Origin of the sequence: Algoriphagus locisalis (genome assembly GCF_900116615.1) — a bacterium.
In the GTDB taxonomy this organism is placed as follows: Bacteria; Bacteroidota; Bacteroidia; order Cytophagales; family Cyclobacteriaceae; genus Algoriphagus; species Algoriphagus locisalis.
This window is the reverse complement of the sequence record NZ_FPBF01000001.1, coordinates 230686-288356: the sequence shown is the minus strand read 5'-3', so window position 1 is coordinate 288356 and position 57671 is coordinate 230686. Positions and strand designations below refer to the sequence as shown.

Sequence of the window (57671 nt, the reverse complement as noted above, 5' to 3'; positions counted from 1 at the left end):
TTACTGGCAGAAAAGCGTATATACATAAAAGATAATATGATTATCCCCAATGATACCAGTGACCTAATTTTCTTTGCTTATCAGGCTGGAAGACCCCTGCCCGATAGCAGGCGGGGATGCCGGGTGACTCCCGCAGGAGCGGGACAGGCTGAAGTACCAGCAATGCTAGTGTTTACCATAATTTAAGTCGGTTTTTACCTTTTACTGGTGCAATTGCAGATATACATAAAAGATAAAAGCAAAATTGAAATGAGATTTTTTTCATTCGATCCTTAGGGTGCGGGATTTCGTTTCCATTCCGTACAAAAAGATATGGTTGAAAGGTGTTTTTTGATCTAAATTATTAATTACAAAGATTAAAAAAGACAATACAATAACCAGATAGTTCTATTATGTGGATAAGTTTCCGGCTATAAAACCAAAAAATACCCTGTATAGGGTATTTTTTTCCAAGATGCGCTACATACCTTTATGTCAGGGTGATTAAGAAACTTTTCAAGCACTACTTTTTCAGAGACAATATTAAAGGGATTTTTTTACATTATTTTTTAATCCCTTTTTGCTTTTAATTGAGACGTGAGATACAAGACTTAAGACGTTAGATTCAAGATATTAGATTTTAGAGGCAAGAGTTTAGAATCAAGAGTCAAGAAAACTGTATTCGGGATTATAAATCCAGAATAGCACTAATATTAGAGTCAAGAGAAGGAAATTCGGGATTGCAAATCCCCAATAGCACTAAAATCCCGAACAGCACTAATTAATTACCGTTCGTGAGACACGAACGGTGGCGGTAATCAAGAAACGGAAATTCGGGATTACAAATCCCGAACAGCACCAAAATTCCAGACGTTAGACGCAAGACGTTAGATTCAAGATATTAGATCCAAGATTCAAGAGGTAAGATGGTGCGAGTCCGCCCCGATTAACCCATTCTGGCTGAGCGATGGGGCAGACTTGCTACTTTGTACTTTGTACTTGATACTTGATACTTGATACTTTTTACTCGATGGCTAATAATACCTTACCTCGCAATCAGGATTTGAGCTCTTGAAGTTATCTACGGCCCTGCTGCTGAGCCTGGTGTTGAAGCAGGATAGCTTTTTGAGGTTTGGAAGACCTTCGATGGGTCTGAGATTACGCAGATTGGTACTGGCTACATCCAGCTCTGTCAGATTGATCATTCCTTCCAATCCTTTTAATGTTTTCAGGTTGGTTCCGGAAATATTCAGGATCTGTAGCTTGAAAAGGGATGCTAAGGGATCCAGGTCTTCTATACCCGAATTGCTAATATCCAGTTCCTTTAAGTTGGACAGGCTTCTCAGCGGAGAGAAATCCACTACAGGCACCTGAGAGATCTTCAATTTCTCCAGAAGCTTCAGCTCGCCAATAGGTGCGATATTCCGCAAGGGTGCATCAAAAATCACCAAGGAGCGTAAGTTAACAAATGCGGTAAGTGCCTGCATTTCGCTTGCAGAAATTCGCTCAAAGGTAAGGGAAGATTTTCCTGTTAAGCTATGAAGCTGCTCAGTGCTAGGTTCTTCAGGAATGGAAAACTGTTTTCTGAACACTTCCTTCCAGGATTGGTCAAGCTCATTCCACCAGGTATTCAACTCCTCAGTTCTGTAGATGATAGTCAACCCTGACTTTTGAATGAGAATTTCGGGAACTTCCTCAGGGAAAATCTCAGATGAATTGACGTTTAAATAAGTCAAATTAGGCAGAGATACCACGTCCATGATGGAAGTGATGGGACTGCCGTCAAGATCTAGTCTAACCAATTCCTCATTAGACTTTAAAGGAGAGATATCTTTGACTTGGGTGTTTCTTCCTATGATTTCATTCAGCGTTTTTACCTCACTGAGAGAAATCACCTCTGTGACTGGATTGTCTGAGAAGTCAACTTTGGTGAGTTTGGCAAATCTAGTAATGGGGTTAAGGGTCTCTATGCCTGCCCCACTCAAATCCAATTCCTCCAATCCTATGGTACTGGTGAGAATTTCCACACTTGGACTATCTGAAGTGATGCTTGGGTTAGCCTTTTTCATACTAGCTTTCCAGGCATCAGACAATCCGCTCCACCAGCTTTCCAGGTCTTTTACATGGTGGATTAGTAATACCTTGGGATTATTACGGATAAAATTATCTGCTGCAATCACAGTAAGCTTGGTATCATCCGCCAAAACTTTGTTCAGTTCAGATTTGCCATTCAAAGCGGAGATATCCGAGGCCTCCGTACCCGTGAGATCCACTACTTCGAGGTTTTTCAGCCCTACCAAAGGGGTGAGGTCCTGAATATTGGTATTTGACAAATTCAAATTCTTCAATGACTCCAATTCTGATAGCTGACTGAAATTGATCAGGTAATTACCACTTAGATCAAGGTTTTCCAATACAGTAAGCTCTTTGATATTATCGGCATTATTGAATCCACTCTTGGAGATGTAGAGACTTTTCAAGCTATCAAACTCATTTAATACAGCAAAACTCATGATTGGAGTCTCTTCTACCCGCAGGGATCGAATCGCTTTAAGGTTTACCAGTTCGCTGATATCGGTGATCTGGGTTTTGGAAATATCCAGGTGCTTCAAGCGATCAGAATACTTGATAAATTGGATATCGGATGTAGGGGTATTGGATACATCGAGGTATTCCAGGAAGGTCACATTGGAAATGGGGCCAAGCTCGGTGATTTGCGTATTGCTGAGGTTTACGTACTTCAGGCTACGCATGGCTTCCATAGGAGTAAGATCCAGCAAAGAGTCAGTTCCGGAGATATCCAGAGAATCCACTTCCACGAATCTGTAGAGCATGTCCACATTGATAGAGTCGTATTGACTTAAAGAGAAGCGATTTCTGAAGTAAGACTGCCAATGAGGATCCAACACTGACCACCATTCGGCAAGCTCTTCATCTCTACTGACTTTGGTGGTGTAAACAGAGGCGATCTTCAGCTCCTGTGATTTACTATCGAGATTTACCTCTACAAAGCGGGGCTTGGTATTGGTAACCTTCTCGTTATTGAGTCCAGTGGCGGTGAGTGTTCTGTCTAGAGAGGCGGTAAAATACACATCTCCATTTTCTTTTTGATGGGGTTTTACCTCCCTGATTTTAAACTTGAAGTTGACATCCTTGTAGAAAAATTCGATGTCTTTGAGGTAGGAAGTTACATTCTTGTTGGTCACTACTTTTCTGTCCAGAAGCAAGTCATCTTCCACCTGCACTTCTCCGTCGCGGAAAATCTTCAGGTAGCTTTCACGGATGACCACATCCTTATCTCTTGGCTGCGTTTCGGCTGACCCTATGGTATTGAGGAGATACTCCAAAAACCGAATCTGATCTTCTACTTTGGAAGAATAATCATCTATTTCATCCTTTGTATATCCTTTGATAGTCTGAGCGATTCCTGAGAAACTTACGCAGAAAAGGAATAAACTTAGATATATATACTTAGTTCTGATCATAAATGTATTTCTGTATAGACTCCTTGTCACCAGGGTTAAGTTTGACAAGGTTTGAAATCAGCCAGCCTGTATTAAATCCAGGTCGGTTGAATTGATTTACTTCAAAATACCAGCCTTCAATTTGGAAGAAGTGAAATTTAACGTCAGTTACGGTTTGGTAACGGATGTTATTCTGTTTCATTTCATACAAAAATAAGGTCAGGTAATCAGGTTTAAAACTACTTTCAGTGTAAGCTTCGGGGGAATCTGAGTCCTGAAAGGCCCTACGAAGATTCATAAATCCCAGTTCATGACTAAGTGGGTGCAAGAAATCTTTTCCATCTCCTACTGGCTTATTGAAGATGTTTTTGAATGGGGGAAATGATACCTCATCTATGACCCATTCGTACCCCAACCCTTCCGGCTGAAGTTTTAATATCAGGGTGGCAACTTCTCTTTTGCCTTTGTAAATAAATTCAGCCTGAACCTCAGCAAGCCAGCCTTCCCGGTGGAAGTTGATGTACTGAGGGTAAGATGGTGAAAGTACGGAGTTGGTAAATTCTGTTTTTAGTTCATTACTGACTGAGGAGGTTTGATTGTCAAAAAGTACCTGGAGAAACCCTTTTCTCAGTGCGGGACTGTGGTAAGCTGTATCTCCCGGGTAATAGCGCACATTGCCATCAGTTGGAGACTCTTCGGCATTAAATCTTCTGAAGAATTGGTTTAGTTGTTTGGTAGAGGCAGCAAATTTGCCATCATCTTTAATTGTCCCGGGGGAGCCTATGCCCTGCCCCGAGACAATCGAGATGCTTGCGATAAAAATCGCAAAGATAAAGGATACTATTCTCATGCGGAGGTTTCAGTCACTCTCACGTCACCTAGCATGACGTCCCAGAATTCGATAGTTCTACCGGCAATTTGGGTTTGCTTTTTCTCAACGTAGATTGTGATATCTTTCTTAGTAGTGTCTTTGTAGTTCATGCCTGTTTCAATAGAGGTTCCTTCGAAACGTTGGAAAACAGTGACAACACCCACATATCTGCCATCAGGCTGTCTTTCCAGATCAGAGATGTACTGGATATCGTACCAGGTGATGTTTACTCTATCGTAGTTCAAAGCCATCAAGCGCTCGAAATAACGTCTTACTTTGTAGTAAGCGATTTCGTTGGTATTGATGCTGGAAACGCCCATTTCAGCTCCCGGAGAGAATAATTCTTCGGCACGGTCCATCACTCGATTGGCTTCGGAGAACTGCGTCTCTTTGCTACCGATGATGCTGATGTACTTACTCAAATCTTTCACTTTCTCCAAGGCAAGGGAGTCAATTGCTTGTTTTCTAGCAGGGCTAATTGTTTCAGACTGAGCTAGCGCACTTACTGAAGAAGCAAGGAATAAGCCCAGGAAAAGGATCATTATATTTTTCATTGTAAAATTGTTTTCAGGTGGGCGATTATTTTCTTCTAAGCTCCAATTCAGAGACCTTACCATTAGCATCCATGCGGATATCGCTGATGTAGTTTAAGTTCTTTTTGGTGTCTTTCAGGTAGTCCAAATACTTTTTAATGGTAGTAGGCTCATCATAATCCTTAATTCCATTCTCTTCGTGAATCACGATCAACACTGGAGTTTCCTGATTAGAGAACATACCCAGCGTCTCTTGGATAGTTTGGTTTGCCATAGATGCATTACCTGCTGCAGCTACACTATTGAAATAATTTTCCAGCTTTTCAGCTGCGACTTCCTCTGCTGAGGCTACTGGAGCCGGAGGAGGTGCTGGCTGTTCCACTTGCTCCACAGGAGCTGGAGGTGCTGGTTGCTGGGCAGCTTTCTTTTTACTCTTACAAGCACCCATTGCTAGCATAGCAACCAAGGCAATCATAAGTGAACGATTAACCGAAATAGAGAACAAATTTTGTTTCATTTTGGGGATTTGATTAAGTTGATGAGGATTTTTTTAAATTTTAAACAGGGACTACCCCTACTTTTTAATTTGGGTACAAAGTAAATAAAAACAGATGATTAAGTCGCAAATGCTATTCCAAATCAAAAATGCTTTTTGTTAATAATTTCAATTCTCGTCTGAGCGGTTGATGTGTCTGGAGAGCGGTTTCACCTGAGTCTTTCATTTCATTCAAACGGTATCCTTACAATATCAATAAGTGATCCAAGGATTTTCAAAAAATGATCTTACCCCGAAAATTGTCCAAATCAAGGCCAAAACAGCTCAAAAATACCCAATATTGGGTATTTTTTATTTGAGTAATACCCCTCAAATTTGACACAGCGTTAAGTTTTAATTAGGCAGAGGCCAAACAAAAAGACCCAGGGTATCTCTGGGTCTTTTTATTTATGGGAGCGGTTGGGGTTAGCAGTTGGCTGTTGGAGGTTAGAAGTTGGAAGTTGGCGGTTTTTGGTTCTTGATTCTTGGCTCTGAGTTCTTGATTCTTGATTCTTCTATCTCGGCTGGCGGTTGGTGGTTCTTAGCTCTGGGTTCTACCCCCGACCCCTAAAGGGGAGGATGAGCGCGGTGGTAGGAATTTGTTGACATTTGTCTCTTGGTTCTAGTCTCTTGGATCTTGATTCTTGAATCTTGACTCTTGACTCTTGGGTCTTGACTCTTGGGCCTTAGTTGTCAGTTTGGATAGTCGCGTACCTTTTAAGGAGGTAGGATTTCAGGAAGATATAAACCAAGCCAGTGACTACAAGAATTGCAGCTCCTAGATAGGGACCCGGGGTGGTTTTGGGGTAAATAAAAAATCCAAAGTTAATCCCAAGCTGAAGAATTGCATAGATCAAGGAAATGTTGACATGGGGTATTTTTCCCTGGTTTGCGAGTATCTGATACAGGTGCGTGCGGTGCGGTTCAGAGATTTTTTCTCCTTTACGGATTCTATCAAAAATGGTAATTGCCGAATCCAATCCATATACCAACAGGAATAAGATGACCGTCCAAGACCCAGAGGCAAGATACCATTGCATCAGAAAATAAATCATTAGGTAGGCCAGGGATATGCTGCCAATATCTCCTGCGAACATGAGTGCTTTTTTGCGCAAATTGAATATCAAAAACACACAGATTGCCAGGATTTCGTATCGGATTAAATACTCATCAAAAACTTCAGTGTAGGTATCCACCGCCAGTATGCTTCCCAGGAACACCAACCCGTATAAGCCAGTGATGCCATTGATGCCATCCATGAAGTTAATCCCATTGATCACTGCCAATGCTATAAAATACAGTACAGGAAGAGCCAGCCAGTGGATTTGAGAAAAGACATCCAAGTCATGGAAGGCCATGGTAAGCGCAAAAAACTGAACCGCAAAGCGGATTTTACTGGATATGGTATAGATATCATCCAGCAAACTAATCGCAGCCACCCAGACAATACCGATAATCATCCAGGTATGCTGGAAATCGAATGCCATCCACCAAAAGAGTACAGCCAAAGGAAACAATATACCGCCACCTCTTACTGTGGTATGAATATGGGAACTGCGGTGATTGGGTTGATCTACGATATTGAACTTGAGCGCTAGCCTGTGGTAAATCAGAGCGAGCAGCAAAAGGGCAAGGAAAATTATGATTTGAGATAAAATCATCTATACTACAAAAGAATTTAAAATTAGTTTTAAATAATTAATATTCTGTATATCCGCTTTTCTGCCAGTAAGGAGGTCAAAGCAATATTGGATATTTTAAACGTAAGAATTGTGTCCACTTCGGTCATCGGACATCAGTCTTCTGGGCAGTTAAGCCGAGGAGTATTGGTTAATGGCATCATTCCGTACACCCATGATTAAAATTTAGGACTTTAAATAACTAAAAGTCTCTCGTTTTAAAATTTCAAAAGCAGTGCATTGATTGAACAGAAGGCATTTTTTAAAATCAAGAGTTTATCTATTTAGTATTGTAATGATAAAGCCAATGCCAAAAATAAAGGCAAAAGATGATCTCCAATTTGAATGAGTAACAAAGAGTCAACTAAACTACTACGAACCCAAAGTACATAGCCGTGTGGAGAGCAACTAGCAGTTCCAAGAGTTAAAGATCCATAACCTAAAGACCAAAAGTGGTGCCCCCAATTCATTTTCTTCCATTCTGGTAATTCCTGTTGAACCTTAATGAACTCCTTTCTTTCAGTCTTTTCACAAGAGTACTCAGTCTTGGCGAAAGATTATACTCCAGATGCGTATCGTTCTTTGACATAACACCTTTCCACATTTTACAGTCAAATACGTCAAATATTTGGATTAAAAGCTTCCGAAATCGGGATTTAACATCTCATTTGAGAACTTATTATCCACCCTTTGTGCACCAAACTATATGGAGAGTTAGTCAATAAACCATGTGTGAATTGCTTCTTAGCTTCCACATAACTCAAAAGTAAACGTTTTCAGACGCTAAAGCTAAATGCACGAAAGTCCATAGTTTAAACTACTTCTGAGCCCCATTAATTAGATAAGCTTAATGATGCTCACCCTTGAAGAAAGATAAATCACTTGTTCAATTTAAATGTTTTTGTAGGATTCTTAAAAAAACAAGTGAAGGCTATTGAAAAGGCTGTCTCAACACGCTGGACAGCCTCTGTTTTCTTTAGGCGAGAACCTAGGTCAATTTTATTCAGACAAATCTCAGGTTCTTTAATTGACATCTATGACATCTGCTATAAATTCTCCAAAAAGCTAATAAATTCGGCCGCTCTCTCATCCATTTGCCCATTTGATTTCACAGCTATATCCGGGCTAAACTGATCGTCAAATCCCTGACAGTTAATTAGTGTATAGCCTTTAGAAGTCCCAATACCTGATTTTGATTGCCGATAGAATCCATTGTGTTTGGTATTTCTAGCCCAAATAGAAATCTCCTTATGATTATATGACAGCACACCAAAGGGATTGGACTGAAGCATATATTCCAAGCCGTGATTTATATCGACATTTGTTTGCCAGTTCTTGTTATACTTGAAGATTATGTAGCCTTGATGAGGCTTTCCATCCATGAGAGCCTCTGCTCGACTCGCTATCACTTCCACTTCCAAAACCATTGGCAGGTTCTCCGGTAAGGCTTTATCCAATTTAAACTCCTGGCTATAATATGAATCTTGATTATTAAATCGATACTCGGAATTAAACATTACGCCATTCACTCTATCCGTTACTTTTATCAAATATTCGACTCCTTGTATTTTAATACGATCCCCAGCCTGAAGAGATCTTACTGTATTTGGAATAGGGCTAAGACCAAGCTTTTCCCAATTGATCACATTACGCAACATATCCGGTATCACTTCTCCATTGGTCTGGTAGCTCCTACTCATTAAAAAACGATCACCTTTTTTCGGGATGGTATGTATGTAATGAGAGGTGTCTTGGTTTGCCTGCCCTATAGTATCATGATTATATCTATTATGGTAATTTTGAAGAAAGGTATTAGGTGGAAGCATAAAAGTCATTCCCTCACAATAAATAATATTGGAGCTATTTCCCATTCCCTGAAACATATTCTCAATCTGATTAAAGCTACCCTCCAGCAGTTTTGCAGAATTTTGAGTGAAAACAATTTCTTTCCTATAGTACGTGGGCGGGTCAACTTGTTCTAGATCGCAATCCTCCATAACGAGTTTAAGTCCTCCTCCATGGTTTGCTTTTAATTCTTGCCAGATTACGCCTTTGAAATTTACTTTCTTTTGTATTACCAGTAAGTCATCATCCTGACTGCCTGAATATAATAGACCAAACTCCATGTCTGTATCTGAATTTACCAATGCGATTGATCCAGATTGATTTTTAGATGGAGAGTTTTTAAAAATACCACGATAATAGGGCTGTACTTCACTGGTAGTAACTGCAGACTTCAAATCAACATTTACAATTCCTATTCTTGAATTCCAAGCCCCTAGATCAAACACATATCTATCCTGTTTTTTATCTTCTCTACTATTCCATTGATCATAATTATCTATTCCAAAAACCAATTGAGATTGACCTTCTGACACAATGAATAGGTCTTTTTTCAACTTCTGAGCTTTATACTCTCTAATTCTATATTTTTTACCGTTTTGAAGCCTGATAATAGATGTATCTGAGTTTTGGGTAAACTCAATTGCTTTTTCCCAATCGTACTCAAAGTCCTCTAGAGTAATAAACTTATCCGAGCTTTTTACCATGTTTTCGATCACTGAGGAACTCAAGAAAAACTCTTCTCCAGTGACATGTTGTTTTAAAATTTTTTCACCTTGTCCATTGGAGTCGTTCATCGGTTCAAACTCAAGATCAAATGAAAGATTTGTGATTTTGATGCGATATTTCATACCTAAAAATTTTATAAAAATTAAATCTAATACTCCTAATTTACAGCTCTTTATGCGATTTATCTGTTTTTATACCCTTGAAATTCTGAGTAACCCCCCCAAAAAAACTACGCATTATTAAAAATTAATGCGGTATTGATCCACTGCCAAATATGGAAGCTACTTTCTTTGTTTCCTTTGAAATACAAATTGAGTTCTTTTTTTACTTCATTCATATCGAACCAAGGAAGTGAATGTATTGACAAGGCTTCGTCACAAACCCATTCTTTTAATTCATCTCCGAGCCATTCCCGTTGAGGAGTCTGTAGCGGGCGCTTAGGAGCCAATCGGATTTCGCCAGTAAGAAAATCTTTCGCAATCTCCCTGAAAAGCCATTTTTGTTTACCTCCCTGCATTTTCATTTCCCTTGGCAGCGCAAACACATTTTCCACCAATCTATAATCCAAAAAAGGTTCTCGTAATTCTGTACTTGATTGCATAGAAACTCGATCAGAAAATCTCAATGCCCTTTGGAGTTTCGTTTGGAATAAATCTCTGTATTGCAGATTCAGTAAATTTTCATCAAAAGGAGCAGTTACAACTCCTGATTTTACTTCATTCCTAAAATCCTTTGTTAAGACATTTGGTCTAAAAGGTGAAGATTTTACTCCTTGTAATTCTAAGTTGGAGTTATTAAAATAATAATCATAGCCAGCCCATGATTCATCTGCACCTTGTCCATCAAGCAATACCTTAAACCCTTTTTCAGCTGCAACTTTAAACAACTTAGAATAAGCAATAGTAGGCAGACCTCCATAAGGTTCCATCTGTTGTAAGGCTATATCTTTAGCCAAAGAAGGCACTTCTTTTGGAGAAAGCAGAACTGGATTCAACTTGAAATTTGAGCCTTTGAGTAGAGACTGTACATAGTCTAGCTCATCGTATCTATCGTCGCCTGTATAAAAGGTGAAAGCCTCTATTTTAGAATTTTCTCCAAACTGGCTATTAATTAAGGAGAAAAGCATACTAGAATCCAAGCCACCACTCAAGTTAAATCCAACTGGGACATCTGCTCTAAAACGCAATTTAGTAGCATCCAACAAGAGAGATTTTAAGTATTCCTTAGGATTCATAAGTGCATTTTCCTGCTTCGTTTTAATGGCATTTTCAAAGTCATACCACTTTTTCAGCGTAATTTCTCCGTTGCAATAATTAAGCGTATAACCAGGCTCAAGTAATTCTATTCCTTCCCAGAAAGTCTCTTTTCCTACAGCATATTTTCCAGAGATAAAATAAGATGACCAAACTTTCAAATTAGGATTTTTTGGAATACCAATTTTAAAGAGAGGTGGAATCTCTGAACAGAAGTATAGCTTATCATTCTTTAATGCATAATAAAGCGGCTTTACGCCAAACCTATCTCTTGCCAAAAAGAGTTCTTTTTCTTTCCTGTCCCAAATGGCAAAAGCAAACATGCCGTTTAGTTTGTCAAGCATACCACATCCCCATTTCTGATAGGCACGTAATAATACTTCTGTATCTGAGTTGGTCCGGAAATCACTATTCCCCAGTTCATCCCTGAGCTCAAGGTAATTGTAAATTTCACCGTTAAAAACGAGTGTGTATCGTTGGCCCAGAGAAGAGAAAGGCTGATTAGCAGCATCAGATAAATCAATGATGCTCAATCTATTATGTCCTAATACACACTCGTTTTCATCTGTCCATATACCTGTATTATCAGGTCCCCTGTGCAACATCATATCGCACACTTGTTTTATCTCCAATTCTATACTTCCCTTACCTACTGATCCAGCTATTCCACACATGCTTTGCTACTCACTTTTATGTTTTCTAGAAAAATCTTTGCTAACTCAGATTAACTAAGTTTGAATTCATTCTTGACAAAAATCAGATTCCCTGTGCCAGATGAACTTTGAACAAGTTTCGAGAGAAGCGAATAGTCCTTGGATATCATGAGTTTATAAACATCACTAGACAAGTCCTCTTCTACTGATTTTTCCGTCTCTACCATAACCAGTTTAGGTCGGAACAATTCCCAATCATTAGAACTCAATACTTCAAGATCCAACCCTTCTACATCCACATCCAAAAAATCTACTCCATCCAATAAGTTGTTTTCTTGAACTATGGACTTCATCGTCACAAGTGGTACTTCTATTTCATTTTGAATAAATTTTACCAGATCATTTTTCTCCAAAAAACTATAATCAAATGTATTCATAGAGCTCATCTTGTAAGGCAACATGTAATACTTCAGAATTCCTGGCTCTGAAGAAATCCCTTTATTAATGAATTTGTCCAATGGTCTTTGCGCTTTAAAGAGCGTTTCCAGTTCTGGATTAGGGTCAACGACCACCCCAGACCAACCTCTCAAATAGAAAAAATAAGTATTGGAGAATGTAACTGGCTCGAAGCACCCTATATCCAAATATTTCCCTTTGGCAGTATTCAAAAGCTTACGTAACTGAATATCCTCGCCTGCCTTAGAAAAAGAAACCCTATATCTCGCGTGGATGATTCTTCTCAACTTGTCTTTTATCATTTTATATTCATTTTAAAAATCACCTATATTTTCTACCCACTTTTCAGCTCTTTCCCAATCATCTAAGGTATCTATATTGACATAATAATTAGGATCATTTACCAAATAGCTTAAACTTTTCCCATATAATGATCCTGAACGAAGTATTGAGGATTTTGTCAAATACAAACTTCCATCTCTAAAGTAAGCTACAGGAAGTTCTTGCCTTCTGGTGATGAGTTCAATATCTCCAGTCGCTATTTGCAGAAATCCATTTTCGTTAGGCAAAAAAGTCCAGTGGGGATTCAAGTGATCTGGAACTTCCAAGACCGATACTAAAGAATCAGCATCTAACTCAATAAATTTTGAGATGGCACGGTCAATAAACCCGGAAGGACGAAACGGAGAAGTCGGCTGTAGCAAACATACAGCATCAAACTCATCTCCTTGCTCGGCATAATAGGCTAATGCATGATTGATCACTGGTAAGGTGGGAGTCTTATCTCCTGCCAGGTCATCAGGTCTTAAAAATGGGAGATCTATACCAAGCCTTTTCCCTTCTGCTGCAATGCCAACATCATCAGTACTCAGGGCTACTTTGCTCAGCAATCGCGATTCCAAAGCTGCTTCAGCTGTATAAGAAAGTAAGGATTTTCCGCCCAAGATTTTAATATTCTTCCCCGGAACGCCTTTTGAACCTCCCCTAGCTGGAATCAATCCTAATATCCTCATAAAAACCCCTTTAATATTTTCTTTGATAATACTTTTATTATCTCTGTATTTTCCATTAAATTAATTTCGGTCAATCTAAAATCAGTGTAAAAATTAGATTTCTCATCCGCAGACAAATAGTCAAATAGCTTCATATAGTCAAAACAATATGTTGAAATATTACTAATTTCAAGCTGAGTTAACACTCTCTCAATTTCTCCATGTCCATTTATTGAGCTCTGTCTTTTATTCTTGTGATTTAACACTTTTTCAGTAAGCTCTAATCCTAAAAAAGGAAAATAATTTAAAAATACTTGTTTGCGATTTTTTACATTATCCTCATATTTAATCAAAAACATATTATCCCCTAACAATGCTTTATTTAGGAGATACATATTTACAGATTGTCTCCATCGGAAAGACCAGTTAATAGAATCGTCCACTACTTTTTCAAGCTTATTTCTCCAGGCCAATCCTGCATATTTCATACTTAAATATGACTCTATTGGGTTCCTAACTACATAGGTATATTTCCTAATGTATTTTATGGGTAACCTTTGCTCAATAGTAAAAAAATAATACTCAAGTCCTGGACTCTTAAGGTAGATCGTTTGCTTATATTTAGATTTAGCTGCTAATAAAAAACAAATTGATAAGTCATACCAATTTTTAATTTCGAACTCCTGGGAAGCAGTGATGACTTCATCAACACTTAGTCCCCATTTACTTGCAGTAGTATTAAGCAATAACCTTTGAATAATTTCTACTAAATCAACTCCAGTTAGATCAAAATCCACACTGGTCAATTTAGGCAAATAGTTAATTATTGAATTATCTGTAGGAATAACCCAAACATCATCGCTTTGTGATGTCAACTGACCTACTAGAGTAGTTCCAGACCTCGGCATGCCACCGACAAATATAAAATCTAGTTTTTTAATTTTCTCCATTCTAGTTATTCGTTTCTCTGATTTTACCCAGTCATTCCAGCTGCCATATTCCACTATTTATCTAGCGAAAGACTGACAAACTGAAAATAAAAATTATCACCATACTATTATTTCCCCCATAATAAATGCACTATTCAATATTAATGAAATATAAACCACTAATTAATATATATCTTGTAAAATTTATGACCAAAATTATAATTCAATAGATTCAAGAAATTATGACAACATTATTAATATCTCTATACCTACTCGGTTATCCTTGTTAGAAATCAAGTCAAGTAAACAATTTAAAATGTAATCGTTTTGTGGAAGACCAAAGGAATTTCAGATAGAAGCTGTGCTATTTTCTCACCGGCATCACCATTTCCGTAGATAGTAGAAATCTTTGGTTTAGGGGAATTTTCAATTTCTTTTAAAGAATTTAGAATCTCTATTCTGGAATACCCTACATCTTTGACGTTATTACCTCTTTCCCGACTATTTTGTCTGGAACCAATATTAACAACAGGAACTCCCATAAAGGCACATTCTCTTATCCCCACAGAACTATTTCCTATCAGTCCTTTACTGGAATACAGGAGTTTCAAAAAATCCTGTGGCTCCATGTTTTTGAAAAAATGAAAATTATCAAGTTGATGGGTTTCCCTGAAGGACCTTATACCGGTACTTGTACCATCGGCTCCTGCATCAACATTTGGCCAAAACCAAAAAACAGGCTGATTTATTTCATGCATTGCATGAAGTGTTTCTTCAATATGAAATCTAGAATCTCCTACTTCAGTAGTGACCGGATGTTGCATTACTACCCAATACCCTTGGGACAAATCTGGTCTTCCTCCCACTCCACCATATTTTTTTATTGGGTCAAAATCAAGGACTGGAGTTTGCTGGATTTCATAAGCCAAATCAATACTTGGGCAGCCTGTATTAAAAACAAATTCAGGATTTTCGCCAAGCTTAATCACTCGCTGATGCGCATCCTTTGAAGCTACGAAATGATAATCTGCAAGTTTGGTAATTGCATGCCTTACCTTTTCATCAATATTGCCTGTGACCTCGCCACCTTGGATATGTGCCAAAGGAATATTCATATAGCTAGCTGAAATAGCCGTTGCCATAGTTTCGAACCTATCCGCCACGGTGACTACAATATCCGGATTAAGGTTATTAAATACGGTTGATAATTCAAGAATACCGATTCCCGTTGTTTTGGCTGCTGCAGTTAGGTTCTCTCCTTCCAGTACATTAAATACTTTGGCAGTGATAGTAAACCCATCCTTTTCTATGTTGTTGACCGCATTGCCATATCGATCCAGCAAAGCCGAGGCTGCCACTACGAGTTGTAGTTCTAGTTCAGGGTGGTTATTTATTGCAGTAAGTGCTGTCTTTATCCTAGAATAGGATGGTCGAGCAGTAATTACTACGCATATCTTTCTTTTCATTATTCAGTATATAAGTCTTCTTCAGTGAGAAAACTCCATTTATCAATATTACACTTAAGCTTTTTACCCAATACAGCATGATAAGCTGCGGCAGTAATTCCTTTGTCTCCGGGTTTTTTAGATTCCAAATCATCTGCAGTGAGCACATGGTCTTTTTGAAGATCCTTATTCACTGCTAGAGATTTACCGAACATTACCTTAAGCTCAGAATACTTTTGGTTCTCTGATTTTATCACAGGATTAGCTCTAGCTATTTCTATTTGCCGAATGCCTTCACATAAATACTTTGCTTGATCAATTGAGATACTTGCAACAGAGTCCGGGCCAAATTGACGCTTATCAAAAACCACGTGAAATTCGAATAAATCTGCGCCTAGTGTAGCTGCTGCCAAGCAGGCAAATATATCTCCACTATGATCTGAGAATCCCACTGGCAAAGCATATCGTTCCTTTAACTGCCTGATAACGTTTAGTCCCCAATGTTCTGGACTTGTAGGATAAGCGGTTGTGCATTGGAGCACGCTCAATTGATTACCAAAGGGAGTCAAAAAACCAATAGTTTTGTCCAATTCTTCAAAAGAACTCATCCCAGAGCTTAGAATAATAGGCTTTCCAGTCTTAGCAATTTTCTCTAACATCAAAAAATTACCTACTTCACCAGATCCAATTTTATAACATTGAACCTGTAAGTCTTCCAGCAAATTTACAGCTGCATTGCTGAATGGTGATGAAATAAACTGCAGGCCTTTTTCATCACAGTGATATTTTAGTCCTTTCCACTGGTCCGAAGTAAATTCCATGCGTTCCCAGTAGGCATATCGGGAATCATCTTGTTTGGAAAACTTGACGCGAAAGGGTTCAAACTTTGAAGATTCTGCTGCTGCAATGTGTGTTTGAAACTTTACTGCATCTACTCCTGTGTCAGCCAATGCATCAATATAGGCATGTGCATTTCCAAGGCTACCATCATGAGCCTGGCCAATTTCTGCTATAATCATCTATCGAATTAGTATAAATACTCCTGCTTCATCAAATACATTACCGGTTCTAGTACGGTATTTAACTTTATAAACGTAGTTGCCATTTGGCGCAGGTTTTCCATTAAAAGTACCATCCCAACCTAAATCCTCCAAAGATTCTGCATGATAGATAAGTTCGCCCCAGGTACTAAACACATAAAACTCTATACTGGCAAGTCCTCTGTGCATGGGTTTGTAATATTGGTTCTTTATGCCATCAGGAGTAAATGCATTTGGCATTAGTAATAAATATTCATCTGTCACGTCCACTACTACGGAGTAAACGCTTTGGCAGCCAATCGTATCAGTGGTTGTTAAAGTAATAGTATAACTGCCTTTATTTTGAAATATGTGGTTTGGGTTTTGGGCTGTACTCGTGGTACCATCACCAAAATCCCAGTTCCACAGGAGTACATCACCGGTGGAAAAGTCTTCAAATTCCACAATTTCTAGTAACTGTATATCTTGATTGCTTACAATCAGACCACCACCCAGATCAGCATGATACTCAAAGTTCGATTGTAATAATTCACTAGCAATCCTAACTAATATCCTTTGTGGAGCAGTCCAGCAATTATATCCCTTAAAGGAAGCACTCACTTCATAATTTCCTGATTCATTGACCGCATTTATCTCATTACCTACCAATGCATTGCCTAGAGGACTGAAAATACTGTATTCGTAAATGGATGGGTTATATCCTTCTATGTAATTGGTCAGATCTACAGTATTTTGAGGATCGCAAACAATGGAGGGGTTCGATACTCGAAGATTTGGGAAAGAATTGACATATACCTGAACCTGCTTAGGTGTAACTCCGCAAATCTCAGGTCCTTCTACCATTGCATAATAGATATAAGGGTCGGGGCTTTCAGGAAGTCCTACAACTGTCAACTCACCATCAGATTCAATTTGATAAGTAATTCCATTCACCTGACCTGGAAGTATTGGAGAAGTCATAGCTTCATCATAAAACCAAGTATATGCCGGTGAGCTGATGTTACTTGGAACCTCCGGCTGTAACACGGCATCCTGACCAGCACAAATTACCTGATCCTCCAAAGTAATTACTGTAGGCACTTCTTCTAGATCCAATGGTTCGGATAAAGAAATCTCACAACCCGAAGCATCAGTCACGATGAATGCATATTCACCTTTCTTAATATCAAGGACTTGTACTTCACCATTTGAATCAGCAGTATAAATTCCCTGGCTAGTGTTATCCATAAATACTTCTACAGAATATCCTGCTATTCCACCTTGTATTCCTAAGGTAATTGCACCATTTGCAAGATCACAAGATGGATTATCGACGGCTAGAATTTCAATTTCTAAAGGACTATCTGGCCCATTTATTTCAATACTGGAAAGAGTTACTTCACAAGTTTCAGGAGTAGTGATTGTAACGGTATGAATACCTTTAGGAACATTTTCAAACAATCCATTGTCTTGAGAGATCTGACCGTCCAAGACAAAAATATAGTTACCTGACCCGCCAACTGCTGAAACATTGATACTTCCACCTTCCTCAAAACAAACTTCATCTGTTTTAGTATAAGTAGCTGTTGGAGTAGAATAAACCATAGCTGTCCCACTTCCTACAAAACCAGGGCAGACTTCAGGTCCTTGAGCCAGCACAAAATATTCATATTGGTTGGCAGATGCAGATAAACCATTGATAGTCAATACACCTGTAGTAGGATTAATATCGTAAGTCACTCCATTCCCATCAGGAATTGAATTAGAGTTTATTTTTTGAGTTGTATTGGCATCAAAATACCATTCAAAAACTACATCTGAAGCAGCTGGGTCAATAGTAGGAGTTAGTATAACTTCCTGTCCTTCGCAAACTATTTGGTTATCGACCAGAATTTGAGAGGGTCCATCAACTAATTCAAGAGTGGGGCTAGTTATTTCACATCCCTGAGCATCTAGTATAATAAGAGAATATGACCCGGATGCCAACCCATCTAAAGTCAGAGAAGAATCAGAAAGTTCCAAAGATTGAATGACTGCCCCATTCTCTAAAACAGATACTGTATAAGGAAGCCAGCCTCCAGTGATTGTAGCATTAATCTTCCCGTTAAGGGCACCGCAACCTGGATTAATTCCCACCAGAGGAGAAATCACCAATGGCTCTTCAGGACCTTCAATGGTGAAGGTCAAAGACTGAGGACAACTTGCAGGAGTTAATACTTGAAGGTTATATTCTCCTGCGGAAAAGCTCATTAATTCAAGATCAGCTTGGGTGACAGGAGTTCCAGAATCAATACTATAGGTATATGAATCATTTGTTCCAGATATAAAAGCTAGTTTTCCGTCATTTCCTCCAAAGCAAGAAACTAAACTTGTTTCAAGCTCAACAGTAGGAATGTCAAAAACTTCAACTTCAACTTCTATTTCCTGTCCAGTACATTCCACATAAAAATAGAAGGAATGAAGGCCTGCCGGTAAACCTTCTATTTGTAGTTTTGGGTTTAACCAATCAGAATCATCAATGGTGTAAATGATATTAGGATCACTTGGATCAGCGCCATTACTTATCAAGTCATTTTGTCCAGCATTTTTATACCAGAAAACTTCTGTAAATGCTGCAGGTGGCAGACTCGGATCTGGTGCCAAATGAATTGGTCTGATTTCAACTTCCTCTTCCAGACAAACATCTATAGGAGGAACCAAATCATATACTGGGTCAGAAAGCTCCCCAACTACAAATTCGAAAGATTCTAAACATCCTTTCTCATCGGTAACTAGCAAGAAATAGGTATCAGGTAATAAGTCTACAGCTCCTGTAGTACTTCCAGGAATCACAGTACCATCAATTGTTCCTTTTCGCCATTCTACAGTATAATCTCCCCAACCACCAGTAATTTGAAGGTCTTTAATCACTCCATTTGCTAAATCGCAGGAAGCCCTTTCTATGGACTGGTTGGCCAGGCTTATAGGCTCTGCGGGCTCAAGAACCTCCACGTCCTGTAAAGTTGTGATACAACCAAGTGCACTTCTGATACTTAGTTCGTATGATCCGGCAGGTAGATTTTCAAATAAACCTCCATTTTTTGAAAAATCTATCGTGATTCCATTATCTCCTTCGATGCTAAACTCGAAATCATTAAAATTATTTCCTGGAATTTGTGCCTGAATAGAACCTAAGCTTTCTCCATAACAGGTCTCTGTCAGGATTGGCTCATTCATTTCTGGGCCTGGTGTCACTTTAATTTCTGTAGGAATATAGCCTTGATCACAAATTTTATCACCTGTGACCAAAAGGTAAAAAATGTAAGGATCCTCACTTGCAGGGAGACCCGTAACAAATAATTCCTTTTGGGGACTTACATAATATTCTATGTTTCCTTCAATCAATGAATTCGGGATTAACGTATACCCCCCCATTCCATCATCTTTATACCAGTTAAAGGTTGGTAATCCCGTGGAGGAGTCAAGAATATCGATTGAAGCAGAGGCCTCTTGTCCCTCACAGACCTCAGAACCAATTGTAGTAAAATTGGAAGGAGGGTCTGCTTGAACGGTCATAGGCATGGTAGCAGTACAACCTTTTGCATCTGTTATGAGAATATCGTAAGAATTGGGTGGTAAGTCAGGTATTTCATAAATTCCACTTGGATCAAATGGAATTGGATTACCATTTAACTCAATCGATAAATAAGGGATATTTCCTCCGGATACTTCAAAGGAAATTGTTCCATTAGGAAGTCCACAATAGGAATTCTCTACATCAACAGGTGCAATCACCAAACCCTCGACAGGACCTTCGATTGTAACATCTTCTACAGGAGAACTACAGCCTAAAGATGCGGAAGTGCCATAAACTTTATAGTCCCCAGATGCTAAACCAGTAAAAGTGCCGGAGGTATTCGATGTTAATACCACATCTGCATCATCCAATAAAAAATATGTTATATCGGTAGCACCCGATACACTAGCTTCGATTTCACCGGCGCTAGTTAAACACCAATCATCCGTATAGCTTACTGTAAAACTTAAAGGAGGATTTACCGTGACGGATGCTACAGTCAATACGTCTCCTAGATAAGGACAAAAATTACCTCCTACCTGAGATTGAGTGGCGGCCTCCACAAAAAAATCAAAAGTAGAAGTTCCGCCCGTATTTTTTAATCCTGATAACGTTAATTCTCCACTTGAGGAAATAGATACATCAACCTGATTCCCACTCACGGTAATTGTTGAATTATTGGAAAGTGCTCCCCCTGATCTATCGGAATTTTGATACCACAAAAAGGAAGGGCTGGCACCTGAAGGTATATCAGCGGGGTCAACCAAAGGTAAAAAGCTCACAACCTCACCTTCACAAATGGTTTTGTCAGGGACATCCAATGTTACCGGCGTACCATTTTCCTGATCTACAAGAACCTGAACTGGCACAGGACAGCCTCCACCTTGGGAATCGGAAGGGTTCCAAACATTCAAAGTGTAGGCACCTAGATTCACTCCAGTTAATTCAAAAGTAGCTTCACCATTTACTAGGTTACTAACTGTAGCACCTGATTTCCCTATGGAACTGCCATTATGTAACCATTCGTAATCAAAGCCAACGACAAGGTCACCAACAATCACATCGTAAATCCTACCATCCTGCTGTCCATCACACGATGGATTGTCGATCTCCCCATCCTGAATTTCTACTGGAAATGGATTTGAAACCACTGTGATTTTGGCGGGCTCTGAAGTTAGACCGTAGTTATCTGTGACATTGTAATAGACCGAAGCTTCACCTGTAAAACCAGGGGCGGGCTCAAATCGGATTGTGGCCTTATTTCTCTCGTCCTCAAAATTTCCAGTATTAAGCTCCTCTAAAATGGAATAAAAAGTGCCCAATAAATTACCACTTGCATCATAAACTGGAACCTCATAATTATCAGGATTACATTTATCGGTACATAAGGAGCCATCAAAACCACAAGTGTAATTAGTTGGGGGCGTGCTATTGTCTGGTGGCCCCGGGTCATTTTCAAAAAGCTGCATACAAGTGATGAATGCATCATTCCCGGCTTGAAGAACAACTGGAAATTCAAACTCCAAATCATCATCAATACAGATCACTTTATTCTGATCCGACACCAAGGGTAATAGCGCTTCGGAAATATCCGCTACGTTAACAGTAACATTCCGTATTTCATGGTTATTCCTACCATTTCCTGTGCTCCCTGCAAAGCCTATTTTCAACCTATCCGGAGCGTTAAAAGGATAATCAATTAGCGGAAAAGATACTAATTGCTGTCCATTTAGACTTGTATTGACCAGCATATCAATCTTAATTTGATATCCAGATCCGTTTGGAAGGAGTTCAATAAATACCTTCCTATACCCAGGCACTAAACAATCAACCGGCCTATTTGCGTTATTATGGTCTATGTCAAACCATTTGGTAGGATCACCATCCAATGGTGAGGGGGGGAAATAATCCACACCGAAAGCATTAACTTTATTGGTTACATACCTTTCATAGACGTCGTAATTCAGGGTTTCAGGTCCTCTTACGGTAATACTGTTAGCAATTCTTGGATCCCAATTTGCAATTGGTTCTCCAACTTTACCAACCCCAAAATTACCCCATTCATCAAATCCAATTCCAACATAACCACCTGCGATGCCAGGTTGTAATGGCGTTCCGTCTAAACCAATATATGGCGCATAAGCCAAAGATCCTCCTAAATATCCTAAACTCAGAGGCTGATCTGCATCGAACATAAAAAAACTTATCCCATCAGCATTACCTCTAGGATCAGGAGCCCCATAGGAAAAATATTCGAATGAGGTTTTAATTCCGAATTGGGAAGAAAAGGGAATATCCACAATTGCATATCCAGAATGCCAATATTCCAAAGGTGTTAATTGTAAGGAATTTCCATTTGCATATGCTGAGTAGGGTTTGATAATAGTAGAGGAAGTAGGATTTTCTGGAACACCAACGGGAATCCTTATTTCACCTCCTAATAAAGTAAAATCAAACCCTCCAGTAGCATTTACATTCGTAAAGGGTTCGCAATAAGGAAACCCTTCTCGTGGAATAGATATTATCTGAGCTTTGAGGGAAGTTGCCGTAAAAAAGTTTAAGCTTAATACTCCCCACACTGCCAGTGCCAAAAGCCGACAATCCTTCACAAGGAGCGCAGAAAACCCCTTAACAAAGTTACGCATAAATATTGTCATCAACTTTATTTTATCAATCACTATGGTCCAAAGGTCTACAAAAACCACACGCTATGCAATTGAATCAAATGATAATGGTTTATGAGTTTTTCGAATAAAAGAATACGGCAAAAACTATGCGAATTAGGGCAGGTTTCATCTGCTTATAATTGTTTTTCTATGGTCATAAGGAATCTTTGACGATAAAAATAAACATTGCCTATGTGTTTTAATGATCATTTTATCGTATCGATTTAATTCCATCGTTCTCCGTCTAATAAATAATAGTTGAAAAACGAACCAATAAAAAATATTCACTTCTTTCACCAAATCACAAACTTTTAAATTGGACAGTCAACTCAGGAGCTGGCGGTCTGAAATCATTTTTCAGCTTAAATATTTTTGAAAAGAACCTATGCTCCCAAAGATTCATTTTGTTAACCTCTGTTTGTGGCAGAGCCAATAAATTAGGAGTGGATTCATTTTTCACTACTTCTTCGAACGCTGCCTTATTTTCTTCGGTCAGTTGATTACCCATATGATGTACATATGTCTTTAAGGTACTTAATCTCCAAAAACCAAGTTCATTGATAGGTTTATCAATCCAGTTGAGCTCGGAGCCGGCTCCTATTTTAATAAAACTTGGGCTTAATGGCATGTCGAAAAACAACTCGCGACGGATGGTAAATACCTGATGCCCACATCCCATCACTGCTTCCTTACCATTCTTCTGAACAACTGGGAGTACCCCGTCGTATGCTGGTTCGTAATTCCAACCGTAAGACTCATACACTTCTCTAATTAATTCATGCTCATCTGTTTCTCGAAAACTAAACTTCATATCACCCGTCACTACAGCTTTTTGGGTGGAAGAGGAATGGTAATACATGTGTCTGGCTATAGGAAAAGGCGCTACAGCCCCTGATTTTGGAAAAGAACGGAAAACACTTTCCACTTCTTCCTGCCAACCATTGCGGAAAAGGATATCGCTATCCGAAAGTGTTATCAAAGGCTCTCTAGATCCCCTGGCTGCTCCTATGATCGCATCAATTTTTCCTATATTACTTTGATGAGTAATCAATGTTTCGATAATCCCCCTATCCTGTAGTTCTCTCAACCACGCTTTCACCTCTTCGCATGAGCCGTTATCTACCACTGTGATCGCTGATCTGCTGTGCTGGCTTTTAAATGCAGTCTCTATGCATAACCTGTACACCTCTTTTAAATTCTCAAAATATCCAGATAGCTCAGGGATAAATACAGGAATGACTATTCTGTGGTGATACTGAACTGAAAGTTGAGAATCTAATTTTGCTGGATTAATACCCGTCCTCATAAATTAAAAAGAGTTTAAAAATTAATGCTTCACTAAGTTATGAATACTACTATTTTTCGCCAGCTTCAAGGTATTTGACTATTCTTGCAGGACTTCCAACTACTAAGGTATTTGCAGGCACATCTTTGGTAACTAAAGCTCCAGCACCGACCATTGCGTTTTCTCCAATAACAGATCCTCCGAGAATAATAGCAGCTGCACCAATTGAAGCTCCTTTTTTTATCACAGTCTTTTGGAATTCTTCAGGGTACTGTTTGGACCTAGGATACTTATCATTGGTAAATGTCACATTGGGTCCTATAAACACGTCATCTTCAATCACTATCCCATCCCATAAGTATACTCCCGATTTAACAGTAACCCGGTTTCCAATTAGCACATCATTTTCTATAAACGTATGACAATTAATATTACAATCATCACCTATTACAGCACCTTCCAATATGACTGCAAATTGCCAAACCTTGGAATCACCACCTATGTTTTTGGTTTGTACCTCAGCGAATGGATGTATCATCTCTTTTGATAAAATTTAAGTAGTCACTATAATCTCGAATATAATCTTCAGCGTTAAAATTCTGACTAGCAAGGACTAAACATACAGCACCTCCTGAAAAATTAATCTCTGAAGCCCAAATTCCCGCCGGAATATATAATCCTAAATCTGCCCTGTTAAGCAAAACCTGACGTTTTGAATTTCCATCATCCAACAAAACCTCAAAAGCACCACTTACTGCCACCAGAAACTGTTGACATTCATAATGAGCATGTGCCCCTCTACTTTCTCCTCCAGGAATATCATACAAATAAAAGACCCGCTTTACCTGAAAAGGTACTTCTTTGAAATTGGTTACTGGAGTAATATGTCCTTTTCTATCACCTATTTTGGGCAAATAGACAAGATTGGCATCCCAGATAGTTTTCTTTTGACTCATTTGTTGAAATTTTGAAGTACCTGAAAATCCCGGATATAGTCTTCCGAAGAAAACTCCGAGTCTGAAAGGTGCAATGCAACTGCATTAGTGGAGAAATTATCTAAGTGTCTCCAGGTCAATTTAGGCAGAAATAAGGCATTGTAAGACCTATTTAAAGAATAGCGGGATTCGCTTCCATCCGCATTTGTAATTACCACATCAAAAGACCCACTCAATGCAACGATTACTTCCTGCTGCTCTTTGAAGGCATGCCCGCCTCGTATTTCACCCCCGGGCACATCGTATGTCCAGAAGACACGTTTAATTTCAAAAGGAACCTGATCGGGAAATTGTAGAAATGTGAGGTTTCCGCGCGGGTCGAATATTTTGGGTAATTTCAAGTGGTTGTTCATGTGTTAAAACGCTTAGGCATATACTTTCTTTGATTCAAATTGAGTTTGAAACCAAAGTGCTGTAAAATATACCTGTCTAATGATAGGGTAATAAATTTTAGGGTATTTCTTAAAATCTTCTACGATTCCTTTAATATCCAAAAAACAATAGGGTTTGAGTGAGAATAACTCTGAATTCGGAAGATTCTCTAGTGTCTCCCTAAGGTAAGGGTTAGTTAAAATCAACTCATCCCAGGGTACAGAGAGCCCTACTTTTCTATGGGAAGTAATGTAATCCGGAAGTTGCTTGCCTATGGAATTCATCAGCAAATCCTTTCCTTTCCCTTTTATATGAAAATATTCATCTGGAAGGCTCCCTACTCCAACTACCAAGTCAGGGTCTAAAAACGGATCCCTACATTCTATAGATGCCCCCATGGTCGTTCTATCATTACGGTCATTGAGGGTATATAGATGCGTATGTTGCTCCAAATAGAGTAGCTGACGCAACCTATTGGTTGGGTAAACCTGTTTGGCTTCTTCCAGTTTATTGACCCTGTATTCAGGAAGCAAATCAGAAGATAAGACACCCAATTTCTTTAAATCCGCCAAATACAATTCGTTGGCATTCATTAAAATTTCCGCATCGCGATTTCCCATGCCTAGGTAGCGCTTCATTTTCCTAAGACGCTCATTTTTGAGCCATTTATCTGGAATGTACCGGATCAAATTAAGTAAATTATACCTGAACTCATTGTCATGAACTTTATATCTCACATATCCTCCCAAGATCTCATCGGCTCCTTCCCCAGATAACAAAACTTTCACCTCGGCTTTTGCCTTTTCAGAAATCCCTAACAGATGTCCGTCAGAAAAATGCATAATAGGTTCATCGTGATGAAGCAGTGAACGAGTCGTAAGATTCACTAATTCCTCGTTGGTAAATTCAAAACTATGAAACGAAGCTCCAACTTCCTGAGATAGCTTCCTCGCAAGATGCGATTCATCATGCTCCTTATCAGAGAATGAGATATTCCATGCACTTAGTGCTTCGTAACCCTGTTTAAATTGGCTGAAAAGCGTGCTACTACTATCTAAACCTCCGCTTAGCAACGTTCCTACCGGAACATCTGAAATCATCCTGAGCCTAATACTCTCATGGAATGCTTGCTCAAACCATTCGTAGGGTTTTTCGATCTTAGGCTGAGCAGCGATGGATTCACCCAAATGAAACCACCTTTGGGTATGTATCGTCTTGGCTGAATTTGAAATTCTCATAAAATAACCAGGAAGTAGCCTATAAATACGTTTAAAAACGGTATTTTCTCCAGAATTAAATCTATACAGAAATAATTCGTCTAAATGGGACTCTTCAATCTGTTTGGGAACTCCCCCGGCCCAAAGCGCCTTTATCTCACTAGCAAAGAAAAAACCTTCTTGGTTGTCCTGATAAAAAAGTGGTTTCACCCCAAATCGGTCTCTGGCAATGAGCAATTCCTGTTTTCTTTTATCAAAAAATGAAAAGGCAAAAAAGCCATTTAGTCGCTTTAGCGCACTAGTTCCCTGCTCCATTAACAGATAGAGTAGGACTTCTGTGTCCGAAGTCGTCCTGAATTGATAGCCTTTATTGGTTAACTCAGGATAGAACGATTTATAATTGAAAATTTCCCCATTGAATACCATTGTATAATTACCACAAGGAGAGGTATAAGGTTGATTAGCTCCCTCGCTTAAATCCAGGATTGAAAGTCGTCTATGTCCCAACCCTAATTTCCCATCTATCCAATGAGCGCCTGCATCAGGACCTCTATGGATCAAAGACTCCCTCATCGCTACTAACTTAGATTCCTGAGCTGGATTTTCCTTATTCCAAAAGCCTACAATTCCGCACATTTATGAATTATTAGTGGTTTTCAACATCGACTTATATCGCGCTGAGATAGTTTTCATATTTTTATCAAAATCAACATGTTCTTCTATAAATACTCTGTTTTGAAGTAAAGCAGCATTAACTTTTAAATCATTAGTCAAGGCGTACTGAATGGCATCTGCAAGTTGTTCAGGATTGCAAGGTTCTACCAAACTTCCATTTTCCCCATTTTTAATAAACACCTGATTGGCCGGAAGATCAGTAACTATAGGATAGCATCCCGCTGCCATAGCTTCGAACAGGGAACTGGAAACCCCCTCTGTCGTAGGTACTGCCACATAATATCTGCATAAATTCATCAATGCAGGAAGTTCTTCATTTGGGATTTGTCCTTTTAGAATGATCTTTCCTTCTAGCTTATAGGTTTTAATCAAGGATTCCAAGGTAGATTTTTCAGGCCCCTGCCCCACAAAATATACCTTTATATGTACATTCCTGGGCTGTAAGATCCTTACGGCTTCCACGATATCCACATGTCTATAGAGATCAAAAAGTGATCTTGTAACTATTAAAGCTGGTTCAAGGCTTTCCTTTGCTGGGTTTTGATAGTTCGATAAATCAATCCCTTTTGGTAAAACCATGATTTTTGAAGGAGAAGCGCCAGACTCCAGCATCGCAAAAGTCATTACCTTGCCCCATGCATGAATCAAATCTACATGCTTATATACCTTTCGCTGCAGGATACTTTTATAGAAGCCTGATATGCCATTTTCGGGGTACACATCCGAAATACCCTGCTGTGCTACTATCCTCCTCTTTGCATTTACAAACAAGGAGAAGAAACCATAACTCGTAGCACGCTCGGCCAATACAAGGTCAAAGGGCTGGGAAAAGCGGGTGGAAATGATTTTCCAAAAGAAACCAATTGCTGCCAACATTCGAACACTTCTTGAAGTCCCTTTTGGCAACTCCATTGTTTCCAATTTTGTATCAAAATTGGATTCTATGCCCCTTATCCAACTTTTAGCATCGGCACGATAGGTCTCTCCCAAAAATAAAATTCTCATCAAATAATAGTTTCCTTTTTCAGGTATTCCAAAACACTTTGGGGTCTCCACCCAAGCTCTTTCCTCGCTTTGGAAGAATCAAAACTAAGGGTACAAGAAAGTTTACTGACCTTCAAAGTATTGACAGGAAAGAAAGGAATCAAATCCCCAAGCTTGCCGGCTGTCTTGAGAAGAAATTCCGGAATACTCCTTATCTTAAAATTATAGTGCGAAGCTAGTGCAGAATCTATTTCGCACATACTGGCAGGATCAGGGTCGCACAAATTATAAATACCCGGCAGCTTGTCTTCCAATCCAGGTAGTAACCTAGCTACATCTTCCGCCAAAACCATCGACTTTTTATTAAGTCCTTTTCCTACCCGCAGATACATTTTCCTTTTAATCATCCTCGCTATTGCGGACAAATTGCCAGGAGGATTAGTACCAACCACCAGTGGAAGGCGCAGGATAAATAGTTTTACCTGGTGTAGTTTTGCCCAATTCTGAATCAGCTCTTCTGCGGCTACTTTACTTTTACCATAGGGTGTGGTTGGATTCAACTCCTGAGTCTCCTTTATTAACTCCCCCTCTTCCAAACCATACACAGCTACTGTGCTGATGAAAACAAATACGCTCGGTGGGGTCAGGATTTTATCAAGCAATTTCTGCGTTCCTCCTACATTCGTGTCATAAAAAGACTGCTCTTCTGCCGCTGTCTTCGGAACGAAATGCGCGGGGCTGGCTGCATGGATTACCCAATCCACAGCCGGGAGGTCTGGGATATATTTACTTAGATCAGCCTGAATCGTATTCTTCGGAGATCTTCCTACAGTAATCAACTCGTTCTCCTCAGAAAGGACAGCAGAGATGTACTTACCTAAGAATCCTGATCCGCCGGTTAGCAAGATTTTCATGAGGCAACCTCCAAAATCCCATTCAACATCTTACGGGCAAGAAATTCAGCATCAAACTCCTTCCGTGCAATCTCCATACTCCGTTGGCCCATTTCCTGTAATTCTCCTTGGTTTTCCTTCACATGGATTAACAACTCAGCCAACTGGTTGGGATCATTCGGTGATAAGGTAAAACCAATCTTGTTTGCTTCGAGGAATTCCTTCATCCAACCCTGAGTGTTCTGAATAACCGGAATACCTGCTGATAGAGATTCAAAAAATTTATTGGGGGATGAGGTATCAAGTATTTTTGAACCTTTCAGAGGAACCAATGAAACCATGGCATGTTGGATCAGCGGAACAAGCTTATATTTTGGCATCAAGCCCAATCTTATCAACGTAGTTAAATTCTCCGCTTTTATCGCCTGGTCTATCAATTCACGTTGCTGCCCTTCTCCGATAATCAAAATCTGTATATCCTCTTCACCCTTCTCTTGAAGAATTCTCGCGGTTTCCAATAACCATACTGAATTATTTACCTCCCCAATATTCCCTGTATATATGGCGTACTGATGAGGTTTTACAGGAAAATCTTTGGGGAATTCCACCGGGGTTGAGAACAATTCAATATTGGCTGCATTCGTCACTGAAATGACGTTTGTGTCAGGTGCCTTAATCAGAATTTCATTTCTCATTCCCTCTGAGAGTGCTACCACTAGACTGGAAGATTTATAGCATAACTTTTCAAATGCCAAGGAAAACTTTTTCAGGATTGGATTTTTGATGATCCCGAGTTCTATTGCGCCATCAGGCCAGAGATCCCTCACTTCGAAAACCAATTTTCTTCCCCTTAGATATTTTGCCAATAGTCCCGGCAATCCAACCGTGATAGGTCCGCTGGAAGCAATCACCAAATCACAAGAATAGGTCACAGCATACCAACAAGAAATCAAAGAATAGGCTAAAAATGAAAAAATCCTTTTTAGAAAAGGTTGTCTGTTGTCTATCCGAACATTGATAATGATGACTTTAACTCCTTCAAAATATTTCGTTTCGATAAATCCAGATGCAGAAATATCGGATTTTGAATAGACACTTGTAACGACGGTAACTTCTTGGCCTTCCTTTACCCACTCTTTAGTAAATTCATGCACTCGTGTACCCCAAGACCCATTTGAGGTGGCAAAATACTGGTAGAAATAAAGGATTTTCATGAATTAACCGATGCTCCCAAACTTGAAATAAAATGCTTCAATTTGCCAGATTTCTCACGATTGATTTTCTCCACTTTTCTAATCTTTAATTTTAATCCCTTTTCCAGATATAAATCAAAACCTTCCTGAATTGCCTGATAAGTATGATTATCCGCCTCCTGATCCATGACAATATCCACTTCAAATGTATCTACCTCTACTTGCCTGACCTGGTACTCCTGCAAATATCCTAAAGTGGTCATCAGATGCTTAGAAATATAGTACAGTGAAAACCCAGCAGCCTTTTTTCCCGAAGGTAATATAACTGTGTCGTTGAGTCTGCCATTTAGCTGATCCAACTCTGTGAGAATATGATCCTCATGATGAATTATAGAACCTATGTCGCCAACTTCGTATCGAATGAAGGGCATGGCCTTGTTGTAGATATTGGTAAAAATCAGACTACCGCTAGTCCCATCTTTCAGAAGGTTATGATTTTCATCTACTACTTCAGTAACCAAAGTTTCTGAGGATAACCATCGTTTTCCAGATAAATCCGACATCGCCAAAAATTCCACTTCTGATGCCCCGTATTCATTGAATACAGGAACACCAAACTGCCTTTCAAGATACAATTTATCTTCATCTGTACATTGCTCAGAAGTGACGATTGTACCTCGTAATGAGGGACATATATCTTTTAGAATTAAACTATTCCTTTCCAAATATCGGGCAAAAAACAATTGTGTATTTGTATATCCATAGGTGTAAATGAATTTATTTTCGCTGAATTTACGAGTAAAACTCGCCATACTATCATCCGAAAGATCAAATACAACAAACCTAAACCGGTTCATCAATTTGTCCTTCAATCGTTCTTTCTGGTAATTGGGAAATCCTAAAGGTATGCCATAGAACCTAGCCTGATAATCATGCGGAGAAATCCCCACTTTCTTATACCTATCCAGAATCAATGACCACGTCATACTGTGACTAAATTTATCTCTGGCGTATTTTAAGGGCATTCCCGAAGATCCCGAAGTGTTGCCAAAATGTATCTCTCTATCTTTTAAACCTTTACTCAGTTTTTCCGACACTTCACATTGAAGATCCTTCTTTTTTACTATAGGCAGATCTTCCCATCTATCAGGAAGATATTTTCCTACTAATTTTTGATACAAAGGATTATTCGAAAAATGGAAATTCACGATTTCCCAGGACTTTTTTTGCTTCCAGTCTTCAAATTGGTCTTTAGATAAAGCTTGTATCTTAATTAATTCTTTTTGGGCAGCTTGGATAGGATAATTCTGAGCTTTTAGAAGATCAATAATTGTCAGCATTTCAGGATGTAATAGTCTCTTTTAGGTCAATTGTTTCCACAGGCTTTTTACTACTTGATTTCTGAGGCTTTATTTTACTAGGTCTAATGTAAATTAAACTCAAGCCAATAAACAACGGGGTTACATAAGTTCGCATTGCTGCATGAAATGAGGTATAAAGAGCGATTATAAAAAAAGCTACCATTATCCCTTTCTCCATTGGAGTTTGCTTTTTCAGCAGTATTAATAGTAAGACATAGAGAAGTAAGACAAAATATAAGGCTCCGAGAAGCCCATGCTCCGAGACCAATCGGCTCATTTCAACATGGGATAAATAAAAGTGACTGAAATCCCTCATATAAGAAGAAGCGCCTGCCCCGACCCCAAAAATGGGAGAGCTATCCCACAATTCTAAATCCTCCAAAAAAATATCAACACGACCCGTAGTTATAGAATTTAAGGATTTCTCTTTAGTACCAGCTAATGTTCCTGCTGTTTCGCCCAAATACCTGAGTCCTAAAAGCCCACCTGTGATGCTATCAGCAATCTGGAAAGTGGTAATAGCTAAAAACAAAGAAAGTAAAAATGCCTTTCCCAAATGCGGTAATCTAAATTGTGCCTTTTTCCTATTGGGAGTTTTCACAACAAAATAAACTAAAATTATAATCCCAAGTAATCCTCCTAATATCCCTCCTCTGGAGAAGGTAAGCAATCCCTGAAAGCCAAATAAAAAGAATAAAAGGAAATCTGTAATTCTATACCCGGTTAGATTCCACTTGTTAACCAGAAAAATAAAAGAAATGAACATGCCCAATCCTAAGATAGTTGACACCTGATTTGAGCCACCTCCGCCACTGGTGGCAAAGTTTGCGCCCAAACTAAACTCCATTTCATCATAGGAAGGGGTTTTGAAAATGGTGGACGCCAAAATAGCAACAAGAGGAAGAATACTTATCCTAAGCAATCTTATCAGCTGGATCTTGGAAAGAGATTTTCCATAAAAAACCCAAATTGCCAATGCTACGTTGATAGGCCCCATCAAATTAAAAATCAATGTACTCCGATTTACTTCTCCAGATTTATCAAAAAACATGGCGGGTAGAAGCAAAAGCAACATAACCAATCCAATAATACTCTTGGATTTGAACTTGTAAAGACCAATACAGAGCATTGAAAACAACAAATATTTGCCTAGTTCATAAGGAATAAAAGGTGACGTCTGGGACATTCTCGCCAATAGCTCAAAAGAAGTCAAATAAGCTATAAAAACACAAAAAGGGTATATAGTCTTACTTTTTAAGACTATATAAAATGAGGAGAAGAAGACTATGTAAAACCAAGCTATTAATCCAAATGGAGTAATAGAAGAAATTATTCCTAACACCACATGGAATAATATCCACTGAAAATGTGCTCCAGACGTAACGATCTGCTTTATCATACAGGAATAGATGAAATTTTCTCCCGTTTCAATTCAGGCAATGCTATAGGCAGGTATTTATTAAAAAAATTCAAATAGCCATAATTAACCTCTACGTGTTTTTTAAACTGTTGGCCTTGTAAAGCAGCTTGAGGGTAATCCGCACATATTTTCAAAATAGCCTGATGAAGTTTTTCGGGAGATTTTGCCGGGACTAACTCTCCGAATTGTCCATGACCTAAAACATCTCCACATTGGCCTACATCTGTGGCAATAGTAGGTAACGCTCCCATTCCATATTCCAACAACGCTACGGGAAGGCCTTCAGACTCCGAGCTCAAAATACCTATATGTGCCATCTCTATGTATGGAGCGACGTTATTAACCGGACCAACTATCTGTACCTGCTCTTCCAAGCCTAGTCTGATTATTTCACTTTGGATCTTTTCCTTCCAGTCTATTTCTACATACTCTCCTAAAAAGTATGCTTTGAAATCACCAATTTTCTCCTTCAGCCCCACAAGAGCTCTTAGCAGTGTAAGTTGATCCTTTTGCTTTCTGAAGTTCGCAATATTGATAATTCGAAATTGATCCTTCTTTTTTCTAGTAAGTTCCTCAGAAATATTTCCAGAGAAATTCTCAATATAGTAAACTTTATCCCTCATGGAAGGAAATCTGTTTTGCCAATATGATTTGATTTTCTCATTGACAGTGATAATGACATCAATAGAGCCTATCAGCAAGTTCATTTCTTTTCTTGGATATTGATCAATTTTTTCACTCATCCCAAAGTGATCGTGCCATATCAATTTAGTTCTTGGTAAAAAAAATTTAAGAAGAACAGCCCAGAAGATGGACGTCTGATGCGCATGGAGTACATCCGGAGCTTCAGTTCTTAGTAAAACTACTATTCTATAAAAAGTAATAAGATCAAGTTTCCCTTTTTTGCTAAACAATCTTTTTTTCACTGAAGATTTCAGGTACTGCTCAAGCCCTCCCGATTCCCGTGTAATAATCAAACCGCTTTCCACTCCAAAATCCAACAAGTAATTGGCAATATTTACAGACATACGTTCTGTCCCCCCCATGCTTAAGGAATCAACCAATTGAATAATCTTCGGCATATGTCTGCTTTCTTTTGCCATTAATTTGACTTGGCAATCACTACCAAGCTAAATCCGAAAGTTTTAGAATACAGCCATGGATTTATCATGTACAAGAGTCTTTTCAGCGGTGAAAAAACCTTCTGCAGGATAGTTTCATTGTTAGAAGGCGCGCTGATGGTTTCTTTAGAAAAATCGTAATCCAAAATCTGCAATCCTGCCATCGTCACCATATTTAACGCTGAATTCAAATCCAAGAAAATTAAATGTCCAGGATTTTGAATTTTCTGACGTTGAAGGCCCCTGATATTGACACTAAGACAATTATCCAAGGGAATATGGAATGCAACTAACTTCCCCTTTTTTGACACTTTTTTAATAAAATCCACCGGATCAGGCACATGCTCAAAAACGTCTGTCAAGGTAATGAGATCAGTTTGGGTTCCTATTTCAATAAAATCACCATGTTCAAAAGTTACGTTTTCAATCTTTATATCATTCACATGGGGAGAAATATCATATCCTTTGACTTCTTGGAGGTTAACTCCATTTTTGGATAATTCATCTGCAATTCCCAACAAAACACCCCCAGCGCCACAGCCTACGTCAGAATAAGACCGTAATGTGATTTCATTCTTTTTTAAGATTGGCAACAACAACCTTATGATAGCTTTGACTTTAAAATCGGAATCTTCTAAATGTCTTTTGCTATTGGCAAAATAGGTACCTTCTTTATACATGATTGATTAACTTCTGAAGTTCCAGTTCAAAGCTTTCTTTAGTAAACCCTCTGGACCATTCTTTAGCCAATTTGGATTTTCTTTTATACTCTTCCGGTTTCTCGATATAATACTTAATTCTATTCACTGCATCTGGGGGATTGAAGTCTATTAAATCTCCTCGCTCGCCATAGCCTAGCATATCTGCGACGCAAGATACAGGAGTTGTGATGGGAAGGCAACCAAAAAACATTGATTCAGCGACAACTTTAGGCCAACCTTCACTTTCGGATAAAAATATGAGAAAGTGGGATGCCTTATATTTCGATTTCAAGGTTTCGCTGGTCACATTCCCGCACAATTTGATCTTTTCAGTCAGATTTCGATCCTCAATGAATTTTAGTAATTCCTCTTTCTGAGCTCCCTCACCACAAAATTCAAGTTCAAAATCAACTCCGTGCTTAGCTAAAACCTCTCCTACTTCAGCTGCCATTAGCGGATTTTTACCTTTGACTAACGCTCCTACAAAAAGTAATTTCAATTTTATTGAAGCCTCTATAGGTTTTCTGGTATCTTCCTGGGACTCCGTGCTTTCGTAAGAAAAGGTGAAAAATGGAACAATATTACCTGTTTGATTGGGCCAATTCCCATAGGTCAAAACATGCATATTTTTTGAAAAACCGGGATCTGAAATAAGACGCTGTTGTAATTTATAGGTATAAGGCTGTGAACTTGATGGATCCCAATTCCCCGCATATTTGGCTGTCTTATTTTTTCCCGGGAAAAACCATTGTAAGAAAGCTCCTAATAGCCCCATATTTCCTGGGCATCGTAGGTGAATATGGTCCGCTAAGCGCATAGCTCTTACGGTAGTGATGATCGTTGCGGGTAGCGATAAAATTGTGGAAATCTTACCCGACCAAGATGTCAGGTTTATTTCATGGACAGAAAGAAATCGAATATTATCATGTTCATAAGGCAAGTCAATTGGATTTAGCACACCATCTATTGAAAGGGGGGCAATGATAGTTACAGAAGAAAAGAATTTGATCCAAATATTCATTTCCCGGACATAGGGTCCATAGGCATAATACTTTCCTCCTCTATGTATATGATGCACATGAGATAGAATCAAAAAATTCATTCAGCCACTACTGTCTTGAACAGCTCAATATTATCTAGAACGAGCTTGTCAATTGCAAACCTCTGCAAAACATCTTCTCTAGCTGCTTTCGCCATTTGTAAGTTATGATCCTTATTACTCAGCATCTCCAGCAAAACATTCTCAACACTTTCCACACTTCTAGGATCGCATACCCTACCAGTGACATTATCATTGACCACTTCAGGGCCTGGTCCTAGGCTAGAACCTAAGAATGCTTTCCCCATGCTCAGCACCTCGATCCACGCAAGAGGCATGGCTTCCATATGGGACGGGTAAGCGCAAATCTCAGCTTCTTCCATATAGTTTGGTAATTCATGGTTGGGAACAGGTCCTAAGAACTTAATGGATTCTTTAACTTCTTTATCAATCTGAGATTTTTTAAGGTAATCGATATAAGAACTGCCATCAGGAAAATGCCAATCTCTCCCAGCAATAAATAATTCACTCTCAGGGTACAGCTTTTTGATTTTAGGGAAGGCCAATATCAACTGTCTTACGCCCTTTTTCTCACAAACAGTACCTGCAAAAAAGATTCTTCCAGGAATAATTTTTGAGGGGTCTGCCTCATGGAAATTTTCAAGATTTGCTGGATTATAAATAACAGGGCCTTTTTTATCAGCAAAATCCAAATACTTTAAAGTATGATTTATCACATATTCACTAACTCCAAAAACTAAGTCTGCCTTCTTAAAAGATCTTTTTTCCTGAAATCCTTTCCATGGGTCAATACATCTATTTTCAGATTCAGAAAAGAAGTGATGACCTCCATTCATTCGAATTAAATACTTTATTCCAGGTATTTTTCGAATAAAAGCCAATCCCAACTCTGTTGACTCTACAATTGAGATAGGATTTTTTTGATGTATCTCTTTTATTTTAGAATTGATAGAATCAAATGACAAATACCAAGTGATGGGTTTAAATTTCCTTGGCTTTAGTCTATAAATAAACACTCCTTGGTCCACTGCCTCTTCGTAATCCTCCGTATAATTTAACCCAACAATGGACACCCGGATATTGTGTTTGACTAGGTTCCTCGCAAGTATCTGAAGAAAAGTACCTACTCCTCCATGAGCGAACCCTGGTTTAGGATATTCACTTGATAAAAAACAGATATGCATTCGTAATATATTTACTTAATTCTGAGTAATAGGTTAATTATCTAAAAGTGAATTCAAAAATTCAGTTAATTGGCTAGAAGAAAGATTCTCGGATCTGTTTGAGGCTATCTTTTCTCTCCAATCTCTTTTTTGGGTTGCAAAGCTTTCAGGCGCTTTCAAAACTTCTTTCAACAAGCTTTTTAAACTATCTTTTTCATTTGCAAAAATAACAGCATCTAACCCTTCAAATGACCTAAAATGCTGAAATTGATAGACTGTCTCTGTACTCCAGTTTTTATCTATTTCCGTGTCATATGCCAAAAATATCGTAGGCTTATCAAAATAAGAAAAATCAAGACCAATTGTAGATCCAATATTAATCGAAAACTCACAATGATAGCAAAGGTTCAACAATAGTTTAATATCATCAAAAAGAGGATAAAAGCTCATCCAGTTAGCTCCTTTCACCCATTTAGGAGGGATATGGACAACGTTAGTGAATCTATCTAATATATGTTGATATCGCTCAACGCTGCAAACCGGCACTTGCCTAAATAGGACAGTAACTTGACTGTCAGACTCTAAAGCACTGACCACATCTTCCAAATATTTAGGATCATGAGGAGAAGTCAACTCATCATCACCTGAGAAAAGAATCCACTTTTTGGACACATCCAATCCGTAATCAGTTGCAAAATCACTTCTTGATTGCAATAAGTCCTTATGGAAATGAAAGTCAAATTGGGGGGTGCCAACTACGTGAACTTTATTTTGATGAATTTCAGGATAATAATCCAACATTTCTGATTTCATATAATCAGACCAAACGGCATAAAAATCTGTTCTTAGTGGAAGTCTTGCTTTTGGAAGATTATCCCAAGAAAAAATAGCAGTAACAGTTTTGATTCCTAAATCGCCTGCGGCAAGGCAAAGTGGTTCCAAATTAGAAACTCTTTGATGAGTAATAAAAATCAAATCTGGCTCAATTGTTAAAAGATCCCTTTTAAACTCTTTATATGCCGCACTTTTTTTCCATTTTAACCTATTAAGTTCTTCGATATATTTAATTCCATCGTAAGATGATAATGTTGCTCCAGCTACCTCTGTTGCAATTTGAAAAACTCGTTTAAAAGCATTATTCTTTACTTTAAACCAATTAGTAAGTATAGTTGGATTCTGTTTTATTTTAGCATTATACTTTAATCTAGCATAAGTTGATGATTCTCTCAAAAATTGTTGAAATCTTGACTCTACTGGTTTCTTTAATTGCTCATCTGCTAGAGAAATTCCTCTCTCATTCTTTACATAATCAATGATTTTAGGTTCTAGATTATGAAGTAAATGAATTTGAAAACCTTGATTTTCTAATTTCAAAAACAAATCTGAATATAGATAGTTTCTTATTCCAATTCCATCAGGAACTACAAATAGAATTTTCTTATTCACTTGCTGAATTATTATTTGGCGTAAAAATTTTGCTCGCTAAATTATTGAAATTCTCAACAGAGAAATACTCACCAAAAACAGGATACATTGTATTATTATCTCTTATTTTTTGAATTGAGGATAAAACGGCTCGTTTAATATCTATCAATGATCCAGCAAGGGCAAAAGAGGATTGGTCAACCAACAAATTTCTCAATTCACTTTCTTCTGGGCCTAAGACCAATACACCACGATTCACATAATCCAACAAAGGGGCCTTCCCTACTAATATATTACTGTAATTTCCAGAAGGTTCTAGTATCAAATTGATATCTGCAATTTCTTTAGCTTCCCAAAAAGCAACTTGAGATGGCACTTGAGGAAGAATCTGAAGGATTTCCATATCCTTATACTTAGTTTTTATCCTTTCCACATCATTTCCTTTAATCCTAAGAATCAATTTGACTTGATCTTTGAAATCCGGGGATTCTACCATCAAATCCTTGCAGGCATCCAAAAAGTAATCAATCTTCCTTCCTAATTGTATCGCCCCATGATACATAAAAGTGATTTTACCTGATTCCTTTTTTAGTTTAGGTCCATTGAAAACGGAGAAAACTTCTGGAGCAAATTGATGAGGTAAGGTGAAAAAATTCCGATTACTCTTATATAAGAATCTAAGATCCTTACTCAGCAAATTGGAAGGTGTAACACATTTAAAACCCAAATCGATCAGAGATTTCATATCCTTAAATTCATTTTCAGACCGCTTAGAAAATGGTCCGGAATACCCAGGATCCCAAAAAACAGGATAGGGGTCATGAAAAAACAGGACAATTTTATCTTTTAAATAATCGAACTTTTTAAATGCCCTTAAAGACAGGAATGACTGACCACTACTTCTTACAGCAATAAAATCATAATTTTCAAATCGAACATTAGATAAAATTTTTTCCATTTTGGAGAGCTTTACCTTATCTTCCAAAGACTTCCCAAAAATTTTGTGACCTAATTTCTCGACAAATTTAGAGATCTTGTTTTTGGAAAATAAAATATCATGCTCCCAAACCTGGTTTAAAGGCAACATATCTATTTCATGATCACTACTTTCTTTTTTTAAGTATAACAAATCAACTTTTTCCACATCTGGATGTAAAGCTAACCTGTAAACAAATGACCTACTTACTTGCCCTTCGCTTGTTCCAGAAACCCTTAAATCCTCGGCAACAACTAATAATCTCACAGATCTTTCTACTTATTATCCTTTTCTAAAATACTTTCTATGCTTTTTTTAAATAGTAGTTCTGATTTACTTCTTTCAAAGTCTCTCAAAAAAATCTCTCTACTATTTCGGCCATGGCTTGACACTAGCTCCCTATCAAAAATATATTTTTCCATTTCAATAGCCAAATCAGATGCAGAGCAGTGAACTGGTAATATGTAACCATTCACATCCTCAAATACTCTATTAGGAACATCACCTACCCTAGTAGAAATAATAGGTTTTCTTGAAGCCATAGCCTCCAGTACTACCAATGGCCCACCTTCAAAAGATGATGTCATAATGAAAACGTCTATCTCTTTGAAACATATGTCTCTTTTATCAAAAGCGAATCCTCCCTTAAATGAAACAATATTATCTAATCCATTGTCTTTGGATATTTTTTTAAGATTAGTCAACTCTGGACCATCTCCATATAAGCTAAACTCAACTTTAATAGCTTTACGTTTCAGAATGATTAAAGCTTCCAAAATAACTTTAAAATTCTTACCTACGTCAATTCTACCTAGTCCACCAAATTTAACTACTTCATTTTTTACTGGGGAAATTGAGAGAAAATCGCTTTGTCCTATATAAATCCATTGCTTAATAATATAATAGCTAGAATCGGGATAGTTTTTCAATAAATAATCTTCCTTTTCTTTTGCCGAGATCAAGAAAAATCCATTTTTCTCAAGTTGCTGATAAAACAAATTATTTTTTGGGTGAAAGATGGATGATTCATGATAGACAAATTTAACGTTCGCCTTTTGGCATAAGTCCAGAACGTGGGGAAGCAAAATTCGAGGACTAATGCCTGCAAAACATAGATCAAAATTCTTAAGAATAGAACTCAACCATGAATCAAAAAGATGAGGGAAATCCCGAAAACAATAAGCCAAGCTTTGTTTAAACGCAAAGCCAGATTTGACATAAATTTTCAAAAATTGCTTGCTTGAAAGTACCTTTTTAAGTTTTACTAAACTCCAGGCAACTTTTGGAAGTTCTTCGAATTCAGCAGATTTCAAAAGACAAAAAAAATTCAGGATTTCCACCTCAAAACTAGGATCAGAATTCAAAAAATTGGCAAAACCTATATTTTCTAATTCTTGTCCACCAGGCATTGAAATTCCAGGGATAAGGAACAAAATCCTTTTCCTAATATTTCTCATTATTATGGTTTGTAGTTAATCTTAAATTTGAATTTTAAAATCTTATGAAACTGGGAATGAAAAAAATAAAATAACTTTAGCATTAATGATTTAGATCGATGAGCCAAAAGAAATTGGTATGTGATATACCTATCCCATTCTCCTTTTTGGTCTATAAAATCAGCATAAATTTTCAACCTATTAGATTGCTTGTTAAATGCATTGGTAGATCTCAAAAGAGATGTTTCCAGCACTCTATATTTTACATCTACCTGGAATAGACCCTTTATAGAATATCTTTGAGCCATTTTTAAAAAAAGATCCAAGTCTTCCATCATAGATTCTGGGTTATAACCACCCACACGGATTGCATATTCTTTTTTAACCAAAACGGTTGGTGCTACAATGAAATAATCCATTAAAAGCATTGGGAAAATCATCCCTGACGGTAATTGAGAGGCTTCTTGCCAATCTCTTTCTTGAAAAAATGTGGGTGCATTGATTTCAACACCCTTCTCATCTATTTTGACCGCGTCTGAATATACTACTCCGAGCCTATCATCTGAGTTTTGAAAAGTAATGATTTGAGAAGCTATCTTGCCAGGCATCAGCACATCGTCGCAGCTCAGAATCTGATAATATTCGCCATCTGCCAGCTTCAATGCATCATTTGCATTTTCTGTTATTTTCTTTGTTTCGGACTGGAATAGGGTTTTTACCTTGACTTCCGGATTTCTTTGAATCCAATCCTTAATCTTAACAACACTCTCATCATTTGAAAAAGCATCAACAATAATGAGCTCAATAGATTTGTAGGTTTGACCAACTACGCTGTCGAGGGTCTCTTCCAAAAAGGAAGCATGATTATAGGCAATCGCAATTATGCTGACTAAGGGATCTTCGTTATTTGAAAAACTATCCAGAGCGATATTCATTTAATACTGTTATCACGTGATCAACTTCCTCTTTCTCCATAACCGGACTGATCGGTATACTCAGAATTTGCTCATGAATTAATTCTGTAAGAGGTAGGCTCAGATGAGCATATTCTGTATAAGCATCTTGCTTATGAAAAGGGACAGGGTAATGAATCAACGTTTGAATACCGTTGGATTCAGCATAATCTATCAAGTTTTGTCTTTGTTCGCAGCGAATTGCAAATACGTGATAAACATGATCTGTCTTTGCTTGCTTGTGATCAGGTAAAATCAAATGAGGGTTTTTGATTTCATCAAGGTACCTCTGTGCTATTTTCCTACGAACTGCATTCTCCTGATCAATATATTTCAACTTAATAAGCAGTACAGCAGCCTGAATTTCATCCAATCTAGAATTCACTCCTTTGACCTCATTATAGTACTTTTTCTTACTGCCATAATTACCCATTGTTTTTATGGTAGTAGCTAATGCCTCATCAGAGGTTGTAACAGCTCCAGCATCCCCTAGAGCCCCCATGTTTTTTCCGGGATAAAACGAAAAGGCTGCAGCATGCGAAAGATTACCAGCTTTGATCCCTCTGTCATCTATCGCACCATGTGATTGGGCACAATCTTCAACAAGTATTAAGTTTCTCTCATCAGCAAGTGCCATCAATTCCTTCATCGGACTCAGTTTACCATATAGATGTACAGCCAAAATAGCTTTCGTTTTGTCTGTAATAGCATCCTTTACATTTTTGACATTAAGGTTATAACTCTCCGCGTCCGGTTCTACAAAAACAGGTGTTAAACCCGCTATGGATATTGAAAGAATCGAAGCTATGTAAGTATTCGCCTGCACGATAACCTCATCCCCGTCTTTTAGGATGCCTAATTCCTTATATCCTTTAAATATTAAAATTAAAGCATCCAATCCATTTGCTACCCCAACACAATGCGAAGTACCACAATAGCCTGCAAATTGCTGTTCAAATTCATCATGAAACTTACCTCTAATGTACCAGCCATTTAAAAGCACTTGCTCTAGAATTTGCTTCAATTCAGCTTCATGAGCAAGGTTGATTTTTTTGAGATCCAGAAATTTTACCATTGTGATTTAATCATAGATTTAAAACTCTTGATGTTCTACCATTGATCTAAATGTTTTGCTTTGGGCTAAGAGGGATGCAAAAGTCCCTCTAGATTCAACCTCACCATCCTTCATCAAAAGGATTTCATCAGCGTTTTTCACGGTACTAAGTCTATGTGCAATTAGAACAATATTGCAGCTGCCTTTGAGTGAATCGATGTTTTGCTGGATCATTTTCTCGGTTTCACTATCTAAAGCGGAAGTTGCCTCATCAAAAATCAAAAGCTGAGCCTCTTTATACAATTCTCTGGCAATAGAAATTCTTTGCTTTTGCCCACCACTTATTAATGATCCACTATCCCCCAATATTGTTTCTTCTTTCTCAGGGAGCGATTCTAGAAGCTCGTTTAGGTTGGCCAATTTTAAAGCGTTGGAAAATTTGGTTAAATTTTCTTTTGTCTTCGCTGCCCAAAAAGTCACGTTGTTAAAAATAGTATCATTGAAAATAACCGCCTCTTGCGTTATGTAGCCAATTTTAGAGCGATAACTAGCCAAATTAAAAGATCGCAAAGGCTCTCCATTCAGGAGGAATTCTCCTGATGTAGGATGTATAAGTCCAACTAGTAAATTGGTAAGTGTCGTTTTTCCACTTCCACTTTTACCTACAAGAGCATAGGATCTGTTATTTTCAATATTCAGGTTGATGTTATTCAGAACCTTTTTTTCAGAAGAATAATAGAAACCTACATTATTCAATGATATGGTATTCAATTCAATGACCTGCTTAGTTGACTCATCTTTTTCTTGTCCTTTATCCAAGTCTTCCAAAAGCTCCAAACCAACATGCAATCCTCCAAGATTAGCTGTAAAGGCTTGCCAGCTTGTCTGCACAAGCATAATGAAATTCAAAGCTCTGTAAAAAAACATCAGGCTCAGAAAAATTGCAGCAATGTTTCCGTTTAAAATCTTGATTTCAACTAAGATTGCCCCAACCACAATAGCCATTACTAAAGGTTCCCTTGCTGCCATCAGTATTGCGTTAAAAATCCCAATTTTCTTTTGCTCCAACTCTATCTGATCTACATAAGTTTTAAGTTTGATCTTATATTTCTGAAAGTAATTGGTGGCTTTCAGGTACTTAAAATTATGAACAGCTTGAATAAGGGAAGACTGATACTTATGACTGAGCTTGCTGTTGTTTACAGAAGCTGATTCAGTGTACTTGAAAATAATCTTAAAAATAAAATTGGACAGGTATCCCCCTACGCTCACTACTAATGCAAACTGAAAGTTGGCTAACAAAGCCAAGACAATATAAACCAATAATAATACAAATGCCTGAAGGGTATTGAAGTAGGCTACATAAGCAGAGACAATTTTATAAATTTCCCCTGATAACGTATTTTGAACTCTACCTGCATCCAATCCCAAAAACTCCCGATACTCCATATTACCGAGACTATCCACCATTTGGTATCTGATTTTCTTTACAAAAAACATTTGGACCAGCACTTTGTAATGACTCTCCAGATACTTAAATATCCCTTTTACTAAAAAAATAAGTAATAGAAATAACAAAATAACTACGGCTGTGAGGTCTAAGCCAATCCAAGAAATAAAGTCTAAAAGGAAATCTAAAGACCCAAGAGACTCCGCAGCCTCAGCTTTATCTATCTGAGCCTTTCCGGCAACTTGTATCAGCGGAATAAACAAAGCCAATCCAAAGCCATCCAAGAATCCTCCTACAAGACTTAAAACAACAAGCAAGATGATCTTATTTCCTAGATAGGAATAGAAGAATAGAAAATGCTTAAAGTATTTAGAAATCAATTTCACTTAAAACTGATCCAGCTTACTTTTTTGAAACTTTATCGTCACTATAATACCCATAGCCATAGCCATAATTATAGCCATAACCGTAAGTTACTGCTCTTCCATCCACACCATTGAACAAGGCGTAAATATTCTTTATTCCCTTACCCGTTTTCAGCCCGTTAAGTGCAGTGACAAAATTTCGCTGACTATAATCTTGTCTGAAGACAAATAGTGTGAGGTCTACAAAGTTCAAAAGTTCGATTGTTTCACTTACAAGTCCTATAGGAGGGGTATCTAATATGATCACATCATATACTTGCTTCAACTCATTCACTAATTTCTCGAATTGCTCACCAGATAAAAGTTCTGCTGGATTAGGGGGAATAGGGCCAGAAACGATTACATCTAAATTATCAAAACCCGATTTTTGGACACCATCTTGCCAATGTTCTACTTGTTCACTTAGAATAGTTGATAGTCCTATGTTATTTTTAATGCCAAAATCATCAAATATCTTAGGTTTCCTCATGTCGCAACCCACAAGGACTGTTTTCTTGCCAGTCAAGGAATACCCCGAAGCTAAGTTCATAGCGCAAAAGGTCTTCCCTTCACTAGAAATAGTCGAAGTAAGCATAATGGTGACTTGCTTATCTTTTTGCATTAAATAACGAATATTCGCTCTTAATGATCTAAAAGATTCTGCAATACCTGATTTTCCATTGTTAAAAACCACCAGGTTGTTTTCCTCTTTATTTTTGAGAATGGTTGCTATTACAGGTATTTTAAGCTTCTTCTCCAAGTAAGAAATATCTTCAATTCTTACTCTAAATAACTCCCTTACAATAACATATAAAATAGGTAACAGTAATCCTATCAGAAATGCAATCATATAATTCCTTAACGGTTTTGGTGTGACTGGACCACCAATAGTTTTAGCGAATTCAATGATTTTATTATTTGGTCGATTGGAAGCCTTGGTTATTGCTGACTCAGCTCTCTTTTCACTTAAAAAATTATAAATACTCTCCGATAAGTCTGCTTGCCTCTGTAATCCTATTAAATTTTGCTCAGCTTGTGGTAAGCTTCTAAAAGAGGTTTCAATTTCGGCCTTTCTCCGCTCCAGATCATTGATTGTCATTTTATTATTCAAATCAACATTATCCAAAATTTCACGGATAGATTTATTTAGGTCATCCAGTTTTTTATTTGCTTCTCTAACCGAAGGTGAAAGTTCGGTTTGCGTGGCCATCAGTCTTGATCGGTCCACTTGGACTGCAAGCAAATTTTCAATTAACCCGTTCAAATAGGGGTCTTCAATTCCTAATCCAGAAGGTACAATTATCTCATTATAATTCTCCCGAACTAAATAATCCTTGAGACTTTGGTAATACCTGCTTTTTAAACTTGCATTCGCTAATTCAGTTTCAATTTCTGTAAGATTACTGTAAACTGTATTACTCTCATTGTTTAAGTTATAGATCTTATTATTTGATCGAAATGACTGTAGTTTGTTTTCAAATTGTGAGAGGGAATCCGCAACACCAGCCACTTGCTTGTCGATAAAGTTAATGGTACGGTTTGCAATGTCATTTTTCTCTTGAAGCTCTAATTCAAGATAAGTCGCCATTAAGGCATCCAGGTACGTCTGTCCCTTATCTACATTAGGAACATTCATACTTAAATTTAAAATGGAAGAGTTTTTTTCTTCTAAATCTACGATCAGGCCACTCGAATACTTATTAATGAGGTAAGTGTTATTTCGTACGGTATAAAATGCGTTCCCTGAATCCTGATTTGAAGTGTTATTAATTTTAATTTTAAATTGAGGGTTTTCTACCCACTCATTAAATTTATAAGGTCCACCTAGATTCGGAACAGCCTTGGCCATACTTCCATCTGGGAAATATTGTGTGAAATTATCATCTTCGAAAACAAGACTGTACTCATTTGGGTTTTCCCAAACCACTTTAACCATCCCATTTATGAGCTGAGGGAATTCCCAATCTACTTCTACGACTAGTGGAGTTTTTCTAAAAATTTCTTTCTTTACAAATCTTCCCTCTTCAAAATACTCTACGTCAAAATCCAATTGAATCAGGGTTGCTTCTGCTATAGGCCGTGATTTTAGAATAATAATCTCATTGGTTATCCCTATCCCCTGCTGTCCACCGATAGCAGCTGGACTATCAAATAAGGACAATGCACTTTCCTCTTCTTTGATAAAAAATTTACTAGATACTAAATATGTGGGTGCCGTTGTGCTGGTATAATAAAAAGCTACTCCAATAAACAGGATAATGCTGCCTAAAATAATTGGCCAGATTTTTAAAATTTTAGGAAAGAGTGTCTTTATATCAAAACTGCTTTCTTCCTCATGGAAAAAATCGCTATCCTCTTGGTCGAAACTCATAATAAATATATGGGAATGTTAATTTTTAATTAATGTAAGCACGAGCGCAATCGCTGTAATAGTTGTGGTCAACAATGTCAATGTCTCTACCACATTTGTTCCTGCACCTAGCTCTCTGACCTTCATCGGCTCAGCATAAATCATGTCATTAGGTTTAAGAAAATAAAACTCGGAACCCAGTAACTCTCTGTCTAAAAGATTGATTTTGTGAACTTGAGACCCATCAGGATATTGCCTAATGAGCATTACCTTGTCTCGCTTTGCTACTGTAGTCAAATCACCAGCAAATGCAATTGCTTCATAAATTGTAACTCTATTTTGGAGGATTGTAAATTTACCCGGTGATCTGAATTCTCCTAACGCACTAAAACGTACTCCTCCTAATCTTACTCTTATAAAAAATTCGTTTGCATTGACGTATTTAAGCACTTCCTGTTCTACCAAGACTTTAGCTTGACCAGTGGATAAACCAAGAAGTTTTACTTCCCCGATTAAGGGGATCTCCACCATGCCTTGCTCATCAATGGTGTACCCGTTCATAAAGAATGCATCACCGGCACCTTGACTGCCTCCCATTTGAGCTGAAGCTTGGGAATCATCTGCTATTGAACCAAAAATAGCATTAAGCTCTGGACTTGTAGTTTTAATTGTAACTTCTACAATATCATTGATTTGCAATAAATACTCCTCTGTTTCATAAGCATATTTACCACTAGACTCAACTAATGGGCCTGGTGATTCAGCGAGTTCCTGCATATAAATCATCTTTTTATTAGGAACGCATGAAAAGAGCATCAAACTCATAAGCCCTGTTACTACTAATAATCGGTAAAGTTTAAACATGGAATAAATAAGAGAGTAAGAAAAAAGAAGATTTTATTGATTTGGCTCAAAAATAAGAATTAATCAGAACTATTGACGCTTATTTGAGCAAAGGATGTATGGGTCAGAAATTATAGACGTGCGTCTATTCGTTTTTTATCTAAAAACCCTTTCACGTCGTACACCACTTGATTTTTGGACTTCTCAATCGAAAGACTTGCAAACTCTTTATGGGAAACCGCAAGAATAATTGCAGAATACTGAGAAAGGTCAGGAGCCTTTGCACCTGAAATAATTTCAATCCCGTATTCATGACTTACTTCAGAAGGATTTGCCCAAGGATCATACACATCCACATTAATGTCATAGGTTTTGAGTTCCTGATAAATATCAATAACTCGAGTATTGCGCACATCTGGGCAATCTTCTTTAAACGTGAAACCCAGAATCATAACTTTGGCATCGATCACTTTGAGATCCTTGCGCATCATGAGTTTCACCACTTCAGTAGCTACATGCTTGCCCATGGAATCATTCAGTCTTCTACCTGCCAGAATAATCTCCGGATGATACCCCAGTTCCTGAGCCTTTTGTGCAAGGTAAAAAGGATCGACTCCAATACAATGCCCACCAACCAAACCTGGTTTAAACTTCAGGAAATTCCATTTGGTACCTGCTGCTTCTAGGACTTCTGTAGTATCTATTCCCATCAGGTTGAAAATCTTGGAAAGTTCATTGACAAAAGCAATATTGATATCCCGCTGTGAGTTTTCAATCACCTTGGCAGCTTCAGCCACTTTTATAGAGGAAGCTTTGTGTGTGCCGGCAGTAATCACAGTTCGGTAAAGCTGATCTACAAACTCAGCAATCTCTGGCGTAGAACCTGAGGTTACTTTAAGGATCTTAGCCACAGTATGTTCCTTATCTCCCGGATTGATACGCTCTGGAGAGTATCCTGCAAAGAAGTCCTCGTTAAATTTCAATCCAGACACCTTTTCCAGCACTGGCACACATTCATCCTCTGTGACTCCCGGGTAAACTGTGGATTCGTAAATGACCACATCGCCTTTTTTCAGGAATTGGCCAATATTCTCCGAAGCTTTAAGCATCGGGGTAAGCACTGGCCGATTGTGTTTGTCTGTAGGAGTGGGAACGGTGACAATGTAAACTGTGCAATCCGAAAGATCTGAGGCATTGTAGGTAGGCAACAACCCCGTTTTTTGGGAATCCGAAAAAGCAGAAGCCGTCACGGATTGAAGCAAATCATCCTCCACTTCCAGGGTGTTATCCCTTCCAGCATTGATGTCACTTACCCGCTTGATATCAATATCAAAACCAACCGTAGGATATTTCTTAGCAAATTCTACAGCCAAAGGAAGGCCTACATATCCTAAGCCTATTATTGCGATTTTTACGTCTTGTAAATCTTTGATCATAATTGAGTTTCTTTCCAATAGAAATCCTATAAACTAGTGACTTCCAATCTTTCTTTGTTATACAGCTTCGCCCTGTCAGTCCCAAAACTTAGCTTTAGTCATGAGCACTGTTTTACTCCTTATTCACTGATAATCATCAGCTTAAAAAAAACAACCTCAGTACTCTGTAATCTACTTTACTTGTGTTAAATGAGTACTAAAATTACTCACTTCAACCAAAGGGCAAATCTAACAGAATTTGAATGATATAAATAACAAATCACTTAGTTCGGCCAATTCTGTAGATTAAATTGACGCTGCCGTAAAATGCCAGGGGATTATATCCAGCAGGGAAATCCGCTGTACTTAAGCCTTCATTTTCCCATTGGTAGTTGTAACTTTTTATAAACTGGGCTTTGCCACTTAGTATCAGATTATTCCACTGCTGATCCCAAAGTACAGCCAAGCTAAAATCTACCCAAGGTAGCCTTTCAGGGTTTCTAGCGAATGCACGATTGTAAAAATCCTTGTGGTTTTCAAGCCTTTCTATCAGTATTCCCCGCTTGTTGAGTCCATCTATTTGGGATATTTCTAGCGTCTGCACATTAGAGCCCACTCCAGGTCCTGTTCCCAGAGCTTCACCATAATTGGTAAATCCACGAGCTTGGCCATGGGTGTGCCAGGTATATCCACCACCCAGCCCGGCATATCTAATTATTCTATTGATGGATTCGCTTTGATTCAGAACTTCAGCTCGCACTTGGTATATTTTATCTGAACTTACAAAGTTGAAAAGTTTTTGGAATCCTATAAGGTATGCTCTTGCGTGTTCGGGATTCAGGATAGCTTCTCTCCAATTAAGTGCATGATCTCTTCTGCCCAATTCAAAATATATTTCAGCTTGAGCCTTTGGAACCATCATTCTGCCGAAAAAAGTCAATTGCTGGTCTCGACCTTCGTTGTCTTTATCAAAACCATATTTGCTTTTTTGAAATGCTTCAAAAACCGGTAGGTAATCAATTATCTTCTCTCCCTTCTTCTCACTATACTGCTGGTGAGTTCTTGCTACACCAAAATATAATCCTTTTATCCATTTCGGCTGATAGATGATAGTAAGGGCATTTAGATACTTGTAATCACCAGAAAAAGGGAAAAAGTAACTATCATTTAGCCCTTGATTCTGTGCAGGCTCAATCCCTGAATCCTCGAGTCTTCCGACTATCAGCTGACCCTCAAAACTTCCTAAGAACGTCTTAGCCGGTCTTCTGGTATTCAATGTGAAATGAGGAAAACTGCGAGCATTGCCACTAAAAGTAAGTGCACTAAACTGACCTGGACCCCACCAAATATTTTCCGTGGAAACTCCTGCCTCAAATGCTCCGGCCTGTAGGGTCACCTTAGACTGACCCCACCAGAAAAAGGAAGTAGGTTTGTCACCAAATCTTTCTGGATAATCCCCAAAACTCCAATACCTATATCTTGCCCGATTGACTCCAGGAGAGAAATCCCCCGCAAATCCATGGTACGATTTATTTTGAGACCAAATAAATTCGGGGGAAAATTGTATTCTGAGTATGGACGCTTTCAGGGAAAACCCAATCTGTGTATAGGTTTGCATCCCAACGTTTGGAACCATTGCGCCATTACCCCAGCCGTACGGTCTTCTAGTATTCACTGTGCCTGTGTGCCTCAATGGCGTGACACTAAAATAATTCTTACGCTGGCTGGTTTTATCAGTTCCAAAAACAGAATCAGAATGGTTCATACTACCAAAAAGCATATCCCAATTGGAGGGAGATAGTTCAACAGGTCTTAAGGCAAAGGAATTAGAACTAGTCAAAATTCCCTGTAATTGTTGGCGACGAATTGCTTCCTCAAGGACAGGCATGCCTGAGGTTAGTGTTTGGGCCATAACCAACTTGGTGCTCGTGCAAAGCAAAAGGAGTAGGAAGGTTTTCCTGAAAAAGGATATTTTTTCAGATCTCAAATTTGTACTTTGAGATCTGATAACATTTGAACTCCTGATGACTATATATTTCAATTATACTTTTAGGGCTATCCTGGTACTTTTATTAGTTTCTAAACTTTCCATACCTTCTATTTCTCAGACAGTAAATGTGTTAGATTTCGGTGCAGATCCCACTGGAGAATATGACAATTCATCTGTGATAAACGCGCTAGTGGATAGTTTAGCCAAATCGGGTGGAGGAACTATGTTCATTCCAGCAGGCAAATATCTATTAAATGATGCGATTTTCCTGCAATCAAATATAAATCTTAAGGGACAGGACCTTGAAAAAAGTATCTTTTTCAGAGATCCGGGGAAGGGTAATTGGGCAAGTACTAAAGCCCAAGCATTGGTAACTACGCTTCACAGTTCTATCAATGAGAATGTAACCGTCGAAAATCTAAGTGTCGATGCGGGATTCAAAAAGAATGAATTAAACGGTAAAGGTGGCGTTTGCCTTCGCAATACGCACAATTCCAGGATTTCAAATGTGAATACCTACAACACTTGGCATGGGGTGGCTTTTTATGGATATAGGGGTGAAAACGCCAACAATGTAATTGACAAAGTAATCTCTACCAATGCACATGCTTCTACTACAGATGATAATTCTGGGAGACCACGGGGAGTTCTCATCACTGATTTTGGCTCGCAGGCAAAAAACTCTATAAGTGTGAATGCAGGAACAGGTTTTTATGCAAACGGAAAGGACATCAAATTCCTGGAATGTCATGCAGAAAACTGGTTCAATGATAATGGGTTTTATCTTATTGTAGATAACCTCTATGTGTCAAAATGTACAGCAAAAGGTGGGGAAACACCAGCTAAAGGATTTGGGTCTGGATTTGCCATAGCGTACAAGAAAGGTGGGGTTATAGAAAACAGCAAAGCAATTAATTGTAGTAATTATGGTTTCCGCATACATGTTCCACAATCTGACACAAAGTTAATTAATAACACAGCTATTGGTTGTGGAATAGGTTATGGGATCGAAACAGCCTCACATCCTTTCCCTGAGGTGAGTAATCATATTGAATTGGTGAACAATACTGCCGAAAATAGCGGTTTACACGGCTTCCTGTTTCGGCAAATGAGCAATTCTTCCATTACTGGAAATAAGGCTATAAATGGAAATCAACGAGGATTAACTCTTTCAACCCGAGGGGCCATCGCTCTCAAAGACTACCTGAGTGGAAATACATTTTCCAAAAACGAATGCTTTGACAATCAGCAAAAGAAAACCCAAATCTATGGATTTTACGACTTTTCCAAAAACCATATAAAAAGCGAAGCTAAGAAAGGTAAAAACAATAAAATAAAGCATTCATCTTTTAGTGGAATTGATATGTTTTAATATTTCTTATTGATCATTTTCCAAGTAAAATTGAGAAGCTTGACTTGACGATAGGCTCTTTTCGGTTCCGTGATCAATCTGTAGAACCACTCTAGCTTTAAGTCGATAAATACACTTGGAGCTCTTTTGGTTTTACCTGAGTAGATGTCAAAGCTGCCACCCAAACCCAGATACACGCCTTTATTAACCTGTAGCATGTCAGTCATTAAGCGTTCCTGAGCAGGGCTCCCCATTGCCACAAACACAAAATCAGGTTGTTTTTCTTTCACATCTTTGAGCAGTGTTACTTTCTCTTCTGGTTTTATATAACCATTTCTATGTCCTGCTAACTTTATACCGGGGAATTCCTCCTTAAGCTTTTTAATCGTGCCTTGTATAACGTCTTCTCTGGCCCCTATAAAGTAGAATGATTTTGTAGGGTGAAACACCCTGATAAACTCCAACCAAAGTTCCACACCGGGGATTTTCGTGACATTCGATATCCCTTTTTGATTCAAAGCCCATACGGCTCCTACTCCATCAGGGTATCCTATGTTTTGGTTTATTACTTCTTTAAGTTCAGGATCTGCATTATATATTTTCTCGGCATTGACGGCTACCAGAAGTTTATTCTGATGTGTGGCAAATTCAATCAATTCACTTTTTGATTGAAATCCATAAATTTTAATTCCGTTAATTATCCTAAAATCAGGCATTAAACAGGCAATTGAGTTGTTCATTTAGTCTAGATATGACTTTTTGTTTCATGTATTTTTCAGCAGTCTGGAGTGCCATGTATGACATGTGCTCTCTTTTCGCAGGTTGTAACTGATAGAAATCAAAAATAGCATCTGCAAGTTGAACCGTGTTTCCAGCTTCAAAGGTAAACCCATTCTTTCCATTTTCTAAATAAGTCAAGATCCCACCTTGCTCGCTTCCTATTACCGGAACTCCGCAAGCCATGGCTTCCAAGCCTACCAAACCTAAGCTTTCTGGCAATTCAGATGGAAAAATCAACAAATCCCATCCTCTCAATCTCTCTCCTATTTCCTGCTGACTCAAAACTCCAAGAAAAGAAATTTGAGGACTAGGATTACTATTTTCTACCTGATACTGAAGTGCAGAAATAAGGGATCCAGTACCAATTATTTCCAGCTTGAGTTGAAGCTCCTTCGACACTAACTCGAAAGAGTCTATTAATGTAGATAGTCCTTTTCCAGGATCTAGCCTGCCTAGGTATCCTATCACTAATCGGAGCTCACTACCTTTTCCATGATAAAAATTCATAGGGTCTATTCCTCCAGAAGGCGACACAAAAATGGTACATGGATTTACACCCATTCGTTCGAGTTTGGGCACGAAAAAAGATGATGGCACTACCACAAGATTGGCATGCTGAATCAACCTCCTATTCAATTTCCTGAGCAAGGTGGCAGCTCTACCAGTATCCATAATATCCGTACCGTGCGCATTTAAAACTAATTTACGATTAGCTCTATTCCACCAAAAACGTAAAGGAAGTAGGCTATGCTGGATATAATGCACATAGATCAAATCGTATTTCATGAAGTTTGACTTCCAAAAAACATCAAGAAAGAACCAACAGTAAGACAAGATCCTACCTATACCTTTTTTCCTACCTTTGATCAGAGAACTGAGGACAATTTGATTTTCGCCATCTTGAAAAGATTCTGAGAAATTGGATACAAAAACCCCGTAAGATGGACTTTTAGTACTTGGGTACATATTTGAAATCAAATAAATTTTCAAGCTTTATTCATAGTAACCGGTAGTCCATTTAGAAAACCAAGACTAATTCCCAGCATGGCTGAATTAAAAATATGGCCTGCCATAAAAGAGATCAACAAAAGGACGAGGTTGATCGCCCACATGTGACCGGTTAACCCAGCTTTTGGAACGAATAAACTTCGAAATAAAATAAGTAAATAACCTCCCATCACTAAGCCAAGTCCCAGCCAACCATTCATGAATAGCAAATCAAAAAAGTCGATTTCTATGCTATGCGCCACACCATGGTATATTCCCATCATTTCCAAAAACTCCAAACTTCCAAGTCCAAAAAGATAATCCCATAGGGTATAATCACTGGGATAGAATCTCAGTGCTCCCTCCACCATTTCATTCCTTCCGGAAAGAATAAACGTGAGTAGGTCCATGCGTTGATAGAAAAACGAGAATCTTTCTATCAGGCCCGTAGTTTTAATGCCGATATATAAAATAAATGGAATGCTGGTCGCGAGAATTGGAATCGCTAAATACTTTAGTAGTTTTCCCAGAGTAAGTCTCCTTGGGAACTTCAAACTAATCTCTAGCAGCATGATAATCAGTAATATCCCCAATACTGCGGTCTTTGATGCATTTAAAATTCCCAAAACCAACAGAAAAGCAAAAAAGAGCAGTTTGAAAGTGAACCCTCGTTCCCGAATCAAATACCAGCAAGTGCCACTGAATAACACAAAAATACCAGCCACTTCATTTCCAGCAAAAAAGAACCCTCTTCCTCCGATTCCGCCATCTGGCCCATTATACTGACTGTATCCTACTCCTATCACCCCTAGCAAAATATTGGTTATTATCAATCCGAAATTTGCCCAGACAAAAGTTCTATATGTTCGGTTCTGTCCCCAGTCATATTTTGGCAAACTCGAAAAAAACAAGAATGAAATAGGAAATAGAAGCAGTTTGAGGTTGTACCCAAAATTCCCTACAATCGTAATGGTGTCCCCTGTGCTTAAGGATTTGGCCATCAGTGGTACCAGAAAAAACAAAATCATCCCTAGGCAAATTCCAAAATAGGCAATATTTGATCTAAGCAAATAGACTAACATCCCCATAAGCATTGCCATCTTGTACAGTTGGGATATACTAACGCCTATCCCAAGCCGCAAAAGAATGCCATTAAAACAATCTATCCCCAAATAAAAAAAAGTCATCCCAATCAGGATATTTCTGAGGTACAAAAAGAGATAATCCTGAATGGATAGTTGCCTAATCAAGAGCTAGGATAGGTGGTTTTTCAAGAAAATCAGGAGTGCCCACACAAAGCCTGATGCAAACCCCATAAATATACAGATTGCCAAAATCATCGGGATATTTGGTTTGGTCTTCTGATAAGATACCACTGGAGGATTGATGATACTTAGTACTGGAATATCTTCTTGGACTTTGATTTTGGCCTGATCCAATTGCACTGCCATGTTGGTGTATAAGTTACTGGCGATATTGAATTCTGCCAAAAGCCTCTCTTCATTTGCTCTTCCCGCAGAAAAGCTCAAGTTTTGGTTGCGATCGCGAAAAGTGGCCAACGTATTCTGTGTTTCAATAAAATTTTCCTTGGACTCTTCAAATTGAGTTTGAACAAATTTAAGATTTTGCTCCGCCTTCTCAGTTTTGTGGGCAATAACAAACTCAGAAAGCAGGTCAAATGCATGGGCAGCTACCTGAGCAGAAACTTCCGGATCGACTGTCTCTATGGTCATCGTGATTACTCCAGAGTTAGGATCAGTTTCCAAAAGAATTATTTTTTTAAATTCATTAAAAACAGGTACTAATTCTCTTTTCTCAAAAATCAGAGAGTCTTGCCTCCCTTCACTGAAATCTAATATTTCCCTCCCGTTATTAGCAAAAACTTCAGGCAGTCCAATGGTGTACTTTTTAATACTTGATAAAATGGAAGTCCGCCTATTGATCGCTACAAATTCACCAATTTTGAGCGGATCTTGCCCCTCACTTTGACGCAGAGGCCTATTGCTCAATTTGGCCAAGTAGGGAATACTGTAAATAACCTCCTGGTACATCATAGGAGAAATACCATCTTCGCCACCTTGAATTCCTCCCAAATTAATTCCTGATAGCCCACCCAATTGCCGCATAAGTCCAGTAGCCCCAGAATTGGCAGTGGATAGCGCTATGAATTTAACACTTGACTGATAGTGGTTCCTTGTCACTATAATTATCAAGACTCCCAAAGCAATGAAAAACACCAAGCTTTTGACAAAAAGCATCTTTTGTTTGACAAAGTGCCGTAAAAGTTCTGCTACATCAATGGATTCATTAGCCATGAAATGGATTTCTTTTAATGAGATAAAACTTATAAATCATTCGAAGTGGTCTAAAATTAAATACTTTAAAAATCAAGTATTTGTGATAATCTACTTCCTTATAATACCAGGATAGGTAGCTTCCGTCAAACTGGTCAGCTCTTATCGTTTTGGCTATTAATGCCAATAAGTACTTATTGGAATATTTTTTTAAAAGATGCTCCGGCAACTGCGTTTGATGAGTTTCAAGTGATTGCTTGATTGTTTTCATGATGCAGCCAATTTCGAATTTCTTCAGATTTTTTGTCACCATATTATCACTATCTACAAAGTAAGTTGCTAATACCTTATTAAAGAAGCCCAAATTCCCGGCTTTCAGAAGGATCCTCAGCCAAGTATCTACGTCTCCCCCCGAGTTACATTGATTTGCTGGAAAAGTGCCTGATTTCTCGAAAACTTCCTTTTGAACTGCAGCTACAGATGAGCAAATAGGTGCAGCGTTGGCGATGGAATGCGTTAAAAAATCTTCTAAACTCAAAATGGCCAATTCATTTTGCGGTAGCCTGCGTGCTATGTTACACACTAAGCTACCAGATTTATTTTTGATACGCCATGCAGCAGACAAAATCTTCACATCCCCATTCTCAGCGATCAAGGTTCTCATGGATTCAAGGTAGTCATGCTCCCACTCATCATCTGCATCCAAAAAACAAACCCATGAATACTTAGCCTTTTCAATACCCAAATTCCTAGCAGCATACCCACCAGCTCCTGGTGAGCTTCTTCTGAACACGGATACCTTTTGATCACTTATGTTGGAGATGAATTCAAACGATCCATCAGTAGAAGCATCATCTACCAGAATCAATTCAAAATTGGGGAAACTTTGATTTAATACTGAATCAATCGATCGAGATAAATG

The 57671-nt window shown here is 38.3% G+C and carries 44 protein-coding genes and 1 pseudogene (2 of these 45 only partly in view); 2 read left to right on the top strand and 43 right to left on the bottom strand.

Features of this window, described 5'->3' with window-relative positions; translation table 11 throughout:
- Nucleotides 1–186, top strand: partial view of a hypothetical protein gene (locus tag BM386_RS01195; protein WP_091691241.1) — the 3' portion only. The gene continues 117 nt to the left of window position 1, outside the view; 186 of the gene's 303 nt are visible here — the last part of the coding sequence; the start codon falls outside the window, past its left edge; its stop codon occupies nucleotides 184–186.
- Nucleotides 187–1013: 827 nt separating this feature from the next.
- Here the strand turns inward: BM386_RS01195 and BM386_RS01190 are convergent.
- The 38 genes and pseudogenes from BM386_RS01190 to BM386_RS01005 all read right to left on the bottom strand — a co-directional run bounded on the left by BM386_RS01190 (nucleotide 1014) and on the right by BM386_RS01005 (nucleotide 51259).
- Nucleotides 1014–3494, bottom strand: a complete 2481-nt coding sequence (locus BM386_RS01190) for a leucine-rich repeat domain-containing protein (RefSeq protein ID WP_244545428.1) — start codon at nucleotides 3492–3494, stop codon at nucleotides 1014–1016.
- Complete coding sequence (locus tag BM386_RS01185; protein WP_091691239.1) at nucleotides 3451–4293, bottom strand: hypothetical protein; 843 nt, start codon at nucleotides 4291–4293, stop codon at nucleotides 3451–3453. Before BM386_RS01185 ends, BM386_RS01190 begins: the two co-directional genes overlap by 44 nt.
- Nucleotides 4290–4868, bottom strand: a complete 579-nt coding sequence (locus tag BM386_RS01180; protein ID WP_091691238.1) for a hypothetical protein — start codon at nucleotides 4866–4868, stop codon at nucleotides 4290–4292. The genes BM386_RS01185 and BM386_RS01180 overlap by 4 nt, the downstream gene beginning before the upstream one ends.
- A 25-nt stretch (nucleotides 4869–4893) precedes the next feature.
- The gene (locus BM386_RS01175) at nucleotides 4894–5364 is read right to left on the bottom strand and encodes a nucleoid-structuring protein H-NS (protein WP_091691237.1); all 471 of its coding nucleotides are present in this window, start codon (nucleotides 5362–5364) and stop codon (nucleotides 4894–4896) included.
- Between the two features lie 704 nt (nucleotides 5365–6068).
- Entirely contained in the window at nucleotides 6069–7043 is a 975-nt protein-coding gene (locus BM386_RS01170) for an MraY family glycosyltransferase (protein ID WP_091691236.1), read from the bottom strand.
- Between the two features lie 484 nt (nucleotides 7044–7527).
- Nucleotides 7528–7710: pseudogene (locus BM386_RS24070) on the bottom strand (transposase); the annotation flags it as partial.
- A gap of 397 nt (nucleotides 7711–8107) precedes the next feature.
- On the bottom strand, nucleotides 8108–9754 hold the full coding sequence (locus tag BM386_RS01160; RefSeq protein WP_091691234.1) for a hypothetical protein: 1647 nt from the start codon (nucleotides 9752–9754) through the stop codon (nucleotides 8108–8110).
- Nucleotides 9755–9861: 107 nt separating this feature from the next.
- Nucleotides 9862–11559 carry an asparagine synthase (glutamine-hydrolyzing) gene (asnB, locus tag BM386_RS01155; protein WP_091691233.1) on the bottom strand — a complete coding sequence of 566 codons (1698 nt, stop codon included), beginning with the start codon at nucleotides 11557–11559 and terminating at the stop codon, nucleotides 9862–9864.
- A gap of 50 nt (nucleotides 11560–11609) precedes the next feature.
- A complete protein-coding gene (locus BM386_RS01150; protein ID WP_091691232.1) occupies nucleotides 11610–12296 on the bottom strand; it encodes an FkbM family methyltransferase in 687 nt (228 codons plus the stop codon).
- Nucleotides 12297–12308: 12 nt separating this feature from the next.
- On the bottom strand, nucleotides 12309–13007 hold the full coding sequence (locus BM386_RS01145; protein WP_091691231.1) for an acylneuraminate cytidylyltransferase family protein: 699 nt from the start codon (nucleotides 13005–13007) through the stop codon (nucleotides 12309–12311).
- Nucleotides 13004–13936 carry a sulfotransferase gene (locus BM386_RS01140; RefSeq protein WP_139235813.1) on the bottom strand — a complete coding sequence of 311 codons (933 nt, stop codon included), beginning with the start codon at nucleotides 13934–13936 and terminating at the stop codon, nucleotides 13004–13006. Before BM386_RS01140 ends, BM386_RS01145 begins: the two co-directional genes overlap by 4 nt.
- A 290-nt stretch (nucleotides 13937–14226) precedes the next feature.
- Nucleotides 14227–15381, bottom strand: a complete 1155-nt coding sequence (neuC, locus tag BM386_RS01135) for a UDP-N-acetylglucosamine 2-epimerase (protein WP_091691229.1) — start codon at nucleotides 15379–15381, stop codon at nucleotides 14227–14229.
- On the bottom strand, nucleotides 15381–16379 hold the full coding sequence (locus BM386_RS01130) for an N-acetylneuraminate synthase family protein (protein ID WP_091691228.1): 999 nt from the start codon (nucleotides 16377–16379) through the stop codon (nucleotides 15381–15383). Before BM386_RS01130 ends, neuC begins: the two co-directional genes overlap by 1 nt.
- Entirely contained in the window at nucleotides 16380–22580 is a 6201-nt protein-coding gene (locus BM386_RS01125) for a PKD domain-containing protein (RefSeq protein WP_170857001.1), read from the bottom strand.
- Nucleotides 22581–22902: 322 nt separating this feature from the next.
- Entirely contained in the window at nucleotides 22903–23907 is a 1005-nt protein-coding gene (locus tag BM386_RS01120; protein WP_091691226.1) for a glycosyltransferase family A protein, read from the bottom strand.
- Between the two features lie 49 nt (nucleotides 23908–23956).
- Complete coding sequence (locus tag BM386_RS01115) at nucleotides 23957–24424, bottom strand: acyltransferase (protein WP_091691225.1); 468 nt, start codon at nucleotides 24422–24424, stop codon at nucleotides 23957–23959.
- Entirely contained in the window at nucleotides 24405–24842 is a 438-nt protein-coding gene (locus BM386_RS01110) for a sugar 3,4-ketoisomerase (protein WP_091691224.1), read from the bottom strand. Before BM386_RS01110 ends, BM386_RS01115 begins: the two co-directional genes overlap by 20 nt.
- The gene (locus tag BM386_RS01105; RefSeq protein ID WP_091691223.1) at nucleotides 24839–25234 is read right to left on the bottom strand and encodes a sugar 3,4-ketoisomerase; all 396 of its coding nucleotides are present in this window, start codon (nucleotides 25232–25234) and stop codon (nucleotides 24839–24841) included. Before BM386_RS01105 ends, BM386_RS01110 begins: the two co-directional genes overlap by 4 nt.
- Nucleotides 25235–25246: 12 nt before the next feature.
- Nucleotides 25247–27106 carry an asparagine synthase (glutamine-hydrolyzing) gene (asnB, locus tag BM386_RS01100; protein WP_091691222.1) on the bottom strand — a complete coding sequence of 620 codons (1860 nt, stop codon included), beginning with the start codon at nucleotides 27104–27106 and terminating at the stop codon, nucleotides 25247–25249.
- Complete coding sequence (locus BM386_RS01095; RefSeq protein ID WP_091691221.1) at nucleotides 27107–28150, bottom strand: glycosyltransferase; 1044 nt, start codon at nucleotides 28148–28150, stop codon at nucleotides 27107–27109. It lies immediately after the preceding gene.
- Nucleotides 28150–29043 (bottom strand): NAD-dependent epimerase/dehydratase family protein, encoded by an 894-nt coding sequence (locus BM386_RS01090; RefSeq protein ID WP_091691220.1) that lies wholly within the window; start codon nucleotides 29041–29043, stop codon nucleotides 28150–28152. The genes BM386_RS01095 and BM386_RS01090 overlap by 1 nt, the downstream gene beginning before the upstream one ends.
- Nucleotides 29040–30236, bottom strand: a complete 1197-nt coding sequence (locus tag BM386_RS01085; protein WP_091691219.1) for a glycosyltransferase family 4 protein — start codon at nucleotides 30234–30236, stop codon at nucleotides 29040–29042. The genes BM386_RS01090 and BM386_RS01085 overlap by 4 nt, the downstream gene beginning before the upstream one ends.
- Nucleotides 30233–31555 (bottom strand): acyl-CoA synthetase family protein, encoded by a 1323-nt coding sequence (locus tag BM386_RS01080; protein WP_091691218.1) that lies wholly within the window; start codon nucleotides 31553–31555, stop codon nucleotides 30233–30235. The genes BM386_RS01085 and BM386_RS01080 overlap by 4 nt, the downstream gene beginning before the upstream one ends.
- Nucleotide 31556: 1 nt before the next feature.
- The gene (locus tag BM386_RS01075) at nucleotides 31557–32975 is read right to left on the bottom strand and encodes a hypothetical protein (RefSeq protein ID WP_139235811.1); all 1419 of its coding nucleotides are present in this window, start codon (nucleotides 32973–32975) and stop codon (nucleotides 31557–31559) included.
- The gene (locus BM386_RS01070; protein WP_091691216.1) at nucleotides 32972–34099 is read right to left on the bottom strand and encodes a glycosyltransferase; all 1128 of its coding nucleotides are present in this window, start codon (nucleotides 34097–34099) and stop codon (nucleotides 32972–32974) included. The genes BM386_RS01075 and BM386_RS01070 overlap by 4 nt, the downstream gene beginning before the upstream one ends.
- Nucleotides 34099–34797, bottom strand: coding sequence for a class I SAM-dependent methyltransferase (locus BM386_RS01065; protein ID WP_091691215.1), 699 nt, complete (start codon nucleotides 34795–34797; stop codon nucleotides 34099–34101). The genes BM386_RS01070 and BM386_RS01065 overlap by 1 nt, the downstream gene beginning before the upstream one ends.
- The gene (locus tag BM386_RS01060; RefSeq protein WP_091691214.1) at nucleotides 34790–35920 is read right to left on the bottom strand and encodes a glycosyltransferase; all 1131 of its coding nucleotides are present in this window, start codon (nucleotides 35918–35920) and stop codon (nucleotides 34790–34792) included. The genes BM386_RS01065 and BM386_RS01060 overlap by 8 nt, the downstream gene beginning before the upstream one ends.
- Nucleotides 35917–37062, bottom strand: coding sequence for a glycosyltransferase family 4 protein (locus tag BM386_RS01055; RefSeq protein ID WP_091691213.1), 1146 nt, complete (start codon nucleotides 37060–37062; stop codon nucleotides 35917–35919). Before BM386_RS01055 ends, BM386_RS01060 begins: the two co-directional genes overlap by 4 nt.
- Before the next feature lie 33 nt (nucleotides 37063–37095).
- On the bottom strand, nucleotides 37096–38487 hold the full coding sequence (locus tag BM386_RS01050; RefSeq protein ID WP_091691212.1) for a glycosyltransferase family protein: 1392 nt from the start codon (nucleotides 38485–38487) through the stop codon (nucleotides 37096–37098).
- Nucleotides 38480–39709 (bottom strand): glycosyltransferase family protein, encoded by a 1230-nt coding sequence (locus BM386_RS01045; protein WP_091691211.1) that lies wholly within the window; start codon nucleotides 39707–39709, stop codon nucleotides 38480–38482. Before BM386_RS01045 ends, BM386_RS01050 begins: the two co-directional genes overlap by 8 nt.
- Nucleotides 39710–39717: 8 nt before the next feature.
- Entirely contained in the window at nucleotides 39718–40899 is a 1182-nt protein-coding gene (locus BM386_RS01040) for a glycosyltransferase (protein ID WP_091691210.1), read from the bottom strand.
- A gap of 2 nt (nucleotides 40900–40901) precedes the next feature.
- On the bottom strand, nucleotides 40902–41813 hold the full coding sequence (locus tag BM386_RS01035; protein ID WP_091691209.1) for a glycosyltransferase: 912 nt from the start codon (nucleotides 41811–41813) through the stop codon (nucleotides 40902–40904).
- Nucleotides 41794–42906: a DegT/DnrJ/EryC1/StrS family aminotransferase gene (locus BM386_RS01030; RefSeq protein WP_091691208.1), complete on the bottom strand. Its 1113-nt coding sequence runs from the start codon at nucleotides 42904–42906 to the stop codon at nucleotides 41794–41796. Before BM386_RS01030 ends, BM386_RS01035 begins: the two co-directional genes overlap by 20 nt.
- Nucleotides 42907–42924: 18 nt before the next feature.
- Complete coding sequence (locus BM386_RS01025) at nucleotides 42925–44721, bottom strand: ABC transporter ATP-binding protein (protein ID WP_091691207.1); 1797 nt, start codon at nucleotides 44719–44721, stop codon at nucleotides 42925–42927.
- 16 nt (nucleotides 44722–44737) lie between these two features.
- Nucleotides 44738–47110, bottom strand: coding sequence for a GumC family protein (locus BM386_RS01020; RefSeq protein WP_091691206.1), 2373 nt, complete (start codon nucleotides 47108–47110; stop codon nucleotides 44738–44740).
- 18 nt (nucleotides 47111–47128) lie between these two features.
- Nucleotides 47129–47953: a polysaccharide biosynthesis/export family protein gene (locus BM386_RS01015; protein ID WP_342029135.1), complete on the bottom strand. Its 825-nt coding sequence runs from the start codon at nucleotides 47951–47953 to the stop codon at nucleotides 47129–47131.
- A 110-nt stretch (nucleotides 47954–48063) separates the two neighbouring features.
- Nucleotides 48064–49368, bottom strand: a complete 1305-nt coding sequence (locus tag BM386_RS01010; protein ID WP_091691205.1) for a nucleotide sugar dehydrogenase — start codon at nucleotides 49366–49368, stop codon at nucleotides 48064–48066.
- Between the two features lie 259 nt (nucleotides 49369–49627).
- Nucleotides 49628–51259 carry a capsule assembly Wzi family protein gene (locus BM386_RS01005; RefSeq protein ID WP_091691204.1) on the bottom strand — a complete coding sequence of 544 codons (1632 nt, stop codon included), beginning with the start codon at nucleotides 51257–51259 and terminating at the stop codon, nucleotides 49628–49630.
- A 112-nt stretch (nucleotides 51260–51371) separates the two neighbouring features.
- Here BM386_RS01005 and BM386_RS01000 point away from each other — a divergent pair, with 112 nt between their 5' ends.
- Nucleotides 51372–52709: a right-handed parallel beta-helix repeat-containing protein gene (locus BM386_RS01000; RefSeq protein WP_091691203.1), complete on the top strand. Its 1338-nt coding sequence runs from the start codon at nucleotides 51372–51374 to the stop codon at nucleotides 52707–52709.
- Here the strand turns inward: BM386_RS01000 and BM386_RS00995 are convergent.
- The 5 genes from BM386_RS00995 to BM386_RS00975 form a co-directional block, all read right to left on the bottom strand.
- A complete protein-coding gene (locus tag BM386_RS00995; RefSeq protein WP_244545427.1) occupies nucleotides 52706–53428 on the bottom strand; it encodes a WecB/TagA/CpsF family glycosyltransferase in 723 nt (240 codons plus the stop codon). The genes BM386_RS01000 and BM386_RS00995 overlap by 4 nt on opposite strands.
- A complete protein-coding gene (locus tag BM386_RS00990) occupies nucleotides 53397–54434 on the bottom strand; it encodes a glycosyltransferase family 4 protein (protein WP_091691201.1) in 1038 nt (345 codons plus the stop codon). Before BM386_RS00990 ends, BM386_RS00995 begins: the two co-directional genes overlap by 32 nt.
- Before the next feature lie 20 nt (nucleotides 54435–54454).
- Nucleotides 54455–55555 (bottom strand): O-antigen ligase family protein, encoded by a 1101-nt coding sequence (locus BM386_RS00985; protein WP_211482868.1) that lies wholly within the window; start codon nucleotides 55553–55555, stop codon nucleotides 54455–54457.
- Between the two features lie 153 nt (nucleotides 55556–55708).
- Nucleotides 55709–56770, bottom strand: coding sequence for a hypothetical protein (locus BM386_RS00980; protein WP_091691199.1), 1062 nt, complete (start codon nucleotides 56768–56770; stop codon nucleotides 55709–55711).
- A protein-coding gene (locus tag BM386_RS00975; protein ID WP_091691198.1) for a glycosyltransferase family A protein crosses the window boundary here: on the bottom strand, nucleotides 56763–57671 show its 3' portion. The gene runs 39 nt beyond the window's last position; the window shows 909 of its 948 coding nt (coding positions 40–948); its start codon lies off the right edge, out of view — the gene reads right to left on this strand; its stop codon occupies nucleotides 56763–56765. The genes BM386_RS00980 and BM386_RS00975 overlap by 8 nt, the downstream gene beginning before the upstream one ends.

What these genes read in the sequence shown, in the direction of transcription:
- BM386_RS01185 (WP_091691239.1), bottom strand. Translation starts at nt 4,293, where the DNA reads ATGAGAATAGTATCCTTTATCTTTGCGATTTTTATCGCAAGCATCTCG.
- BM386_RS01180 (WP_091691238.1), bottom strand. Translation starts at nt 4,868, where the DNA reads ATGAAAAATATAATGATCCTTTTCCTGGGCTTATTCCTTGCTTCTTCA.
- BM386_RS01175 (WP_091691237.1), bottom strand. Translation starts at nt 5,364, where the DNA reads ATGAAACAAAATTTGTTCTCTATTTCGGTTAATCGTTCACTTATGATT.
- BM386_RS01170 (WP_091691236.1), bottom strand. Translation starts at nt 7,043, where the DNA reads ATGATTTTATCTCAAATCATAATTTTCCTTGCCCTTTTGCTGCTCGCT.
- BM386_RS01160 (WP_091691234.1), bottom strand. Translation starts at nt 9,754, where the DNA reads ATGAAATATCGCATCAAAATCACAAATCTTTCATTTGATCTTGAGTTT.
- asnB (WP_091691233.1), bottom strand. Translation starts at nt 11,559, where the DNA reads ATGTGTGGAATAGCTGGATCAGTAGGTAAGGGAAGTATAGAATTGGAG.
- BM386_RS01150 (WP_091691232.1), bottom strand. Translation starts at nt 12,296, where the DNA reads ATGATAAAAGACAAGTTGAGAAGAATCATCCACGCGAGATATAGGGTT.
- BM386_RS01145 (WP_091691231.1), bottom strand. Translation starts at nt 13,007, where the DNA reads ATGAGGATATTAGGATTGATTCCAGCTAGGGGAGGTTCAAAAGGCGTT.
- BM386_RS01140 (WP_139235813.1), bottom strand. Translation starts at nt 13,936, where the DNA reads ATGGAGAAAATTAAAAAACTAGATTTTATATTTGTCGGTGGCATGCCG.
- neuC (WP_091691229.1), bottom strand. Translation starts at nt 15,381, where the DNA reads ATGAAAAGAAAGATATGCGTAGTAATTACTGCTCGACCATCCTATTCT.
- BM386_RS01130 (WP_091691228.1), bottom strand. Translation starts at nt 16,379, where the DNA reads ATGATTATAGCAGAAATTGGCCAGGCTCATGATGGTAGCCTTGGAAAT.
- BM386_RS01125 (WP_170857001.1), bottom strand. Translation starts at nt 22,580, where the DNA reads ATGCGTAACTTTGTTAAGGGGTTTTCTGCGCTCCTTGTGAAGGATTGT.
- BM386_RS01120 (WP_091691226.1), bottom strand. Translation starts at nt 23,907, where the DNA reads ATGAGGACGGGTATTAATCCAGCAAAATTAGATTCTCAACTTTCAGTT.
- BM386_RS01115 (WP_091691225.1), bottom strand. Translation starts at nt 24,424, where the DNA reads ATGATACATCCATTCGCTGAGGTACAAACCAAAAACATAGGTGGTGAT.
- BM386_RS01110 (WP_091691224.1), bottom strand. Translation starts at nt 24,842, where the DNA reads ATGAGTCAAAAGAAAACTATCTGGGATGCCAATCTTGTCTATTTGCCC.
- BM386_RS01105 (WP_091691223.1), bottom strand. Translation starts at nt 25,234, where the DNA reads ATGAACAACCACTTGAAATTACCCAAAATATTCGACCCGCGCGGAAAC.
- asnB (WP_091691222.1), bottom strand. Translation starts at nt 27,106, where the DNA reads ATGTGCGGAATTGTAGGCTTTTGGAATAAGGAAAATCCAGCTCAGGAA.
- BM386_RS01095 (WP_091691221.1), bottom strand. Translation starts at nt 28,150, where the DNA reads ATGAGAATTTTATTTTTGGGAGAGACCTATCGTGCCGATGCTAAAAGT.
- BM386_RS01090 (WP_091691220.1), bottom strand. Translation starts at nt 29,043, where the DNA reads ATGAAAATCTTGCTAACCGGCGGATCAGGATTCTTAGGTAAGTACATC.
- BM386_RS01085 (WP_091691219.1), bottom strand. Translation starts at nt 30,236, where the DNA reads ATGAAAATCCTTTATTTCTACCAGTATTTTGCCACCTCAAATGGGTCT.
- BM386_RS01080 (WP_091691218.1), bottom strand. Translation starts at nt 31,555, where the DNA reads ATGCTGACAATTATTGATCTTCTAAAAGCTCAGAATTATCCTATCCAA.
- BM386_RS01075 (WP_139235811.1), bottom strand. Translation starts at nt 32,975, where the DNA reads ATGATAAAGCAGATCGTTACGTCTGGAGCACATTTTCAGTGGATATTA.
- BM386_RS01070 (WP_091691216.1), bottom strand. Translation starts at nt 34,099, where the DNA reads ATGGCAAAAGAAAGCAGACATATGCCGAAGATTATTCAATTGGTTGAT.
- BM386_RS01065 (WP_091691215.1), bottom strand. Translation starts at nt 34,797, where the DNA reads ATGTATAAAGAAGGTACCTATTTTGCCAATAGCAAAAGACATTTAGAA.
- BM386_RS01060 (WP_091691214.1), bottom strand. Translation starts at nt 35,920, where the DNA reads ATGAATTTTTTGATTCTATCTCATGTGCATCATATACATAGAGGAGGA.
- BM386_RS01055 (WP_091691213.1), bottom strand. Translation starts at nt 37,062, where the DNA reads ATGCATATCTGTTTTTTATCAAGTGAATATCCTAAACCAGGGTTCGCT.
- BM386_RS01040 (WP_091691210.1), bottom strand. Translation starts at nt 40,899, where the DNA reads ATGAGAAATATTAGGAAAAGGATTTTGTTCCTTATCCCTGGAATTTCA.
- BM386_RS01035 (WP_091691209.1), bottom strand. Translation starts at nt 41,813, where the DNA reads ATGAATATCGCTCTGGATAGTTTTTCAAATAACGAAGATCCCTTAGTC.
- BM386_RS01030 (WP_091691208.1), bottom strand. Translation starts at nt 42,906, where the DNA reads ATGGTAAAATTTCTGGATCTCAAAAAAATCAACCTTGCTCATGAAGCT.
- BM386_RS01020 (WP_091691206.1), bottom strand. Translation starts at nt 47,110, where the DNA reads ATGAGTTTCGACCAAGAGGATAGCGATTTTTTCCATGAGGAAGAAAGC.
- BM386_RS01015 (WP_342029135.1), bottom strand. Translation starts at nt 47,953, where the DNA reads ATGTTTAAACTTTACCGATTATTAGTAGTAACAGGGCTTATGAGTTTG.
- BM386_RS01010 (WP_091691205.1), bottom strand. Translation starts at nt 49,368, where the DNA reads ATGATCAAAGATTTACAAGACGTAAAAATCGCAATAATAGGCTTAGGA.
- BM386_RS01005 (WP_091691204.1), bottom strand. Translation starts at nt 51,259, where the DNA reads ATGGCCCAAACACTAACCTCAGGCATGCCTGTCCTTGAGGAAGCAATT.
- BM386_RS01000 (WP_091691203.1), top strand. Translation starts at nt 51,372, where the DNA reads ATGACTATATATTTCAATTATACTTTTAGGGCTATCCTGGTACTTTTA.
- BM386_RS00995 (WP_244545427.1), bottom strand. Translation starts at nt 53,428, where the DNA reads ATGAACAACTCAATTGCCTGTTTAATGCCTGATTTTAGGATAATTAAC.
- BM386_RS00990 (WP_091691201.1), bottom strand. Translation starts at nt 54,434, where the DNA reads ATGTACCCAAGTACTAAAAGTCCATCTTACGGGGTTTTTGTATCCAAT.
- BM386_RS00985 (WP_211482868.1), bottom strand. Translation starts at nt 55,555, where the DNA reads ATGGCAATGCTTATGGGGATGTTAGTCTATTTGCTTAGATCAAATATT.
- BM386_RS00980 (WP_091691199.1), bottom strand. Translation starts at nt 56,770, where the DNA reads ATGGCTAATGAATCCATTGATGTAGCAGAACTTTTACGGCACTTTGTC.